The sequence below is a fragment of the Rhodococcus tibetensis genome (genome assembly GCF_024438035.1).
GTDB lineage: Bacteria > Actinomycetota > Actinomycetes > Mycobacteriales > Mycobacteriaceae > Rhodococcus_F > Rhodococcus_F tibetensis.
Window position 1 is genome coordinate 230,685 of sequence record NZ_JANFQF010000003.1, and the last position, 57,671, is coordinate 288,355.

The 57,671-nt window shown below is 66.0% G+C and carries 48 protein-coding genes and 2 pseudogenes (1 of these 50 only partly in view); 22 read left to right on the forward strand and 28 right to left on the reverse strand.

Annotated features, from left to right (window positions below; genetic code table 11):
* Positions 1-70: 70 nt before the first annotated feature.
* From NOF53_RS05250 to aspS, 11 genes are all read right to left on the reverse strand, one after another.
* Complete coding sequence (locus NOF53_RS05250; RefSeq protein WP_255966135.1) at positions 71-718, reverse strand: prepilin peptidase; 648 nt, start codon at positions 716-718, stop codon at positions 71-73.
* 90 nt (positions 719-808) lie between these two features.
* Entirely contained in the window at positions 809-1,621 is an 813-nt protein-coding gene (locus NOF53_RS05255) for a shikimate dehydrogenase (RefSeq protein WP_255966136.1), read from the reverse strand.
* 4 nt (positions 1,622-1,625) lie between these two features.
* A complete protein-coding gene (locus NOF53_RS05260; RefSeq protein WP_255966137.1) occupies positions 1,626-3,326 on the reverse strand; it encodes an endolytic transglycosylase MltG in 1,701 nt (566 codons plus the stop codon).
* Positions 3,323-3,862, reverse strand: coding sequence for a Holliday junction resolvase RuvX (gene ruvX, locus NOF53_RS05265; RefSeq protein WP_255966139.1), 540 nt, complete (start codon positions 3,860-3,862; stop codon positions 3,323-3,325). Before ruvX ends, NOF53_RS05260 begins: the two co-directional genes overlap by 4 nt.
* A 2-nt stretch (positions 3,863-3,864) precedes the next feature.
* On the reverse strand, positions 3,865-6,537 hold the full coding sequence (gene alaS, locus NOF53_RS05270) for an alanine--tRNA ligase (protein ID WP_255966141.1): 2,673 nt from the start codon (positions 6,535-6,537) through the stop codon (positions 3,865-3,867).
* Between the two features lie 85 nt (positions 6,538-6,622).
* Positions 6,623-8,056: a replication-associated recombination protein A gene (locus NOF53_RS05275; protein ID WP_255966143.1), complete on the reverse strand. Its 1,434-nt coding sequence runs from the start codon at positions 8,054-8,056 to the stop codon at positions 6,623-6,625.
* A gap of 57 nt (positions 8,057-8,113) precedes the next feature.
* Entirely contained in the window at positions 8,114-9,289 is a 1,176-nt protein-coding gene (locus NOF53_RS05280; protein ID WP_255966145.1) for a phosphotransferase family protein, read from the reverse strand.
* 65 nt (positions 9,290-9,354) lie between these two features.
* On the reverse strand, positions 9,355-10,305 hold the full coding sequence (locus NOF53_RS05285; RefSeq protein WP_255966147.1) for a transglutaminase family protein: 951 nt from the start codon (positions 10,303-10,305) through the stop codon (positions 9,355-9,357).
* Positions 10,302-12,830 (reverse strand): circularly permuted type 2 ATP-grasp protein, encoded by a 2,529-nt coding sequence (locus tag NOF53_RS05290; RefSeq protein ID WP_374212570.1) that lies wholly within the window; start codon positions 12,828-12,830, stop codon positions 10,302-10,304. The genes NOF53_RS05285 and NOF53_RS05290 overlap by 4 nt, the downstream gene beginning before the upstream one ends.
* Positions 12,831-12,892: 62 nt before the next feature.
* Positions 12,893-13,864, reverse strand: a complete 972-nt coding sequence (locus tag NOF53_RS05295; RefSeq protein WP_255966151.1) for a DUF389 domain-containing protein — start codon at positions 13,862-13,864, stop codon at positions 12,893-12,895.
* 39 nt (positions 13,865-13,903) lie between these two features.
* Positions 13,904-15,730 carry an aspartate--tRNA ligase gene (gene aspS, locus NOF53_RS05300; RefSeq protein ID WP_255966152.1) on the reverse strand — a complete coding sequence of 609 codons (1,827 nt, stop codon included), beginning with the start codon at positions 15,728-15,730 and terminating at the stop codon, positions 13,904-13,906.
* A gap of 145 nt (positions 15,731-15,875) precedes the next feature.
* Here aspS and ypfJ point away from each other — a divergent pair, with 145 nt between their 5' ends.
* Positions 15,876-16,805, forward strand: a complete 930-nt coding sequence (gene ypfJ / locus NOF53_RS05305; RefSeq protein ID WP_255966154.1) for a KPN_02809 family neutral zinc metallopeptidase — start codon at positions 15,876-15,878, stop codon at positions 16,803-16,805.
* A 35-nt stretch (positions 16,806-16,840) separates the two neighbouring features.
* Positions 16,841-17,272 (forward strand): PPOX class F420-dependent oxidoreductase, encoded by a 432-nt coding sequence (locus NOF53_RS05310; RefSeq protein WP_255966156.1) that lies wholly within the window; start codon positions 16,841-16,843, stop codon positions 17,270-17,272.
* 10 nt (positions 17,273-17,282) lie between these two features.
* On the opposite strand, the gene NOF53_RS05315 is transcribed toward NOF53_RS05310, so the two are convergent.
* A complete protein-coding gene (locus NOF53_RS05315; protein ID WP_255966157.1) occupies positions 17,283-18,326 on the reverse strand; it encodes an Rv2578c family radical SAM protein in 1,044 nt (347 codons plus the stop codon).
* A 127-nt stretch (positions 18,327-18,453) separates the two neighbouring features.
* On the opposite strand from NOF53_RS05315, the gene NOF53_RS05320 reads away from it, so the two are divergent.
* Both NOF53_RS05320 and NOF53_RS05325 read left to right on the forward strand, forming a co-directional pair.
* Complete coding sequence (locus NOF53_RS05320) at positions 18,454-18,954, forward strand: hemerythrin domain-containing protein (protein ID WP_255966159.1); 501 nt, start codon at positions 18,454-18,456, stop codon at positions 18,952-18,954.
* Positions 18,955-19,218: 264 nt separating this feature from the next.
* Positions 19,219-20,616: a WS/DGAT/MGAT family O-acyltransferase gene (locus NOF53_RS05325; RefSeq protein WP_255966161.1), complete on the forward strand. Its 1,398-nt coding sequence runs from the start codon at positions 19,219-19,221 to the stop codon at positions 20,614-20,616.
* Positions 20,617-20,638: 22 nt separating this feature from the next.
* On the opposite strand, the gene NOF53_RS05330 is transcribed toward NOF53_RS05325, so the two are convergent.
* The 3 genes from NOF53_RS05330 to NOF53_RS05340 form a co-directional block, all read right to left on the reverse strand.
* The gene (locus NOF53_RS05330; RefSeq protein ID WP_255966267.1) at positions 20,639-22,009 is read right to left on the reverse strand and encodes a wax ester/triacylglycerol synthase family O-acyltransferase; all 1,371 of its coding nucleotides are present in this window, start codon (positions 22,007-22,009) and stop codon (positions 20,639-20,641) included.
* Positions 22,010-23,122: 1,113 nt separating this feature from the next.
* Positions 23,123-25,324: an RNA polymerase recycling motor ATPase HelR gene (gene helR / locus NOF53_RS05335; RefSeq protein WP_255966162.1), complete on the reverse strand. Its 2,202-nt coding sequence runs from the start codon at positions 25,322-25,324 to the stop codon at positions 23,123-23,125.
* A 38-nt stretch (positions 25,325-25,362) separates the two neighbouring features.
* Positions 25,363-26,607, reverse strand: coding sequence for a glycosyltransferase (locus tag NOF53_RS05340; RefSeq protein ID WP_255966163.1), 1,245 nt, complete (start codon positions 26,605-26,607; stop codon positions 25,363-25,365).
* Positions 26,608-26,999: 392 nt separating this feature from the next.
* Between NOF53_RS05340 and NOF53_RS05345 the strand changes: the two genes are divergently transcribed.
* The gene (locus NOF53_RS05345; RefSeq protein ID WP_255966164.1) at positions 27,000-27,278 is read left to right on the forward strand and encodes a hypothetical protein; all 279 of its coding nucleotides are present in this window, start codon (positions 27,000-27,002) and stop codon (positions 27,276-27,278) included.
* A 223-nt stretch (positions 27,279-27,501) separates the two neighbouring features.
* The gene (locus tag NOF53_RS05350; RefSeq protein WP_255966165.1) at positions 27,502-28,491 is read left to right on the forward strand and encodes a rod shape-determining protein; all 990 of its coding nucleotides are present in this window, start codon (positions 27,502-27,504) and stop codon (positions 28,489-28,491) included.
* On the opposite strand, the gene NOF53_RS05355 is transcribed toward NOF53_RS05350, so the two are convergent.
* Positions 28,492-31,326 carry an FtsW/RodA/SpoVE family cell cycle protein gene (locus tag NOF53_RS05355; protein WP_255966166.1) on the reverse strand — a complete coding sequence of 945 codons (2,835 nt, stop codon included), beginning with the start codon at positions 31,324-31,326 and terminating at the stop codon, positions 28,492-28,494.
* A 22-nt stretch (positions 31,327-31,348) separates the two neighbouring features.
* Positions 31,349-32,590: a hypothetical protein gene (locus tag NOF53_RS05360; protein WP_305086469.1), complete on the reverse strand. Its 1,242-nt coding sequence runs from the start codon at positions 32,588-32,590 to the stop codon at positions 31,349-31,351.
* A gap of 690 nt (positions 32,591-33,280) precedes the next feature.
* Between NOF53_RS05360 and NOF53_RS05365 the strand changes: the two genes are divergently transcribed.
* Together NOF53_RS05365 and NOF53_RS05370 are read left to right on the forward strand one after the other, a co-directional pair.
* Positions 33,281-34,222 (forward strand): hypothetical protein, encoded by a 942-nt coding sequence (locus tag NOF53_RS05365; RefSeq protein WP_255966169.1) that lies wholly within the window; start codon positions 33,281-33,283, stop codon positions 34,220-34,222.
* Positions 34,223-34,409: 187 nt separating this feature from the next.
* Positions 34,410-34,739 carry a hypothetical protein gene (locus NOF53_RS05370; RefSeq protein ID WP_255966171.1) on the forward strand — a complete coding sequence of 110 codons (330 nt, stop codon included), beginning with the start codon at positions 34,410-34,412 and terminating at the stop codon, positions 34,737-34,739.
* A 253-nt stretch (positions 34,740-34,992) separates the two neighbouring features.
* On the opposite strand, the gene NOF53_RS05375 is transcribed toward NOF53_RS05370, so the two are convergent.
* From NOF53_RS05375 to NOF53_RS05385, 3 genes are all read right to left on the reverse strand, one after another.
* On the reverse strand, positions 34,993-35,388 hold the full coding sequence (locus tag NOF53_RS05375) for a hypothetical protein (RefSeq protein ID WP_255966173.1): 396 nt from the start codon (positions 35,386-35,388) through the stop codon (positions 34,993-34,995).
* On the reverse strand, positions 35,385-35,963 hold the full coding sequence (locus tag NOF53_RS05380; RefSeq protein ID WP_255966174.1) for a hypothetical protein: 579 nt from the start codon (positions 35,961-35,963) through the stop codon (positions 35,385-35,387). Before NOF53_RS05380 ends, NOF53_RS05375 begins: the two co-directional genes overlap by 4 nt.
* Positions 35,964-36,072: 109 nt before the next feature.
* Positions 36,073-36,510: a VOC family protein gene (locus NOF53_RS05385; protein ID WP_255966176.1), complete on the reverse strand. Its 438-nt coding sequence runs from the start codon at positions 36,508-36,510 to the stop codon at positions 36,073-36,075.
* 253 nt (positions 36,511-36,763) lie between these two features.
* Between NOF53_RS05385 and NOF53_RS05390 the strand changes: the two genes are divergently transcribed.
* Together NOF53_RS05390 and NOF53_RS05395 are read left to right on the forward strand one after the other, a co-directional pair.
* The gene (locus NOF53_RS05390; RefSeq protein ID WP_255966178.1) at positions 36,764-37,183 is read left to right on the forward strand and encodes a VOC family protein; all 420 of its coding nucleotides are present in this window, start codon (positions 36,764-36,766) and stop codon (positions 37,181-37,183) included.
* Between the two features lies 1 nt (position 37,184).
* Positions 37,185-37,787 carry a VOC family protein gene (locus tag NOF53_RS05395; RefSeq protein ID WP_255966180.1) on the forward strand — a complete coding sequence of 201 codons (603 nt, stop codon included), beginning with the start codon at positions 37,185-37,187 and terminating at the stop codon, positions 37,785-37,787.
* A 32-nt stretch (positions 37,788-37,819) separates the two neighbouring features.
* On the opposite strand, the gene NOF53_RS05400 is transcribed toward NOF53_RS05395, so the two are convergent.
* Positions 37,820-37,960, reverse strand: a complete 141-nt coding sequence (locus tag NOF53_RS05400) for an ANTAR domain-containing protein (protein WP_255966181.1) — start codon at positions 37,958-37,960, stop codon at positions 37,820-37,822.
* A 302-nt stretch (positions 37,961-38,262) separates the two neighbouring features.
* Here NOF53_RS05400 and NOF53_RS05405 point away from each other — a divergent pair, with 302 nt between their 5' ends.
* Positions 38,263-38,451 (forward strand): hypothetical protein, encoded by a 189-nt coding sequence (locus NOF53_RS05405; protein ID WP_255966183.1) that lies wholly within the window; start codon positions 38,263-38,265, stop codon positions 38,449-38,451.
* A gap of 18 nt (positions 38,452-38,469) precedes the next feature.
* Here NOF53_RS05405 and NOF53_RS05410 read toward each other — a convergent pair.
* A pseudogene (locus tag NOF53_RS05410) lies at positions 38,470-40,683 on the reverse strand (thiamine pyrophosphate-dependent enzyme); the annotation flags it as partial.
* A gap of 344 nt (positions 40,684-41,027) precedes the next feature.
* On the opposite strand from NOF53_RS05410, the gene NOF53_RS05415 reads away from it, so the two are divergent.
* From NOF53_RS05415 to NOF53_RS05425, 3 genes are all read left to right on the forward strand, one after another.
* On the forward strand, positions 41,028-42,506 hold the full coding sequence (locus tag NOF53_RS05415) for a class I adenylate-forming enzyme family protein (RefSeq protein WP_255966186.1): 1,479 nt from the start codon (positions 41,028-41,030) through the stop codon (positions 42,504-42,506).
* Between the two features lie 99 nt (positions 42,507-42,605).
* The gene (locus tag NOF53_RS05420) at positions 42,606-44,471 is read left to right on the forward strand and encodes a DUF3556 domain-containing protein (RefSeq protein ID WP_255966188.1); all 1,866 of its coding nucleotides are present in this window, start codon (positions 42,606-42,608) and stop codon (positions 44,469-44,471) included.
* Positions 44,468-45,901, forward strand: coding sequence for a phytoene desaturase family protein (locus NOF53_RS05425; RefSeq protein WP_255966190.1), 1,434 nt, complete (start codon positions 44,468-44,470; stop codon positions 45,899-45,901). The genes NOF53_RS05420 and NOF53_RS05425 overlap by 4 nt, the downstream gene beginning before the upstream one ends.
* 275 nt (positions 45,902-46,176) lie before the next feature.
* Here the strand turns inward: NOF53_RS05425 and NOF53_RS05430 are convergent, their stop codons facing one another.
* Positions 46,177-47,460, reverse strand: coding sequence for a PucR family transcriptional regulator (locus NOF53_RS05430; protein ID WP_255966191.1), 1,284 nt, complete (start codon positions 47,458-47,460; stop codon positions 46,177-46,179).
* A gap of 204 nt (positions 47,461-47,664) precedes the next feature.
* Here NOF53_RS05430 and NOF53_RS05435 point away from each other — a divergent pair.
* Positions 47,665-47,820 (forward strand): annotated as a pseudogene (locus NOF53_RS05435) (SDR family oxidoreductase); the annotation flags it as partial.
* A 109-nt stretch (positions 47,821-47,929) separates the two neighbouring features.
* On the opposite strand, the gene NOF53_RS05440 reads toward NOF53_RS05435, so the two are convergent.
* Complete coding sequence (locus NOF53_RS05440; RefSeq protein WP_255966193.1) at positions 47,930-49,126, reverse strand: acetyl-CoA C-acetyltransferase; 1,197 nt, start codon at positions 49,124-49,126, stop codon at positions 47,930-47,932.
* Between the two features lie 55 nt (positions 49,127-49,181).
* A complete protein-coding gene (locus NOF53_RS05445; protein ID WP_255966195.1) occupies positions 49,182-50,351 on the reverse strand; it encodes an acyl-CoA dehydrogenase family protein in 1,170 nt (389 codons plus the stop codon).
* 348 nt (positions 50,352-50,699) lie between these two features.
* On the opposite strand from NOF53_RS05445, the gene NOF53_RS05450 reads away from it, so the two are divergent.
* Together NOF53_RS05450 and NOF53_RS05455 are read left to right on the forward strand one after the other, a co-directional pair.
* The gene (locus NOF53_RS05450; protein WP_255966197.1) at positions 50,700-51,224 is read left to right on the forward strand and encodes an SDR family oxidoreductase; all 525 of its coding nucleotides are present in this window, start codon (positions 50,700-50,702) and stop codon (positions 51,222-51,224) included.
* 42 nt (positions 51,225-51,266) lie between these two features.
* A complete protein-coding gene (locus NOF53_RS05455; protein ID WP_255966199.1) occupies positions 51,267-52,136 on the forward strand; it encodes a LysR family transcriptional regulator in 870 nt (289 codons plus the stop codon).
* Here NOF53_RS05455 and NOF53_RS05460 read toward each other — a convergent pair.
* Together NOF53_RS05460 and NOF53_RS05465 are read right to left on the reverse strand one after the other, a co-directional pair.
* On the reverse strand, positions 52,076-52,969 hold the full coding sequence (locus tag NOF53_RS05460; RefSeq protein ID WP_255966201.1) for a LysR family transcriptional regulator: 894 nt from the start codon (positions 52,967-52,969) through the stop codon (positions 52,076-52,078). The two genes, NOF53_RS05455 and NOF53_RS05460, sit on opposite strands and share 61 nt — an antisense overlap.
* Before the next feature lie 140 nt (positions 52,970-53,109).
* Entirely contained in the window at positions 53,110-53,313 is a 204-nt protein-coding gene (locus NOF53_RS05465) for a cold-shock protein (RefSeq protein ID WP_255966203.1), read from the reverse strand.
* Between the two features lie 228 nt (positions 53,314-53,541).
* On the opposite strand from NOF53_RS05465, the gene NOF53_RS05470 reads away from it, so the two are divergent.
* The 5 genes from NOF53_RS05470 (at position 53,542) to NOF53_RS05490 (ending at position 56,555) form a co-directional block, all read left to right on the forward strand.
* Complete coding sequence (locus NOF53_RS05470; RefSeq protein WP_255966205.1) at positions 53,542-54,072, forward strand: hypothetical protein; 531 nt, start codon at positions 53,542-53,544, stop codon at positions 54,070-54,072.
* An 86-nt stretch (positions 54,073-54,158) separates the two neighbouring features.
* Positions 54,159-54,488 carry an ArsR/SmtB family transcription factor gene (locus tag NOF53_RS05475; RefSeq protein ID WP_255966206.1) on the forward strand — a complete coding sequence of 110 codons (330 nt, stop codon included), beginning with the start codon at positions 54,159-54,161 and terminating at the stop codon, positions 54,486-54,488.
* Positions 54,488-55,183, forward strand: a complete 696-nt coding sequence (locus NOF53_RS05480) for a cation efflux transmembrane domain-containing protein (RefSeq protein ID WP_255966208.1) — start codon at positions 54,488-54,490, stop codon at positions 55,181-55,183. Before NOF53_RS05475 ends, NOF53_RS05480 begins: the two co-directional genes overlap by 1 nt.
* A gap of 122 nt (positions 55,184-55,305) precedes the next feature.
* The gene (locus NOF53_RS05485) at positions 55,306-55,593 is read left to right on the forward strand and encodes a YiaA/YiaB family inner membrane protein (RefSeq protein ID WP_255966210.1); all 288 of its coding nucleotides are present in this window, start codon (positions 55,306-55,308) and stop codon (positions 55,591-55,593) included.
* A gap of 50 nt (positions 55,594-55,643) precedes the next feature.
* On the forward strand, positions 55,644-56,555 hold the full coding sequence (locus NOF53_RS05490) for a DUF5995 family protein (protein WP_305086470.1): 912 nt from the start codon (positions 55,644-55,646) through the stop codon (positions 56,553-56,555).
* A 14-nt stretch (positions 56,556-56,569) separates the two neighbouring features.
* Here the strand turns inward: NOF53_RS05490 and NOF53_RS05495 are convergent, their stop codons facing one another.
* A protein-coding gene (locus NOF53_RS05495) for a 5-oxoprolinase/urea amidolyase family protein (protein ID WP_255966212.1) crosses the window boundary here: on the reverse strand, positions 56,570-57,671 show its 3' portion. 884 nt of this gene lie beyond the right edge of the window; the window shows 1,102 of its 1,986 coding nt (coding positions 885-1,986); its start codon lies beyond the right edge, outside the window; it ends in the stop codon at positions 56,570-56,572.

Here is a 57,671-nt window from a genome sequence, read left to right on the forward strand (position 1 = left end):
ATATCCTTCCACGTCGCCACGACCCGCAGTGACGGTGGTCCTCCCAACCCGGCCCGGACCGTATGTGCGCTCATGGAAGGTGCGTGGCCAGCAGCGCGAGCACGGTCGCGGCGCACATAGCCGGCCCGTGGGGAAGGTTCGGCGAGGAAGGCGCGTCCGGCGTGGACCGCGAACGGCGCCAGCGCGCCCGGACCAGTGCGACACACCCCGCAGCGGCGGTGAACGTCGGCGCGAGGAGGGCCGCCCACACCCAGGCTCCTCCCCCGCCCATCGCGGCTGCGGCACCCACACCCAGAGCGAGCTTCACATCACCTGCCCCCAGCGATCGGGGCGCGCACAGGTGCAGGCCGAGATACACCGTTGCGAGCAGCGCACCCCCGACCAACGCGGCCGGGGCCCGGCCGGCCGCGCACGCAAGGACGACGATCACCGCGAATCCGGGCAGCGTGAGAGCGTTCGGCAACCTGCGCGCACACCAGTCCGTGGCGACGAGACTGACACACCACCACCAGAACAGGGCGGCGACGGGAAGCAATGCCGGCTCCGGATCCCTGCCGAGTACACCGCACCACACCGTGACTGCGACTCCCGCGGCGCACAGACTTTCACACCAGCCGCATCGCACAGTTCGGTTGCCGACGAATGTCGACGCCGTCCGCCGCGCGCACCATCCAGCGCCTGCGCCGGCGATCGCGCCGACCGAAATGAGCCACCACATGGAAGCAGCCTGCCCGGCGCACCAGGAGCCCTGTTCTCGGCGACGTGCAGAAACGCCCCGCCCTGTGCAGAAACCCAGGCCTGTGGACAACTAGCCCAACGCGGCTGCCATGGCCTCTCGCGGCGCAGGCCGGCCGGTAAACTGCTCCACTTGACCGAAGGCCTGGTGGAGGAGCATCGACAGGCCACCGATCACCGTTCCACCGGCAGCCTCGACTGCGGCGGCCAACGGTGTCGGCCACGGGTCGTAAATCGCGTCCAGCACGAACGGGGCCTGGCCGAGGACATCCGCACAGTCGATGATCGATGTCGACGGCACGGTGCTGACGAGGGCGGCCGCGCCCGCGCACCGGGCGGCGAGTTCTCGGCTGTCGAAGCCGAGTAGTCGCACCTCGAGACCCATCGCTTCGGCGCAGGCCAGCGCGCCCGCGGCCCGGCCCTCGTTCCGGGCCACCACGGTGACACTCTTCACGCCCATATCGGCGAGCGCCACCAGAGCCGGCCTCGCCGTCCCACCTGCGCCCACGACCACAGCGTCGGCTCCCGCGATCGTGCCGAGTCCGCCCTCGGTCAAGGCGCCGCGGACGCCATCGACATCGGTGCAATCCGCGCGCCATCCACCCTCGATGCGGACCAGGGTGTTGGCGGAGCCGATCGCCACCGCGCGGTCGGTCCGCTCCGTGGCGTACTCGAGTGCCGCGATCTTACCCGGCATCGTGACCGACAGGCCCACCCATTCCGGGCCGAGATCGGACACGAGACCCGGAAGACGTTGCCCGTCGCATTCGATGCGCTCGTAGGTCCAGCCGGTCAGGCCCAGCGCCCGGTAGGCCGCGAGATGCAACTGCGGTGACCGGGAGTGCGCGATCGGGCTGCCCAGCACAGCAGCCTTACGTGCCGACATCAGCTCATCGTCCACTGTCGAGAATCCCGTTGTTCAGTGCCTGGTCGATGTTGGACAAGTGCTCCTCATAACTTTTGGTGAACAGCGTGGTGCCCTTCGCGTCCACCGTCACGAAATAGATCCAGTCCCCCGGCTCCGGGGATTCGACGGCCTGCAGTGCAGCGATACTCGGCGACGAGATCGGGGTTGCCGGAAGGCCCGGGCTTGCGTAGGTGTTCCACGGGGTCACCTTCGCCCGATCGGCATCGGTGGTGGCCAATTCCGTCGTGTCGAGCGCATAGTTGACTGTCGAGTCGAACTGCAGCGCCTGGTTGACCGCGAGCCGGTTCAAGATGACGCGGGCCACCTTCGCGAAATCGTCGGGCATCGCCTCCCGTTCCACGAGCGACGCAGCGATGAGCATCTGATAGGGTGGGAGACCCACCTCGTTGCCCGCGGTGAGGATGCCCGTGTCCTCGTAGCTCGCAGCGCTCTCGGTCACGAGCTTCCGCAGGATCGCGGCTGCGTCGGCTGTGGGATCGAAATCCCAGCTTCCGGCGGCGATGAGACCCTCGAGCTGGCGATCGCGGTCGGGTACGCCCGCGACGGCGTCTTTCGCCCAGTCCGGCACCCCGAGTGCGCCGATGTCGCCCGCACCGGCATTGTTGAGGTCGTCGAAGCTGATACACGTTTCCTGCCCGGCCTCGCCCAGGCAGCTGGCCTCGGAAATGAGGGTGTAGATCCCCTTCTTCACGGCGCCCGTCTGCACGTCGGTGGTGTCGTGGAGCTGACGGCCCTCCGAAATGATCATCTGGCCGACGCGCGACGCCGGATCGACGAGTTCCCGGACGGCGTCCACCGCAGGAATCTGTGTCGAGAGACTGTAGAATCCCGGCTGCACCGAGTTCATCGCGTCGTTCTGAACCGCGGCGTTGAAGAAGGCCGATCCGCTGGCCACCACGTCTCGCTCGGCGAGAGTGGTCGCGATCTCCTCCGCGGTGTCACCCGCGTGGACCTGGACCACGACTTCGGGCCCGCCAGGACCCGTGTAGTCGGCGGGGGCCTCCATGCCACCGAAGAAGAGCTTGCCGCCGACGAACACCATCCCCGCCACAACCACCAGGACGACCGCGGCCGCGAGCGCTCCGAAGATCTTGCCCCGGCGCGCACGGCCGCGGGACTTCTGCTGGCGCCGCGCGTGCATGCGCGACGACGGAGCGGGATGTTCGGCCGGAATGGCGGCGATGACCTGGGTTTCGGCCTCGTCGAACGCTGCGTCGGCTCTCTCGTACGGTGCGTCGTGTCGCCCCTCGACGGAGACACGATCGTCGACCGGCCGGCCGTCATACGCGCGCTCGTCATACGCGCGCTCGTCGTACGCGTGCTCGTCGTACGCGTGCTCGTCGTGGCGGTCCTCGCGGTAGCGGTGAGCGGGCTCGTCGTGAACGAGGTCCGACCGGGCCGCATCGTGACGAGCGGGGTGGTCGGCCTGATGATCGGAGCTCGGCTGGTGGTAGCCGTACACACGATCGTCGACGGAGTCGTCGTAGCTGCTACGGCGGTAACCGACCTCCGCCGGTTCGACATGGTCGGGAAGATCAGCGCGCTCGGGGACGGACCGGTACTCGACCGGTTCGTCCTCGTCGAGATAGCGGTGTCGCCGAGGCTCACGGGGTAGGTAGTCGAAACCGGGCTGTTCACCCGCGGGCCGCCGATGGTTGCTCACTGGCCCGCCTCCGGTTGCTGCCTGTCCTCGACTGAATCCCCTGCATTCACCGACCTGCTCCGCTCGTCCAACCACCCCTGCAAGATCGCCACCGCCGCGGCTTGGTCGATCACCGAACGCTGACTTCTCGCACTGACACCGCTCTCGCGAAGCGCCCGAGTGGCGGCGACGGTGGTCAGGCGTTCGTCTGCCATCCGCACCGGGATCGGATCCACCGCTCTTCGCAATCGCTTCGCGAACACCGTAGCGACCGAGGCGGCTTTCCCCCGTTCACCCCGCAAGGTCTGCGGCAGACCGACGATAACCTCCACCGCCTCGTATTCCTCGGCAATGTCGGCAATGCGCCGGATATCCGGCGCGTCGGGACCGCGATCCTTCGACCGGGGGACCGTCTCGACGGGGGTGGCGAGAACCCCGTCTGGGTCGCTCGAGGCGACTCCGATCCGGACACTGCCCACGTCGATACCGATGCGTCGACCGCGCCCAGGGTCGTCGACGCCCGGTCGATCCGGACCTCCCTGTTCCGCGCGATGCACCGCTACTGGCTCCCCACCTTGTCCGCTACGCTGCCTCGGACCGCATCGAGGGCCGCCGCGATGCCGCTGGTGTCCGAGCCTGAGCCCTGGGCCATGTCGGCCTTGCCGCCGCCTCGGCCACCGATCTTGGGGCCGAACTCCTTTACGAGGTCACCGGCCGAAACTCCGAGTTCCTGCGCTGCCTTGTTGACTGCCACCACGAATGGAACCTTGCCGTCGACATCACCGAGCAGAATGACGACGGCCGGCTGCGTGCCGAACCGTCCCCGAATATCGGTGACGAGGCTCCGGAGATCGTTGCCACCGACACCGGCGGGAGCCGAGTCCGCAACCAGGAGTACCGGTCCCAGCCGCTGGGCCTTGTCGACATAGGTGCCTGCGGAGGCCAGTACCGCCTGTGCCCGGCTCTGCTCGAGTTCCTTCTCCGCAACACGAAGCCGCTCGACCAAAGCCTCGACACGGGCGGGCACCTCTTCAGAGGGCACCTTCAGCGACGACGACAGCCCCGCGAGCAGCGCCCTTTCCTTGGCCAGGTAGCGGTAAGAGTCCAGCCCGACGTAGGCCTCCACCCGTCGCACACCGGAACCTACGGACTGCTCACCGAGCAGTGTCACATTGCCGATCTGCGCGGAGGTCCCCACGTGCGTTCCACCGCACAGCTCCATGGAGAACGGTCCACCGATCTCCACGACGCGCACCTCGTCGCCGTAGTTCTCGCCGAACAGGGCCATGGCACCCATCGCCTTCGCCTTGTCGAGATCGGTGACGAACGTGTTGACCGCGTAGTCAGCGGCCACCGCCTCGTTCGCCACGACCTCGATGTCCTGCTTCTGCGATTCGGTGAGCGCACCCTGCCAGGAGAAGTCGAAGCGCAGATATCCGGGCTTGTTCAACGAACCGGCCTGAACGGCGTTGGGCCCGAGAACCTGCCGGAGCGCGGCGTGAACCATGTGCGTACCCGAGTGGCCCTGGGTGGCGCCCTTACGCCAACCTGCATCGACCTGGGCGAGGACCACGTCCCCTTCGGTGATCTCACCTTCCTGGACGGTCACTTTGTGGACCCACAGCTTCTTCGCAATCTTCTGCACATCGTTGACCTTCACGCGCAGCCCCGGCCCGGTGAGCGCACCCAGGTCCGCGATCTGGCCGCCCGCTTCCGCGTACAACGGACTGCGGTCGAGGATGACCTCGACGTCCTGCCCGGCAGTGGCGACGGGTACGCGCTGCCCGTTCGAGATCAAGGCGAGGACACGCGCCTCGGACACCAGTTCGTGGAAACCGGTGAACTCGGTGGGACCGCGGTCGAGAAGTTCCTTGTAAACGGTCAGATCGGCATGCGCGTGCTTGCGCGCCTGGGCGTCGTCCTTGGCACGCTGACGCTGCTCCGCCATCAGCGTCCGGAATCCCTCTTCGTCGACCGACAGTCCGGCCTCGGCCGCCATCTCGAGGGTCAGGTCGATGGGGAAGCCGTAGGTGTCGTGCAGCGCGAAGGCCTGCTCGCCGCCGATGATCGACTTACCGGAGGCTTTCACGGATTCGGCGGCACCCTCGAACAACTTCGACCCCGATGTGAGGGTCTTGAGGAACGCCGTCTCCTCGCCGACCGCGACCGTCTCGATGCGACCGAAGTCACTGTCGAGCACCGGGTAGGACGGCGCCATCGTGGCGCGCACGACGGTGATGAACTCACGCATGCTCGGCTTGTCGGCCCCGAGCAGTTTCGCCGAACGCACGATGCGCCGCAGCAGTCGCCGCAGCACGTATCCGCGGCCGTCGTTGCCCGGGTTCACACCGTCGGCGATGAGCATCGCGGCTGTCCGCGCGTGATCGGCGATGACGCGGAACCGGACGTCGTCATCGTGGTTGATGCCGTATCTGCGGCCCGACAACTCCTCGGCCTTCGCGATCACCGGGCGGACCAGGTCGGTTTCGTAAACGTTGTCGACGCCCTGCAGGAGAAACGCCACGCGCTCGACTCCCATGCCGGTGTCGATGTTCTTCTTCGGCAGCGGCCCGAGGATCTCGAAGCTGTCCTTCCCGGTGCCGAGACCGCGCTCGTTCTGCATGAACACGAGATTCCAGATCTCGATGTAGCGGTCCTCGTCGGCTTCCGGACCACCCTCCGTGCCGAACTCGGGACCCCGGTCGTAATAGATCTCCGAGCAAGGGCCGCATGGTCCGGGAATGCCCATCGACCAGTAGTTGTCCGCCATGCCGCGGCGCTGGATACGGGCTTCGGGCATACCGACCTCGTCGCGCCAGATGTCACGCGCCTCGTCGTCGTCGAGGTACACGGTGACCCAGATCCGCTCGGGATCGAATCCGTAGCCGCCGTCGTCGACACTTCCGGTCAGCAACGCCCAGGCGTGCTTGATCGCTTCCCGCTTGAAGTAGTCACCGAAGGAGAAGTTCCCGGCCATCTGGAAGAACGTGTTGTGCCGTGTCGTGATGCCGACGTTTTCGATGTCGAGGGTGCGCACACATTTCTGCACACTGGTCGCCGTCGAGTACGGCGGGGTTTGCTGGCCGAGGAAGAACGGCACGAACTGGACCATTCCCGCGTTGACGAACAGCAGGTTCGGATCGTCGAGAATCAGCGAGGCGCTGGCTACCTCGGTGTGGCCTGCCTTGACGAAATGGTCGAGGAAGCGCCGGCGAATCTCGTGGGTCTGCACGTCAGTGATCCTTATTGTCTGTCTCGAGGGCAACTGCGGGATGCCGGCCTGCCAGGCACACGGGAGCCCGGCAGTTCGGCAACAATCAGCTTAACCGGCCCCCCGGACGGGTCTTGCCACGGACGATGGCACGCAACTTGTCGACCCGCGCTGCGATGTCGCGCTCACCCCCGTGCGTGGTGGGCTGGTAGTAGTCGACGCCGACCAGCTCGTCCGGCGGATACTGCTGCGGCAACACGCCGTCCGGGTGATCGTGGGGATAGCGATATCCGACGGCGTTACCGAGTTTTGCCGCGCCGGCGTAGTGCCCGTCTCGCAGGTGCGCCGGCACCAGGCCCGCGTTGCCCGCGGCGACATCCGCCATCGCGGCCCCGAGGGCAGCGATCACTGCCCCCGACTTGGGCGCAGTGGCGAGATGGATAGTGGCCTGTGCGAGCGCGAGGCGGGCCTCCGGCATACCGATCAGCTGCACGGCCTGCGCTGCCGCCGTAGCGGTCTGCAGGGCGGTCGGGTCGGCCATCCCGATGTCCTCACTGGCGTGGACCACCAGCCGCCGGGCAATGAAACGAGGGTCCTCCCCCGCGGTCAGCATCCGCGCGAGGTAGTGCAGCGCGGCATCGACGTCGGAACCACGGATCGATTTGATGAAGGCGCTGATGACATCGTAGTGCTGGTCACCGTCACGGTCGTAGCGGACCGCCGCCTTGTCGACGCTCGCTTCCACCGTGGCAAGGTCGAGCAGTATCGGCCGCTCCGCGTCGCCCGCCTGATCGAGAGCGGCCCCCGCTGCCGCCTCCAGCGCCGTCAGGGCCCGCCGCGCATCGCCCGCCGCCAACCGGACCAGATGGTCCATGGCATCGCCGGCGATCTCGATCTCACCGCCGAGGCCACGCTCGTCGGTGCGCGCCCGCTCGAGCAGGTCCTCGATGTCGTCCGGCGTCAGCGACTGCAGTTGCAACACCAACGATCGGGACAAAAGCGGTGATACGACCGAGAAGGACGGGTTCTCGGTGGTCGCGGCCACGAGAAGAACGATCCGGTTCTCCACGGCAGCGAGTAGGGCATCCTGTTGCGTCTTCGAGAATCGGTGCACCTCGTCGATGAACAACACAGTCTGCTCCCCCGCGAGGAGTCGCCGCCGCGCAAGTTCGATGACGCCGCGCACTTCCTTGACCCCCGCGGACAGCGCCGACAACGCCTCGAAGCGGCGGCCAGTCGCTCCCGAGATGAGCGACGCCAAGGTCGTCTTCCCGGTACCGGGAGGTCCGTACAGCAGCACCGACGCTGCTCCCGAGCCCTCGACCAGACGCCGCAGCGGGGCTCCGGGACCGAGGAGGTGCTGCTGCCCGACCACCTCGCCGAGCGTGCGTGGCCGCATCCGCACCGCCAGTGGAGCGTGGGAATTGACCGCCAGAGGTCCGGGACCGGATGTGGGCGCAGGCTCCACCTCCGGCCGAACGGTCTCGAACAGTCCGTCCGACTCGTCCTCGCCCACTTCCGAACCGAAAAGATCGCTCACAAGTTCGACGCTACTCGGAAGGTGTGCCGGAAACCCACTCCGGTCGGCGGGTCGAGGTCACCCGACGGACAACCCGCGAAGCTTGTCGGCGACGAGGCGGGCCTGGTGCGCGACCACAGTGTTGCCGGCGTGGTCGGCGCTACGCGCCAGCCTGTCCCAGCGCTGGGTCAAGGCCTCCGAACGGGGAACCGACAGGTGATGCTCGCGCACTGCTGCGATGCGGCCGTGATTCTCCGGAAGGAACAGGTAGGTGCTCACCCACACCCAGATCAGCTGGGCTTCGACCATGCGAGTGGCCAGCACGTTGTCGTCGGCGAGCGCAGGCCACATTCCCACCACCTCGGCGCGCCAGGCCTCGATCATGGCCTGCGTTCGCTCGTCGGACAACTCCACGGTGCACAGGCATCCGGGGAAGGAGACCAGGGCGTACGCGATATCGAGCATCGCGTCGCGGAAGCCGCCCCACTCGTAATCGAGGAAACGGACGCCCTCGTCGTTGACCATGATGTTGTCGGGGCACAGATCGGAGGGGCTGAACGCCCGGAATCGGCCACTGTCGAACAATTTCGCGGCGCGCGCCACCTGCGCCGTCATGTCCGCGGACACGTCGACACCCAGGATCTGGGAAAGAAGGCGCGGCACCTCGGGAACCGCGCGATGAACCTGCTCGCCGATGGTGTCGTCGCAGTGCGCTACCTCGGCGCGGCGCAGGAGCGCGGTGAAGTCCTCTTCACGTCCCACCGTGGCCGCATGCATCCGGCCCAGCGCCTGTGCCATGGCCATCAGGGTGTTGGTGACCGTATCGGCGTCGGAATGCTCGAGAAGCGCGCTGATCGGCGAGGCGTCACCGAGGTCGCTGAGAATGAGGAGCCGCGCCTCGAGGTCGGAGGCGAGCAGTTCGGCGCCCGGCCGGCTGTCGGTCGCCAGTGCAGTGGCGAACTGATACGACACGGCCTCACGAAGGAACGCACTGCTGCTGTCGCCCGACAGGCCGTCGGCGTCGACTGACCGTGAGCCGGACACACCGACGTCCTCGCGGAGTTGCTTGATCACCAACGTCCGCGGGAGGGAGAACGGATTCTCGGCCACACGTACGCGGAGCACGATGGTACGACCACTACCGCCGAGGTCGACGGGGTCCACCAGTGTCACGGGTGCCCCGGTACGACGCGTGAGCAGCTTTTCGGCTGCGGCAACTACCTCGGAAACGGGGTCTGCCAGTATTGCAGTCATCGCGGTCCAACTTACCTGCTAGTGACACGGATCATCGAGTCCTCCGCCGGAAGCCTCGGTGAATTTCAGCATTTCGGCTGATCCGGCGCGAGCGGATCGACGGGCGCCACGTCAACCGACACCGCAATGGTGCTGTTTCGTGCCTCTGTGTATATGACTCCGCGCAGTGGCGGCACGTCCGCATAGTCCCGGCCCCACGCCACCACGGTGTAGCGCTCGTCGACGAGTTGGTCGTTGGTCGGATCGAAGGCGAGCCACCGGTCGCCGGGCATCCACACCGCTGCCCAGGCGTGGGTGGCGTCGACACCGACCAGTCTTTCCTTGCCGGGCGGCGGCTGGGTTTCGAGATATCCCGACACGTACCGAGCGGCAAGTCCGTGTGAGCGCAGACAGGCGATAGCGAGCCGGGCGAAATCCTGGCACACCCCAGACCTCTTCGCGAGCACCTCGGCGACCCTGGTGGAGACGGACGTCGACCCCGATCTGTACTGGAAGTCGCGGTGGATGCGGCTCGTGAGGTCGACGACGGCGTCGACGAGTGGACGCTGCGGCGGGAAGCTCACGGCCGCGTAGTCGCGCACGGCATCACTGATCTCGGCGGGCTGCAGATCCAGCACGAAGTCCTGGGCCAGCGCCCCTTCCGTTCCCACCGGCCGTGACAGCTCCCACCGCGAGTTCGCGGGTGGACTGTCGAGCCGGTTCCGCTCCGGCCCGTACACCTCCACTTCGGACTCGGAGGTAACGACCAAGGTTTCGTGCGCGGTGCTCACCTGGAAGTAGAGGTCCCGGTTTCCGTACACGTCCTCGCCGACGGAGCGATCGGCAGGCGCCGGCGAAATCTCCACGGCGGATCGAACACATCGCTGTTCCTCGGTGTCGCGCGGAAGCAGGTAGCAACGGCCGTAGGACGACGACACCGCGTCGGAGTAGGTATAGGTGGTGCGGTGCGTGATCCTGTAACGCCGGAGTACAGGGCGCTCGGTAATCGAGTCCCCGGCTGCAGACGGGTCGGTCATGCGGAGACTCCGCCTGCGGCGGTCCACACCGTCGCACTGCCCCACAGCGGCTGCGTGCCGCCGGGCATCGACAACGGCCCCTTTGACATGACGCCGAACAGTTCGCCCAGCAGTCCGGAGATCTCGGTGGTCAGTTCGATCACGTCGGTGCGTACTCCGGTGTCGTCGATGCGTTCGAAGCGGGCAGGGTCGACCCGGCGCACGGTGTTGAGCATGTCCTCGACGAGCCGCTGCGCCGGCGAAGAGCCGGAGGCGTCGGGCAGTGCCGCCAGGTCGGTCCGCAGCGCCTCGAGCTGGAAGGCGAGCGAGCGGGGGTTGCCTTGGTTGAACAGCAGCAGCTCAGCCACCGCGGCCGGCCGGATGCTCCGATTCCGACGGCGGTACACGACCGAGCTCTCGGTGGCGAGCAGAAGTGTCTCGATCAGGGCTCGTTCGGTCGCGGAGTCTCGCTTGCGCCCCAGCGCGGACGCCACCAGGGTGGTGAGGGTGGACGCCCGCTCGATCCTCTTGCCGATATCCATGACGTGCCAGCCGGTGTCACGGACCAGCGATTCCGCCGACACACCGGACAGGGCGAGCATGCCGCCGAGCACCGCGGATTGCGCCTCGAAAAGCCGGGAGCCGTCGTCGATCGCATCGTCCGAAACCTCGCTCAGCGCGCGTTCCACCGTGCTCAGCACGGCCCAGATGTCGTTCGACAACTGGCCACGTACCGCACGAGCGGCCTCCTCCACGCCTCGGACGGCTCGAGCGAGTGACCCCTCGCGGTCGGGGTCGACAGTGAGGGAACGCAGCTCCGCGTGCACTTGCTGGATATCTGCGGTCGGGTCCGCGCCCGCGGTGTGGGCGGCGGTGGACACGGACCCGCCCCGCTCGGGATCATCCGCGGGCGCATCTCGCAGCTCGGCGACGGTGAGGACGGTGCCGAGAAGAATGGGAAGGCACCCCGCGCCGGCCAGCCACGGCCGGAGCCGATAGTCGCGGTACTTCTCCCCCACCGCGATCATCAGGCGCGCCGATCCCTCGGCCCGCTCGGCGAATCGTCCCATCGAGAACAATTCCGACAGGGCGCGTGGCGAGGCCAGCAGGTCGGACGTCGTCGCCGTGTAGGTGGGCAGCGACTCGATTATGGTGCCCTCACCGGCTTCGGTCGGACCGAGCCGTGGTGCGAATCGAATCCAGACGTCCTTGGCCCCCGCATGCCGGCGATCCCCACGCTCGGCACCCGGAACCAGCGTCGTGCCGAGGCCACCGGCCATGGGGACGTAGCCCACCTGTTGGGCCACCGAGAACAGCCGGACTCCGACGGGTGCGAGGGCGACCTCACCCCCGGCGCCGGCCGAGGGGGCATACGACGGGTCGGGAATCATCTGGCCCACCCAGTGGTCGGGCTGCGCGCGTACCTGATCGCGGAGCTCCGCGCGCGGCGCCTCGTCGAGTTCGGAGGGGACGACGGGCCGCCCATCGCGGACGGCTCGAAGTACCATCGACGAAAAATTGGCCAGAATGTGCGAGAGCTCGGAGCGGTCACCTCCCCAGAACGTCGGCACGGACGGGAGCAACAAATCCTCGTCGAGCAGGTGCCGCGCGAGATCGGGCAGCAGACGGGTGAGTGCCGGATTCTCGAGGATTCCGCTGCCGAGGGTGTTCACGACGGTCACTGCGCCCCGCCGCAGCACCTCGACCAGACCGACCACGCCCGTTCGGGAGCCGGGACGCAGATCGAGGGGGTCGGCGAGTTCGGCGTCGACCCGCCGGATGATGACGTCGATCTGTTCCAGCCGGCCCAGCGACCGCATCCAGACGCGGCCGTCACGAACTACCAGGTCGGCGCTCTCCACGAGCGGGAATCCCAGGACGGTCGCCAGGTAGGCCTGGTCGAACGCGGCCTCGGACCTGGTGCGCGGACTCAGCACCACCACCAGCGGGTCTTCCGTGCCCGCCGGCGCGGCGTCGATCGCCGCGAGTCGCATCGACTGGGCGAACGAGGACAACGGCCTCGGGCCGACTGTCTCGTAGATGCCCGGAACCGCCCGGGCGATCACTCGGCGGTTCGCCATAGCGTAACCGGCCCCGGCCGGGGACTGGGTGTGGTCGCGGACCGCGTGAAAGCTCCCGTCCGTGCCGCGGCCGACGTCGAGTCCGTGGAGAAACAGTTGGTGGCGGCCGGGGATCGTGATGCCGTGGGCCGGCCGGAGGTATCCGGGATGGGCGAATACGAGGCGGGCGGGTACGACCCCTCCACGAAGGAGCGTCATCGGCCCGTACAGGTCGGCAAGGACCGCATCGAGGAGCTGGGATCGTTGGACGAATCCCGCTTCGAGTTGTTCCCATTCGTCGGCCGCAAGGAGAAGCGGCACCGCGTCGATCTCCCACCGAGACGGTCCGGTGGCAGCTTCCGATCCGTCGAGCGGGTTGTAGGTGATGCCGTGGTTGTCGACGAGGAGCCGGATACGGGACTGCAACCGGCGCACGGAGTCGGTATCGGCACCGAGGAGGCCGGCACCCACCTCGGTCCACGGCATGCGAACACTCCCGTCGGCGCCGAACAGTTCGTCGTATCCCGGGCCGCGGTGCGGCGTCGTGGTCACCGGGGCCTCCGGATCTGCTGCACACGTCCATTTCGTGCCTCGGTGAGGAGTCGACCGGCGCCACTACCCGGGCGCAGCCGCAGCGCCAGCACCAGCACACCGGCGACAACGATCCCGACCATGTTGATGCCCAGCTGAAGGGCGGACTGTGCAGCGATGCGCCACTCGCCGATCGTCACGGCGACGACGGCGAATCCCGCCGCCGGCACGGTGGTGACCGAGATGAACACGCCCACGAGGGCCGCGGACTTGGCGGATACGAGGGCGAGCATTCCGGCAGCACCCGCGAGGACGGCAACCACCAGGGAGAGTGGCCCCACCTTGTAGATGTAGTCGACCTGATCCTGGGCATCAAGGCTGTCGAGAGCCATCCACCCGATCCGTTCCATCAGTAGCGTGGCGATCAAGGTTGCAGCCATGGCGAACGGAAATCCGAGAAGCAACGCAAACAGCGAGCGTCGCGCCAGACCGAGTTTGCGCCGCGCCAAGGCCACTGCGAGCGCGGCCAGCGGACCGAATTCCGGTCCCACGACCATGGCGCCGACGATCGTGATCGGCGAGTCCGTCACAACTCCTACCGACGCGAGCAGGCACGCGATCGTCAGGAAGGCGAGAAACGTACCGTTGAGGGTCGACTCCTCGCGGGTGCGGCTGACGAGTTCCTCCCATACGACGCTGTCGGCCGGATCACCGGGAGCCGCCTTCTCCGCCTCGTGTGCAGCCTTGGACAGGACCGTCTCGACCGGGACCATGGTGATCGCACCCATGTGCTGGATGTCCAGGGCTTCGAACGCGTCGATCACCGCGTTGGCGGCCTCGCGGGCAACATCGGCTTGGATGACGTCCCCGGCCGGGTCGATCGCCGCATCGCGCAGCACCACCACGTGGGTGGCACCGGGCTCCGCGGCGAGCACACCGAGTACGTCGTCGGTCTGCTCGGCCGGGCAGATCACTCGTAGATGCAACATGACGTCCCCCGGCTGTCCGCGTAGTCCCGGTCGATCGATCTACTTCTCGGCGGCCGCGTCCTTCGCCACCGGTGCTGGGCCACCCTTCGCGCCGCCATCGCCCTTCGGCTCCGGCTTGGCGTCCACACCCGACTCCTTGCGCTGCTGCGCAGTGATCGGGGCGGGAGCCTCCGTCAGCGGATCGACGCCGCCGCCGGACTTCGGGAACGCGATCACCTCACGGATGGAGTCGACACCGGCGAGCAGGGCCGTGATGCGGTCCCAGCCGAACGCGATTCCGCCGTGCGGCGGTGCACCGAACGCGAAGGCGTCGAGGAGGAAACCGAACTTGTCCTCCGCCTCCTCGTGGGAGATTCCCATCACCGCGAACACGCGTTCCTGAATGTCCTTGCGGTGGATACGGATACTGCCGCCGCCGATCTCGTTGCCGTTGCAGACGATGTCGTAGGCGTACGCGAGTGCCGACCCCGGGTCGGTGTCGAACGTGTCGATCGACTCCGGCTTCGGCGAGGTGAAGGCGTGGTGCACGGCCGTCCAGGCGCTGTAACCGAGGGCGACGTCGCCGCTGGCAGTGGCGTCAGCGGTCGGCTCGAACAGCGGCGCGTCCACGACCCACACGAAGGCCCACGCTTCGGGGTCGATCAGGTTCTGCTTGCGGGCGATCTCTCCCCGGGCCGCGCCGAGCAGCGCACGCATCGGCTTAGTGGCCCCTGCAGCGAAGAAGATGCAGTCACCGGGCTTCGCGCCGACGTGGTCGCAGAGTCCAGCGCGCTCGGTGTCGGTGAGATTCTTCGCCACCGGACCGGTGAGGGCGCCGTCCTCGCCGACCAGCACGTACGCAAGGCCCTTGGCGCCGCGCTGCTTCGCCCACTCCTGCCATCCGTCGAGCTGACGCCGGGGCTGTGCGGCACCACCGGGCATGACCACAGCGCCCACGTACTCCGCCTGGAACACCCGGAAGGTGGTGTCCTTGAAGAACTCCATGCATTCGACGAGTTCGATGCCGAAACGAAGGTCCGGCTTGTCGGAACCGAACCGCCGCATCGCCTCGGCGTACGTCATCCGCGCGATCGGGGTCTTGATCTCGTGGCCGACGAGCTTCCACAGTGCACTCAGGACTTCTTCGGCAAGCAGAATCACGTCGTCCTGGTTGACGAAGCTCATCTCGATGTCGAGTTGGGTGAACTCCGGCTGACGGTCCGCACGGAAGTCCTCGTCGCGGTAACAACGCGCAATCTGGTAGTACCGCTCGATGCCGCCGACCATGAGGAGCTGCTTGAACAGCTGGGGGCTCTGCGGCAGCGCGTAGAAGCTACCCGGCTGCAGTCGGGCGGGGACGAGGAAGTCGCGCGCACCTTCGGGCGTCGACCGCGTCAGCGTGGGTGTCTCGACCTCGACGAATTCGTGGTGGGCGAGAACGGCGCGGGCAGCGGCATTGACCTTGGACCGCAACCGAATGGCGTGGCCCGGGCCCTCCCGGCGCAGGTCGAGGTAGCGGTACTTCAGGCGTGCTTCCTCACCGGCCTGGTCGTCGAGCTGGAACGGCAGCGGCGCGCTCTCGTTGAGGACCTCGAGGTCGGTGACGTTGACCTCGATGGCCCCGGTGGGGATCTCGAAGTTCTGGTTGCCCTCCGGCCGGACCTCGACGATACCGGTGACCTTCACGCAGTACTCCGCGCGCAGTCGATGCGCCTGTTCGGCAGCAGCACCCTCACGGAACACCACCTGCGACACGCCCGAGGCATCACGCAGGTCGATGAAGATCACCCCGCCGTGATCACGACGCCTGGCAACCCAACCGGTGAGGGTAACGGTCTGCTGGGCGTGCTCGGCTCGCAATGAACCGGCGAGATGTGTGCGCAGCACGGGATTCCTTTCGAAACATGGGGCAAGCTTCTACGTTGGCTGAGATCCTACGGAGACAGTGTGCGTGAGCGGAAACTCATACCCGCTTCACGTGCGATGCTCGAGCGACCGATACCGCAATATTCGACAGAGAAAGCGACGACACATGACCTTCAACGAGGGCGCCCGCATGGACTCCGGCCGGGTGTCGGTCGGGGGTGGGGGCGGAGGTGGTGGCCTCGGTGGCAAATTTGCGATGGGCGGCGGCGCCGGCGGCCTGATCGTGCTGGTTCTCGCTCTGTTGCTCGGCGGCGACCCCGGATCCCTTCTCGGTGGGCTGAGTGGGGCCACCGACCCGTCGGCCCAGAGTCCCGGCACCAGCCTCGAAGACTGCGAGACAGGCGCGGATGCCAATCGCGACGTGAACTGCCGGGTCGTGTTCACGGTCGGCAGTCTCGACTCGGTGTGGGGGCAGGAACTCGGTACACAGACCGGGACCGACTACATCGCGCCCGAGGTTGTGCTGTTCTCCGGCGCGGTGAACACCGGGTGTGGAAACGCCACCAGCGAAGTCGGCCCGTTCTACTGCCCGGCGGATTCGACGGCCTACTTCGACACCAGCTTCTTCCAGCTCCTCGTCGACCGCTTCGGATCGAGCGCCGGGCCCCTCGCCCAGGAGTACGTCGTGGCGCACGAGGTCGGCCACCACATCCAGAATCAGCTCGGAGACATCGGCCGGGCGCAAACCGATCCGCGCGGAGCCGACTCGGCGGCAGTCCGGACCGAATTGCAGGCCGACTGCTACGCCGGCGTGTGGGCCCACTTCGCCGACACCCTCCCCGCACCCGACGGCGGGCCCCCGTTCCTGAACACGCTCACCGACACCGACATCCAGGATGCGCTGTCCGCAGCCTCATCGGTGGGCGACGACCGGATCCAGCAGTCCGCGGGCGGAAGGGTCAATCCCGAAGGGTGGACGCACGGCTCCTCCGAACAACGCCAGAAGTGGTTCGTCACCGGATACCGGACGGGCCGGGTCGAAGCTTGCGACACCTATTCGGCCCGCGATCTCAACAGCCCGCCCGCACTGCGCTGACCAGCCCCAGTCCCGGCAGCCGACGAGGAGACGCCATGTCGTTCACCGATCAAGAAATCGCCTATCTCCGGTCACAACCTGTCGCAAGGGTTTCCACGGTCTCCCCTGACGGGCAGCCCGACGTGGTTCCGCTCGCGTTCGAATTCGACGGGACATATTTCTGGATCGGTGGTTCCGGGCCTTCCGTGACCGGGACGCGGAAGTTTCGCAACATCTGTGCTGGCAACGTCAAGGTGGCCTTGGTGGTCGACGACCTGGTGTCGTTCGATCCGTTCGTTGCCCGCTCCATCCGGATTTACGGTGTGGCCGATCAGCCGATCGAGCGCGACGGCATGGTCGGCCCGGGTATGTATGTGCGCATCACACCGACGATCTCCTGGAGCTGGAACATGGCGGGCGAGCCTGCCGGCACCGAATGGTATGAACCGACGCGGACGGTCCACCTGGCGCCCGACGAGGACTCCTGAATGGTTCCGATCAGAACAGGGTGAGCGTGGATCCGGTACGGCCGGCTTCGACGAGGTCGCGGCGCTCGGTCGCGGCCCGACTGGCCGATCCGGCGTCACGATGTTTCGCCCGCCCGCCCAATCCGTGGCGCTCGACGAGAGGGTCGACGCGCTCCTTCAGCCAGGAGTTGTATTCGGGTGGCACGTAGGCGGAGCGCCCGTACAACTGCCGGTACTGCCGTATCAGTGCAGGATGCTCGGTGGCGAGCCAATTCATGAACCAGCCTTTGGTGCTCCCCCGCAGATGCATCGGCAGCACCGTCGCCCGGGATGCTCCCGCCGCGGCGATCGCCTCGAGCAAACCATCGAGGTGCCGCGCCGAATCCGTCAGGAATGGGATAACCGGGGCGACCATCACATTGCACGTCATCCCCGCATCCGTGATGGTCCGGATCAGATCGAGGCGGGCCCTGGGCGACGGAGTGCCGGGTTCGATCGACTTCTGCAGATCGGCGTCGTGAATGGCCAACGACACGCCGATACTGACCGGGACCTGTTGTGCAGCCAGGGTCAAGAGCGGAAGGTCGCGTCGCAGCAGCGTTCCTTTCGTCAGAATCGAGAAGGGTGTCGCCGACTCGGTCAGTGCCCGGATGATCCCCGGCATGAGCCGGTACCGGCCCTCCGCCCGCTGATACGGGTCGGTGTTGGTGCCCAACGCTACGTGCTCGTGTTTCCACGACTTGCGGTTCAATTCTTTCCGAAGCACTGCCGCAACGTTCGTCTTCACCACGATCTGACTGTCGAAATCCCGCCCGGCGTCGAGATCGAGATACTCGTGGGTGGGCCGGGCGAAGCAGTAGCGACACGCATGTGAGCACCCCCGAAAGGCGTTGACCGTGTAGCGGAACGGAAGCTGCGACTCGTCGGGTGTCTTGTTGAGCGCACTCTTGCACAACACTTCGTGAAAGGTGATGCCCTCGAAGTCCGGCGTCTGCACGCTGCGCACCAGCCCCGCCCGCTCGAGCCCGGGCAACGCTCCGTCGTCCGCGTCGAGCGCTTGCCCATCCCACCTCATAGGTACATGCGAACATGTGTTCTAACCGGTGTCAAGGGGGGCCGAAGTTCGACCGCGCGTAGCGACGTCGACAGCGGGGTACTCGCGGGAACGTCGACCGCCCGACTACATCCCCTGCGAGGTATCCATGTCCACTGACGCCATAGTGCTTCTGCGAAACGACCACAAGGCAATCCGGAAACTCTTCCGCGAGTTCCGCAGCGCCGGCCCTGACGCCGAAACCGAGAAGGGGCGCATCGTCGACCAGATCATCGAGGCGCTGACCGTGCACACCTACATCGAGAACGAGTGCATGTACCCCGAGGTGCGCAAGCTCGCCCCCGATCTCGAAGACGACATCCTGGAGTCGTACGAGGAGCATCACGTCGCCGATGTCCTGGTGATGGAACTTGCGGCCATGAAGCCCGACAACGAGCGATTCGACGCGAAGACCACTGTTCTCATCGAGAGCGTCGAGCACCACATCGAAGAAGAGGAACAGGAGTGGTTCCCGAAAGTTCGGGAAGAGTTGGGGCGCAAGCAGCTTCAGGAGATGGGCGCACGACTGCTGGAATGGAAGGAAAAGGCACCCCGCTCGCCCGCACAGCCGTCGGCGTTGAAGAAGACGGTCGACGCCGTCATCAAGTGACGTCCCGATCGTCGTAACTGCGGGCGCTGGACCTCGCTCGCCCGACAAAGCGTGTGCACCAGGGACTGAACGGGACCGGGGATTGGACGTGTGCCTAGTAGCGCGGCCAGAGCACCATCGTGTACAACAGTGATGCGGGTCTGTGATGCAAACCACACCTCCGTGTTACCGAACGAGACCGGCTACCTGGAATCGAAACACTCTCCTCCCGGAGATCGCAGTGGCAGTGCGGATCCTCCGCCGGGGAAGGAAAGGACACCCTGCATGCCCCTGCCGATGTCGCCGACCGATTCACTGTTCCTACTCGGCGAGTCGCGGGAGCACCCGATGCACGTCGGGGGCCTGGCCGTGTTCACGCCTCCGGACGGCGCCGACGCCGCCGGGGTGCGGGCGATGTTCGAGACGGCGATGGTCGCCGACGAGGTCGCCCCGACGTTCCGCAAACGCGCACGGCGCTCGGTGACCACCCTGGGCCAGTGGGGCTGGGACACCGCCACGGATGTCGACCTGAACCATCACGTGCATCGCCACGCCCTCCCCCGCCCCGGCGGCATGCCCGAACTGTTGGCGTTGGCGTCACGGTTGCACGCCGGTCTGCTCGACCGCAGTCGGCCGCTGTGGGAGATGCACCTGATCGAGGGTCTCGCCGACGGCCGTTACGCGGTGTACACCAAGATCCACCACGCCCTCGCCGATGGCGCCTCCGCGATGAACCTGTTGCGCCGCAGTATGAGTGAAGACCCCGATCGACAGATGATGCCCGCCCCCTGGCAACCCGTGCCCGCCCCGACCGGCGACGCATCGCGCTCCACGTCGCCGTTCCTGCCCGGGGTTATGGATGTGCGGGCCTTGCCGGGCCTGGCGCTGCGGGGCGCCCGCGAGGTCGCAGGTCTCGCTCCGGCCTTGGCCGACACCGTGGACCGTGCCTTGCGCGCCCACGGCGGGCCGATGTCGATGCGTGCACCGCACACCGTCTTGAACGTCCCTATCGGCGGGGCTCGGCAGTTCGCCGCACAATCCTGGCCGCTCGAGCGAATTCGATTGGTCGCCAAGCACGCCGACGCCACCGTCAATGACATCGTCCTGGCAATGTCCGCCGGAGCCTTGCGCACCTACCTCGATGATCTGGGCGCCCTGCCGGACGAACCGCTGATCGCGATGGTTCCGGTCTCCCTGCGCGCCGCCGACGCCGAATCCCAGGGTGGCAATCGGGTGGGGGTCTTGATGTGCAACCTCGGCACCCATCTGCCCGACCCCGGGGCGCGACTCGAAACGATTCGGACCTGCATGCATGAAGGCAAGCAGGCCCTGCGCGCCATGAGCCCGTCCCAGGCACTGGCTATGAGCGCCCTCGGAGCCGCTCCGCTCGGCTTCGAGATGCTCGCCGGCCGGCGGGGGCCGCTGCGCCCACCGTTCAACCTGGTGATCTCCAATGTCGCCGGCCCCGACGGTCCCCTGTACTGGAACGGCGCCCGCCTCGACGCCCTGTACCCGCTGTCGATCCCGGTGACCGGACAGGCACTGAACATCACCGTCACCAGCAGCGACGACCATCTCGTGTTCGGGTTGACCGGATGCCGATCCGCGGTCCCAAATCTGCAGCCGATGCTCGACCACCTCGACACCGCACTCGTCGCCCTGGAGGACGCCGTCGGCCTGTAGCACCCTCCGCCCGAGGATCCGGTCACCGGCCGGCTGCGTGGGCCGCGGCATCGAGCTCGGTCAGGGCGGTGTCGAGGTGGCCGACGATACGATGCAGGTGCGGCACCGCGATGCGATCGCCCACGACACCGACGTGCAGCTCCCCGGATCGGCTGGTGAGAGTAATACTCAACGCCTGTCCGCGCGCGAGGGCGGGGACGGGGTAGACCGCGTCGAGGCGGGCCCCGTTCCAAAACCGCGGGCGGGTCGGGCCTGGGGTGTATGAAATGGTCACGTTGAAAGGTGGCGGGATGTCATCGAGCACCCGCCGGACCGGTTCGAGCATGATCGGACTCAAGGTGAGGGCGCTGACCAGCTGGAACTGGGAACGGCCGAGGGCGGCGACGACACGACTGGTATGAGCGACGGAGTCCGCGATCCGCGCCAATCGCGCGAGTGGGTTGTCTTCGTCGGTGCCCAGCGACACCACCATCGCCCCGATCCCCCGGCCCGCGGCACCGATGGTGGGACCCTCACCGAAGTCGAGCGGGACCGGCAGCATCGCTGTCAACGGCGCATCGGGGAGGGCGTACTGCTCGAGCAGATACTCGCGGAGGGCTCCCGCGCACATCGTCAACACCACCACCTCCAACGGGGCGCCGGTGCAGGCGGCGAGCCGGCGCAGGGGCTTCAGCGGCCAGGACCGGACGGCCACCTTCCGCGCGCGCCCGGTCGGAGCGTTGAAGATCGTCGGCGGTGACTGCAACGGCAACGTCAGGTGCTCTTCGGTCAGTCCGCGGTAGCCCGTCCGCATCAGGGTGGGGACAGTGGCGGCCAACTCCCACGTGAGGCTGAGGCCGGACCGCAGCATCATGCGCGGGCCGAGGGAGGGATGCCGCGCTGGGGCCGCGACCGACGGACTCCACGGCGCCGGGCAGTCGCGGATACCTGGGTCGACCGAGAGCGTGCGGTGCAGCAACCGCAACCCGGAGGCGCCGTCCGTCAACGACAGATGGAACTTCGTGTACACCGCGGTGCGCCCGTCGGTCAGGCCTTCGATGACATGCATTTCCCACATCGGATGCTGCGGATCGAGCGGCATCGAATGCATCTGTGAGACCAGCGACAGCAAGTCGGCCATGGTGCCGGCGCCAGGCACTGCGGTGTGGCGCACGTGATATTCGAGATCGACCTCGTCCTGGGAGCGCCACCACGGATACCCGTGCAGCAGACGGATCGGGCGTTTGCGGAACAGTTCCGAGACCTCGGTGTGTGCGCGCAGACGCTCGACCATGTCGGCGGCGTGGGCGCCTGGCGCGGTGCCGGTCTGCGGTTCGAACAGCGTCAGGGTGGCCACGTGCATCGGGTGCGACGGGGATTCGAACAGCACGAACATCGCCTCGGTCGGACTCATCGGCGCCAGTCCGCCGAACCCAGCTCGCACACCGCACCTCCCGACTCTGTGGTCCCAGCACAGCACACCGCGCCCACGGGGGCCCCGCTTTTCCGCCGAGACCCCACGCTGGACGCCGCGGCTCCCACGCAGCCACACTATTCACCCAGCTCGAAGAGCCCGCCTCGGGAGTGACTGATCCACCGTCCAAAATATTTGGGCGAGTGTTCGAATCGGTGCACGAGCAGTGATCGACGGGAATCTCACGCGATGTGAACGCATCTATGCGCGGTAGGGCGCGAAAAGTATCCGCACCCGTTGATCCCTGCCATTCGAAAGACGATGCCGGCCCGTTAAAAACAAGATGCTGGGCATTGCGGTGGACCGGTACTCGCGCGTATATTAGACCTTGCGGATCGAGAGAGTAGTCGGCAACGGTGAAAGACTCGTGAAGCAGAGATCCGGCCGAGAATGTGAGAGCATTCCCGGCCGAACCCCTGTTTGGGGTAGCTGCTCTTCCAACCGGGTCGATTCCCGCTCTCCGTCGAGGTGTAGTGCCTTCCGGGTCGAGGTGTAGTGCCCTCCGGCCGAAAGGGTCAGGCGGCCGGAGGGACTGGCTGTCGCGGAGTTGCCGTCCGAGGTCACGCGGCAGCACATACGCCGGATACCCGCATCTGCCGGGATTACTCCTCAGTCGAGGGCGGTCTGTTCAGTGCGCCCACCTGGTGATGTCACCTTGTAGGTCGTGCCATGGTCCTTCAACCGGTCGAGGAGCTCCCGGCAACTCGCGACGGCCGGTTCGTCACGTGTCAAGGATCGGGGTATTTCGTGAGATTAACCTGTTCGCGGTGCGCCACTACCCCGGCAGTGGCATATTTCAGACCATGCCGAAGTACAAGGTGACTCGTCGCGACGGAACATCGAGCGACCGAACCTTCGACTCTGACTTCCAGGCGATCAATGAGACTCACAGGCCTACCGCGGCTCCAGCGGGCATCGTTCAGATCGACCGTTATGAGGACGGCGGAGGCTCGAGCGACGTGTGGTCGGCTTCCCCGCGAGGCCGAGCCGACCGCGCTTAGGTGGTCATCCGGCGGCGAGCTGGACACACCCAGGGCCGATACACGCGTATCGCTATGCCGACCGCTGATCTCCGGCCTGGGCGGGTGTCCCGATTTCGGCGAGTCCGATCAGCGCCTGCGGCAAGGGCCCCTGATGCAGCACGCCGAGACGCTGGGTGGCGCGGGTGAGAGCGACGTAGAGTTCGGCGGCGCCGCGTGGACCGTCGGCGAGGATCCGTTCCGGTTCCACGACCAGGACGGCGTCGAACTCCAAGCCCTTCGTCTCCGACGCCACCACCGTGCCCGGGACACCCGGTGGCCCGATCACGATGCTGGTTCCTTCACGTCCGGCTTCGTCCCGTACGAATTCGCCTATGGCAGAATCTACTTCATCCTCATCGACCCGCCTGGACCACGGCCGCACACCGCACGCGCGGACCGATTCCGGTGGCGTGATCCCGGGTGCGAACTCGGCGAGCAGCGCGGCAGCGACGGTCATGATCTCCGCCGGGGTTCGGTAGTTCACCGACAGCGACCTGTAGACCCAACGTCCGGGCACATACGGCTCCATCATGGCCTCCCACGAGGTTGCTCCGGCCACCGACCGGCGTTGGGCGAGATCGCCCACCACCGTGAAAGATCGGCCCGGGCAGCGCCGCATCAGCACCCGCCAGTCCATCTCGGACAGTTCCTGGGCTTCGTCGACCACGACGTGTCGATAGGTCCAGTCCCGGTCCGCCGCGGCGCGTTCTGCGAGTTCCCGGGTGTCGCGGCCCCGGAAGCGGTCCGCCAGATCTTCGGCGTAGAGCATGTCCTGGGCGAGCAGATGGTCCTCATCGTCCATCAGGTCCTCGCGGCTGATCATGAGGTCCAGCACGCCGGCAGCGTACTCGGCCTCGTCCTTGCTTTCCCTCTCTGCAGTCTGGTCGACGGGCTTGTCGCGGCCCAAGAGGTCGACCAGTTCGTCGAGGAGCGGCACGTCCGACACCGTCCAGGCGTCGCCGTCGGCGCGCCACAGCGCCGGCGCGGCACCCGCCGCGACCAGCCGTTCGGGCGATGTGTACAGCTGTGCCAGCAGTCCTTCCGGCGTCAGGATGGGCCAGAATTCGTCGAGCGCGGCGGTGAACATGTCATGGTCCGCCAGCTCCTCGAGGAGGTCCTCCCTCAGCTGCTCCCACGCTTCGAGATCGTCCCGGGTCAGCCAGCCCCGGCCGATCCGGGCTATCGCCCGTTCGGTGAGCGCCCACGTGACGATGTCGCGGAACACCGCGCGGGCCTCGTTGTGTGGCAGTCCGCTCCCGCGCGCCTCGTCCCTGGCCCACTCGGCGGTTCCGGCGTCGATCCGCACCGTGACGTCCGACAGTTCGATCGGCAGCGGGTCTTCCGGCAATCGCTGGCAATCCGCGACCGCCGCCGCGAGCACGTCCAGGATTTTCAGCGAACCCTTGAGCCGCGCGGCCTCTGGGGTGTCCTCTGCGGTGACGCGCAGACCGGGCACGAGGTCACCCGTCGTCATGAACACCACGTTGGTCTCGCCCAGCGACGGGAGAACGCGGCCGATATGATCCAGGAACGCCGGGTTCGGCCCGACCACGAGCACACCATGGCGTTCCATCCGCTCCCGCTGCGTGTAGAGCAGGAAGGCGACGCGGTGCAGCGCCACCACGGTCTTCCCTGTCCCCGGACCCCCCTCTATCACCAGCACCCCGGAGTGGTCGAGCCGGATGATCTGGTCCTGTTCGGCTTGGATCGTCGCCACGATGTCGCGCATCCCGTCACCGCGGGGCGCGTTGACTGCCGCAATGAGGGCCGCGTCCCCTCGCTCGCCACCATCGGGGCGGCCGAGCACCTCGTCGGTGAAATCGAGCACTCGACGCCCGCGTGTGTGGAATTGGCGGCGCCGCCACGTGTCTTCCGGGCTCGCGGCGGTGGCGACGTAGAACGCACGCGCCGCCGGTGCCCGCCAATCGAGCAACAGCGGTTCGAACTCGTTCTTCTCGTCGAAGAGGCCGATCCGGCCGATGTACGAATGTTCCCCTGACAGACTGTCCAACCGACCGAAGCACAGGCCGTTGTCGGCCACGTCCAGCCGCTTCATTTCTGCGGCCAGCGCGCGCACCTCGACATCACGTTCCATGGGTGTCCCGCCGTTTCCCCGCAATGCCGCGCCGTATTTACCTTTCACTCGCGCCCGCTCGGCGTCGATCCGTGTGTAGAGCCCGGCCACGTAGCTCCGCTCGGACCGCAATTCCTCTTCGTACCCCTGATGTGACATGTTCCCCCTCTTCATCCGGCTCGACGATTACACGTGGTTCATGCGGGTACCGGCGGCTTGTCTCGGTGGATAGCGTCGAGCAACCGTGTCGCAGCTACCGACGCCCCGTCGGTGCGGATCGCGCGTGCCACGGCAACTGCCCGTGCACGGGTCTCGGCGGTCAACGCCGTCTCGAGTGCAGCCGACAGAGATTCGATGGTCGGAGTCGGACCGTCATGTGCCGCGCCGATGCCCAGGTCAGCAACCCGGCCGGCCCAGTAAGTCTGGTCCACTGCCTGTTGAGGCACCACAATCTGCGGCGCTCCCGCAAGGGAGGCCGTTGTCGTGGTGCCCGCGCCGCCGTGGTGCACGACGGCGGCCACCCGGCCGAACAGTGCCTGGTGGTTGATCTCACCGACCGCGACGCAGTCGTCCCGGTCATCGATCAGGGCCAGGTCGGCCCAGCCCCGGGAGACGAGTGCGCGGTGGCCCTGTGCGCGTATCGCCTCGATGGCCACCTGGCCGACGTCGTTCGAGGCGTGCATGGGCATGCTGCCGAAGCCGACGTATATGGGTGGTGGGCCGGCGTCCAGGAACGCCTCCAGTTCTTCCGGGAGTGGGCGTTCGTCCGGCAGGATCCACGCGCCGGTCTGTACCACCTCGAGATCAGCCGGCTCCTGCCACGGACCCAGGGTCGGGTCCGTGGCCAGCCAGGGGTGATCGGTGAAGACATGATCGCGGAGGTTGTCCAACCGTGGCAGGCCGATCGAAGCCCGGTGGGTATTGAGTGCTTCGCCGAACAGTGCGTTCGCGCTCTCGGCGTCCAGGTCCCACAGCACCCGGTTGTCGGTAACCTGAGGTGGAAGCGGCCTGCCCGGCCGCGGGTGCGGTGGGTGGTGCGGCGACGGTAGGGTGACCGGCTGGTAGCTCGCGTACACGAAGTGAATGCCCAGTTTCTCGGCCACCGACTGCGCGCCGGCCGCGGCCGGCAGCAGGCCGGTCGCCACCAACGCATCACATCCCTCGGCCGCTGCGCCGACCGTGTCGAACTGTGCGGCGATCAACTCGGCGGCCCTCTGGGGCACGCCGGCCGCCGATGGCGGCGTCGCCCCGGTCACCAACTCGCGCAACGGGCGACCGACCGGAACCAGCGGCACGCCGACATCGGCAAGCCGCTCCGCGAATTCCTCGTCCGGCGGCGCGCACACCCGCACCTCTGCGCCGAGTGCCCGCAACTGCACCGCGAATGCCAGCAGCGGTTCGACGCCCCCACGCGAGTCATACGTCGACAACAACACGCGCATTTCGCTGCTCCATTTCCTCGGGTCCTGGCCTAGGCCGACGATTCTGCGGCACACCCGGGGTCTTGCCGCAAGCCCCCCGGTGCGCTATAAGTTGAGAGTGGAAGGAGGAGGAATTCTCCTTCCCGTTCTTCGCCTGCGGTGGATGGATGCCGTCGCGCCAACTCGCACGAGAGCGGCGGGCGACACCACACCAACTCGGATCAGACGCCCACGAACGGTTCTGCGGACCAGAGCGTGGATCCTCGGATCCGAGAAAGGCCCGCCAACGGGCAGCCGCATCCAGCACAATGGCTACCGGACGAAGCACGACAGGTTGCCCGAGGGTCGTAGCAGCAATCTCGAACAGCCTTTTCCCACTACGGAATAGCGTCTGAGTCAAAGGAGCAGACCCCATGCCCGTTCCACAGCGCAAATTGTTGCAATCCGTCCAGGATCGCACCACCGAGCTGCGGAGATGGTTGGATACCGGCGACAACAGCGCGGCACTGACGGCGTATCTACGCGACGAGCCGGTCGATGACCGGTGGCTTGCCGCCTATGAGCAGCTCCAGCGCGATCTCCTCACGGCTGTCGGACACGCCCACGCGCCCGAGGCGTCGAACAGGGAAGCCGACCAGCACCATTGCAGACGCACCGTGACAAGAACATCCCCGCCGTTCACCAACCGATAGCGACCGGGATAACGAGTGTTCCCGAAACAGTAACCGAATAAACGTTTTCGAGCCCCAACGTCCTTACGCCGCGGCACAGCCCGCAGATGATCGCGCGCGTCCCGTGCGACGCGTCGAGCGAAGCCCCGGGCATCTTGGACAAGTCACCGCGATATCCACCCGAACACCACTACCCCTGCGTAGCATCTAGATCATCTCGCTCGAATCCCTTTCGGAGGCCGACGTGCGTGGACTGGGTATCGATCTCGGAACTTCCAATACTGTCGTCGGCACACCGGAAGATGGCATCGTCCTGAACGAGCCGTCGTTCATGCTCGTTCGGACCAAGGACCCCAACCGTGCTCTCGCGATCGGCCACGATGCCCGTAACCTCGTCGGCCGCACTCCCATCGGCATCACGCCGGTGCGTCCGATGCGTGACGGGGTGATCGTCGACCTGGAATCTGCCAGGACGTTCGTCAGCGCCGTCATCAAACGGGCCGCCCCGCACAGGCCCTACGGCCTGCGACCGAAGGGCGTCATCGCGGTTCCCGCGGGCGCCACGCCGCTCGAGCGTCGCGCTCTCCTGGAGGTCGGGCACGAGGCCGGCCTACGGAAAGTCGGGTTGATTCCAGAGCCGGTCGCAGGAGCCTTGGGCTGCGGAATCAACCCGCTCGAGCCGCGCGCCCACCTCGTCGTCGATATCGGCGGCGGCACTTCGGAAGTCACCGCGATCTGTTTCGGTGGCATTCTCTCCCATCGCACTTGTCGACTCGCCGGGGATGAGCTCACCAACGCGCTGTACCAGTACTTACGAACCGAGCACAATATTTTCGTCGGCGAACTCACCGCAGAACGAGCGAAGGTGGGCGCGCCCGAGACCGAGGACGGACAGTCTCTCGTCGTGGAAGGCCGGGACGCCATGACCGGCCGCGCACGACTCGTCACGCTCGAGACCGAGGAAATAGTCGATGCCTTGCGCCCGACCACGACGGGGATCGTCAAGACACTCACCGAGTGTCTGGAGGACCTTCCCGCCCAGGCAATCGGTGACGTGATGTCGGAAGGTGTGCTCGCTATCGGCGGCGGATCGATGCTCCGCGGTCTCTCGCAGCTGCTCGAAGAGGCCTTCGGGTTCCCGGTGAAGACGGCCGAGCGCCCGCTCACCTGCGTCGCCGAAGGTGCCACGGCGTGCCTGGAACATCCCGAGGTCGTGGCCGCGTACAGCAATTGATCACCGAATCGGCAGCACGCCGGGCGGCCTCGGGAAATAGTGCTCGAGGATTTTCTTCACCACCGGCCCCGAAGTTGCGGACCCGAAACCACCGCCACGAACCAGCACCGACACCACGATCTGGGGAGAGTCGAAAGGTGCGACCGCAGAGAACCAGGCATTGAGACCTTCCCCGGGTGCCGACGGATCCTCTGCCGTGCCCGTCTTCGCGCCGGCAGGCACCGGCAGGCCCGCGAGCTGTCCGGCCGTCCCAGCCGACGCGGATGCCCGCATTCCCGCCCGCACCGGGTCGAGTCTGTCCGCGAAGGGCAGCCGCCACGGTTCCGCAGTGGGGATGGGGACGACGTCCGGCGACCCGTACCCCGCCGCGAGCTGGGGGGTGACCATCGCGCCGGTGGCGATTCCCGACGTCCAGCGCGCCACCTGTATCGGGGTGGCACTGACAGTGCCCTGACCGATACCCATCAGAAGCGTCGATCCGGGATACCAGGTGGCCCCGATACTTCCGACGTTCGCCGGCGTTCCGAGGAAGCCCTCGGCCTCGCCCGGCAGGTCGATCCCCGAACGTCGGCCGACTCCGAGTTGGTCGGCCACTTCAGCGATCTTCTCGGGGCCGAGGAGTTCGCCCAGTCGGTAGAAGTAGACGTTGTCCGACCATTGAATTGCCTGGAGCAGATTGTGGGGGCCCATCGGCTGCCAGTTCCGGAAGGTGTGCCCACCGTATGTATAGGCCGCACCGGTTTCGATCACCGTCTCCGGCGCCAGCACCGGGTACTGCGTGTTCGCCGCCGCAACCACGATCTTGAAGGTCGAACCGGGTGGCACAGCGGTCTGGGTCACGTTGTTGAGCAACGGACTCGGCCCCGGCGTCTGGGCCTGGGCCGCCAACGCAGCGAGATCGGCAGGGGGGCCGTAGACGTTGTTGTCGAATCCGGGAACGCTGGCCATTGTCAGCACAGCCCCGGTGCGTGCATCCATCACGATCGCGGCGCCCACGTCGCCCCTGCTGGTACGCATCGCCTCGGTGAGCGCATCCGTGGCCAGGTACTGCACGGCAAGGTCGAGATGCAACCGCAGATCGTGCCCACGTACCGGGTCCACGCGCTCGCCGGTGGCGACCGGGCGCCCCGTGGGGTCGACGTACACGCACTGCTTTCCGTCACTGCCGCGGAGCAGCGCATCGTACTGCTTCTCGAGTCCACCCTTGCCGACCCGCGATCCGAGGGCAAGGTGCGGCCAGCGTTCCATGTCCTGCTCGTCGGCGACCCCCACGTGACCGAGGATGGAGGCAAGCACTGCTCCGTGCGGGTAGTGCCGACGACCGGACGGCACCACGAGAACCCCGGGCAGACGGGCGTTCACGATGCGCCGGGCCACATCGGGAGCGACTGTGCCTACGACGACGTCCTGCTCGCCCTCGCCGCGTTCACGTACGACACCCGTCACCTCCTCCGGTGAGATACCCACCAGTGACGCGAGACGACTGCGGGAGCCGGCATCGTTCTCGTCGAACATCCGGGCGACTACCGCAACGGCGTACTCGGCGACGTTCACAGCAAGGGGAACCCCGTTGCGATCGAGGATGAGGCCGCGCTCGGCGGGCAGGCGGATACAGCGCATCATCTGCTCGTCGCTCATCGCGCGTAAGTCCGCGCCCCGATCGTGCTGCAACTGCCAGGTGAACACGGACATTGCGACGAGCAACGCAGTGACGGTCACAGCGCCTGCCGACAGTCCCCTCGGCCGGCGCCGGCGCCGGGGCTCGGGCGCCCAGAGTGGTCGTGCGACACCATCTCTGCGCACCGCGAGCACCAATCCGACGGCAACGAAGCCGACGATCGCCGCGGTCCCTCCGTAGCTGAACAACGGAATCGGCATGCCGTTATGTGGCAGTAGGGACAGGCTCGCACCGATCGACACGAGCGCGTGGATCCCGAAGAGCCCACCGACGCCTGCCGCGACGAGGGCAGCTTCCCGGGTCCGTGCCGTTCGGGCGGCGAGTGCAGCCCGCCACACGATGACCGAACTCGCCACGACTACAGCAATTCCGGCGACCAGACCCCATCCGTACACCAGGCTCGCGAACGCGAGGTCGTGTTCCGATTCGGGAAGGTACTCGGCTCGCACCTCGTAGAGAGGGTCACGTGACAGGCCCCACAACCCGCCACTCCCGATCGCGATGTTCGCCTGCATCTCGGCCCACCCCGCCCCACTCGGGTCGGCATTGCTCGACAGGAACACATGGACGCGTTCGAGCTGGTACGGGCGGAGAAAGAGCACGGCGAGGGGCAACGAGGCGATTCCGAGAGCAAACAGCGGCAGCAGCGGCAACAACGGGACCCGGGCCAGGACGAGCATGAACCCTGCTGTCACAACGAGGACGACGGCAGTCGACAGATCGGGTTGTAGTGCGACGAGCGCCACGGGCACTCCCACAATCGCCAGTGTCGCAACGAACCGGCCGAGTGTGAACCCACTTGCGAGCAGCCCGGCCGACACCAGAACCACGGCCAGCTTTGCCAGTTCGGACGGCTGAACGGTGAATACGCCGAAGTCCAGCCAGCGCTGGGCGCCTTTGGTGGCGACCCCGGCAAGTGGGACGGCAGCCAGCATCACGGTGGTGACCGTGAATGTCGCCCAGCCGAATGCTCGGAGGTCACCCATCCGCAGTCGAGAGACGACGCGCATCAAGCCGAGTCCGGCGGCGGCGAAGAGGGCGTGGCGTACGGCATGCGCCGTCATCCCCGTCGACGTCAGATTCAGCAGCCCGAGCACCACGAGGACGACTGCCGCGGTGACGACCCAGGGATCGGATTCGCGCTTGTCTTCCTGCATGTCTCCCCCAGCTCCCCGGCGCTCAGCAGGATGCGTTCTCGGCAGGCATCAGCACCGGCTCGGAAGCGGCTGTCGCGGGGGAACTGGTGACCGCAGCGACAGCAAGGGCGGTGCCGGGTGGCAGATCCGCACGGCCGATGCCGTACACATGTTGAGCGCCCGGGGGGACAGGCAGCGACACGTCTGTGCCCGTCCGCACCTCGCCCGAGCAGCGGTCGTACACGTTCAGCTTCCAGACCACCGAGCCGACGCTGGCAGCGGAATCGAGATGGACATCGACCCTGAGTTCGCATGCACGTCCGGACGTGCATGCCCCGTTGGCGAGTGTGGCGGTGACCAAGGTGATCGGCCCCGCACTGGCCGGGGCACCGACCTCGACCGGGGCAGGCGCTGCGCCCTGTCCCTGCGGCGGCGGCGCGCCCGGCTCGCCGACCGGTTCCGGTGGCGGCGGCGAGACCGGCCGAATCTGATTCTGCTCCGACGAATTCACCGGATTCAGAACGGCATCCCAGCCCCGACGCAACTCCGACCATACCCGCGGCGCCGTCCACAGCGTTCCGGCGAGCACCACGATCGCGATCAGACCCAGTGCACCCCGGCGCCGCGAGATCCGTCGCCTTCTGCGGTGCCACGGACTCCGGACCGGTGGAAACCAGTCACCGGCTGCGAGAGACGGTCCGGCCGCCCCGGGCGGCGGGCTCTGTGCGGTCGCCTGTTCCCGACCTTCGCGAGAGTCCGGTGGTCGCCACCCCATCGTGGCGGCGACCAGCGCGCCGAGTTGTCGCCGCGCCTTTCGTTCTTCGGCCGGGTCGATGTCGGGTGCGACCGCCTGACGAACTCGTTGCACCAGAGCGTCCAGATCTGTTGCTTCGGCGCTCGATTCGTGTAGCCGGTCAGCTAGTGCCGAACCGCGACAGTTCGTCGCGATACTTTTCAACAGGCCGGACATCGTATCGTTCATCTCACGCCAGGACGCCGCACTCCGGGTGCCGTCGATCGTCAGCTTTCCATTTTCGGACACCGTAACGGCGTCGCCCCGGACGTGGAATGGGTATCGGCCCTTTCTCTGTGCACATTCAACCTGGTAGAGCACATCCGAGACGAGCAGCGCCGCCTGCGTTGGCTTCAATTTCGCAATTTCGAGAAGTCTGCCGAGCGAGACACCGCGGCCGCGTGCTTCCTCACTGTTTGGTTCGGGATGTTCCGATCGGGCCACGACTGGCTCGCTTCTCCTTGCCAGGAGCCCTGTCACCACTTCGATCATCGCGCACCCCGAAACGCTATGCCTCCCGCACGGTTGGAACTCGAGCGGGCGGCGGCGGACCTTGAGCTGGGCTTACTCGCTGTCGAACTCCCGTACACCTGTAAGAGTCAATTTAACTCCCATCCGTGCTCCCGGAACACCGATCCGCGTTCCCGGAACATCCCGTTATTCATCCGAGATGCCACGCGACCGGCACACGGGCCGCCCAGTCGTACAGCCGCCTCGACGTAAGCGCCGAACTACCGCGCGACCCGCGAGAACGGCGCGATACGCCCCCGCTCAGCGACGCATGTGCGCTCGCCCGGAAGCGGTGGATGCTGCACCGAAACCCCGCCACACCCGCATCGAACGAGATAGCTGTCCTTCTGTTGCAAGAGATTTCGGTCCGCGGCGAGACATCTCACGAGCGGACCGACGGAAGCACTAAACAGAACGTGATCCGAAATCTCCTCCCGCGCCGACAGTCTGGACGTGTGACCAGGTGGCGAGCAGTACTTCAGCCGCTACAACCTGACAGCCTCGCGCCGGGCGCACATCACGAGAGCACCCGATTCGGCACCCAGGCCTGGTCGGCGCCGTAACATCAGGCACGTTCGAGCGATATCACGCGGCACAGGTGCATCCGTGGGAACATCTCATCTGGTCGAAACGAGTGGGCGATCAGAAGATGGGGTGTGTCGTATGAGGCTGATGCCACCCGGGCCCGCGGTAGCACTGGCATTGATTGCTGTCGCCTCGTCGCTGCTGCTCGCGGGATCGTCGGTCAGCGGCACGACATCAGCGCTACCGAGCGCGGCGACTGCATCGGAGGACCTGCAGACCCCAGAGGTGAGCGCCTCGAGCGAAGCCTCTTCTACGCAGGAGCATGTAACGGGAAGTGTCGACGCGGAAAAGTACACCAGCGGTGACACGGAGGACGCCCACGGTTTCCTCACACCGTCGGGAAAATGGCTGTGCGCGATAGATCCCGTGAAGGAGATGGCCGGCTGCGCGTCGCACATCGAGGGGGCGCCTCCAAGTATCCCCGGCACCCTACAGATCCCCGCACAGGACAGCGGCCCGTCCGCCGAAACGAACATCATTACCGTCGAAGTGGGGAAAGAACCGAGTTTCCAGACCGCGAACCAGCCCCTCTTCACCGGCAATGCCAACGTGCTCCCCTACGGCTCGACCCTGGCGGTCGACGGCTTCAGTTGCAATGTGCAGTTCTCCGGCGTCTCGTGCAAAGAGGACGCAACAGGTCAGGGCTTTACCATTTCGACCAACGGCTACAAGTTCGAGTTCACCCCGATACCCGGCAGCGCCCTCGGCAACAGCCCCCAGCAGATCACGCCTGCCGAGCCGACCGCTCCTCCGCTGCCTCAACTAGGAAGCGGATCCAATCAGTGCGGACCCGTTATCCACCCGCCGACAGGCAAACCCGCAACGGTGGTCATCGTGAAGGGGACGATCCGCTGCGACGCAGCGCACGCGATGCTCAACAAGTACTTCACCGCAGGCGCTCAGACGGACTCGGTGTACCGCTTCGACGGATGGGAATGCACAACCAAGGGTGACCCACATTCGGCCGAGACCGGTTACAGCATCAGCTGCACGGACGCTGACAGCAACATCGTGGTGGCGCAGCCTTGAGGTCCTGATCGGGCCGGACACGCGAAAAACAGGTATGTCCCCCGGCCATCCGGCCGATGTGACGCGGCCGAGACCGGTGACAGTATGTGACTTGCCACACACGTACCCGGTTCTCGGTCTCGGACGCCACTTGCCATTGCCGAACCAGCCGGTACCCGAGTCGATTGCACGGAAGGTGCCCGCACCCATGAAGGCAGAACCACTGACCTGCGGCGACTACGTCACCGCGACATTCTCTCGAGATTTCGGCGCGGAGGGATTCGACTACGACACCGTCGAGCGCATCCACTCCGGCGAGTTCGACGAATGGATGTCCGCACTGGCCCAATCGGGGCTGTTCACCAACCGCACGATCGCGCACGCCCGACAGCGTTGGCAGGACGATCCACGCTCCCTCCTCGACACCCTCCTCACGAATGCGGACGAGATGACGGTCAAGCGATACGAGATCGTCTGGCAAGCCCTGGATCGGACCGTCCAGTTCGGTACCTCGGGGGTCGCCGCCGAATATGCGTGATCAACTCGATGCGCCCAGCACCGACCACAGCGAAGAGCAGGGACCATGACCGTCAACACCTATCCCACCGCCGAGACCATCCGATCGGGCGCACGAGGTCACGAATGCCGTTACTGCGGCCAAACCGTCAGTGAGGACGGCAACCGCTTCCGGCACATCGCGACAGGTCAATATCGGTGCGAACCGACGAAGCGGGCATCGTACGAGAGTTCCCTTTCCGACAGTTTCATTCGGAGCTGAGCGCGAAGAACCGTCACAGTTCCTCTGACACCGACCGCCCCTTTCGCCAGATGAGCACGAACAGGGTCACGATCGTGACCACCGTCAGGTATGCGGCCCACATGAGGAGAAAGGGTTGCAGCCACCCGTTGTCGGTCGTCTGCCCGCGGTCCCCGACGCAGTACAGCGTGAAATTGGTGGACCTTCCGTCCCCGGTGGCATAGGTGTCCGAGACGACGATTCCTTCATACTCGGGCTGTTCGCAGAGCAGAGGCGCAAGATAGACGACCTGTCCAGGCCAGATCACCGAAGAGATCAACGTGAGGAATACGACGCTGATCGTGATGCAGATTCCCCAGATCAAGGCTCGCGTTACAGCAGAGTGTGTGCGGGGTTGTGAATCCACACCCAATTCGACCGGCTCGGTCACAGTGGATGCACCCCCACCACTGCTCCGTCGGCATCGAACACGACCAGCGACCGCGACCGCGACGACTCCACCATCGCTGTCGGCCAGAATCCCCCAGCTCGATACACCGAAACACCGACGACCTGACCGTCGTCGAGACCGCTGTGGAACAAGGCGTCATCTACCAGATGCTCGACACGGCCCAATGCGGGAACATCGTCGACACTGAACGCGCGCGCGTCGAGATCTTCCAGCGCAGAGACCACGACTGGACTCGATTCACTCAGATGTTCGCCGTCGAAGGTGTACTGGTCGAGTTCAGCAGGGTTCGCCGGGTTCCGGACCGTGACAGCCAGATTCTCGACCGGCGCGATATCCACACTCGTCACCTGCACTTCGTCGACGCCGTAACGAGCCGCCAGCGCCGTCAGTCCGTCATCGACGAGGGATGTGGTCATACCCCCGCCCCGAGTTCGCATTGCCGCGTCGAAGTCGGCCCGGTCGACAGCTCCGATACACGCCGTGGCACCGAAGGCGACAGCGAGCGCCATCGACGACCTCACTGACGTACGCAGCAGCGACGGCGCCGACATCATTGCGTGAGACTATCCAGGTCACCGACTCGCCGCTACCGCGGGTTGCGAGTCCGGACCCGCGAACCGTCACCGCCAACCAATTCCATCTCGGAGTCCCCTACCGAGCGGGCTAGTCGAGGCAAAATTCGTTCCCCTCGGGGTCGGTCAGCACAATGTGACCACCCTGCAGCGGCGGCGCAGGCTCGTACCGCTCAATCCGCCTCGCGCCGAGGGCGACCAGTCGCGTACACGACTCTTCGAGCGCCGCCATCCGCTCGTCACCCGTCAATCCCGGAGCGGCGCGAACGTCCAGATGGACCCGGTTTTTCGCGGTCTTGCCCTCCGGAACGCGCTGGAAGAAGATCCGCGGGCCGGATCCGTCGGGGTCGATCAGTGCCGACGCGTCATTGCGGCGCTCGGGCGGGATTCCCATCGCTGCAAGTGCAGCGTCCCAGGTGTCGAACCCCGGCGGCGGTTCCTGGATCCGATAGCCGAGGGCGTCTGCCCAGAAGCTTGCCAGTGCCGCTGGGTCGTCACAATCGAAGGTCACCTGGATTTCGCGAGCCATCAGTGTCGTCCTTCCGGTGTGCAGGTACCGCCACGGGCCGATCGTCAGCGACGGCAGGTCTCTCGGAACTCACCCTGCCATGCCCACAGGACAGATTCAGTCCGCTATTCGTGGCGAGCGTCCATCTGCGGTTGCCGACCCTCGACGATCCGGCCGCGCCGACCGTGTGGATGGATCGCGTGGTGAAAACCGGTGAGCAGACCGGTCAGGAATCGAGAAGCGTCTACCCACGGGCCGCATTAACGTCACTCCCATGAACATCACCATTCACTCGGCCTTCCTTCCACACACCGACCACGAGGCATCGTTGGCCTTCTACCGCGACATCCTCGGCTTCGAAGTCCGCAAAGACGTCGGCTACAACGGAATGCACTGGATCACCGTCGGCCACCCGGACCAGCCCGGCACCTCCCTCGTCCTGCACCCGCCGGCCGCCGACCCCGGCATCACCGACGACGAACGCCGGACCATCACCGAAATGATGGCCAAGGGAACCTACGCCATCCTGACGCTGGCCACCCCCGACCTCGACGCGACCTTCGCCCAGCTCGCGGCCAGCGACGCCGAAATCGTCCAGGAACCGATCGACCAGCCCTACGGCATCCGAGATTGCGCCGTCCGCGACCCCGCAGGAAATCTCATCCGTATCAACGAGATCAACGAGGAGCGCTGACTTGACCACCATTGAATCCCTCACCCTCGAAACTCCCGACCCCACGACCGCAAAGGCCTTCCACACCGCACTCGGCGTCGATGAACACATCAGTGCGCGCGACACACAGCAACAGGCCAGCGGCTTCCGCGGCTACACCCTCTCGCTCGTCGTGTCCCAGCCCAATATCGTCGACGCCTACATCGAGGCCGCACTCGACAACGGCGGCACCACAATCACACCGGCCAAGAAAAGCCTGTGGGGGTACGGCGGCGTCGTGCAGGGCCCCGACGGAGCCATCTGGAAAGTCGCGACCTCGTCGAAGAAGAACACCGGACCGGCCACCCTGCACGCCGAGGATCTCGTGCTGCTGCTCGGCGTCGACGACGTCAAAGCCAGCAAGCAGTTCTACCTCGACCACGGGCTCGAAGTGACGAGAAGCTTCGGACGCAAGTACGCCGAGTTCGCCACCGGCCCGAACGTCAAGCTCGCGCTCTACGGGCGTCGCGCCCTCGCGAAGGATGCCGGCCTCTCCCCCGAGGGCACCGCTGCCCACCAGATCATCATCGGCAGCGACGCCGGATTCTTCACCGACCCCGACGGCTTCAGATGGGAAACCGTCTGAGTCTGAGAAGCAGAGGATGGGCCGATTCCGCGCTAGGGCGATCGGCTGTCTTTGAAAGGGTGGCCGTTATCGACGCGCTTCGCCGCGACCTCGTACAGCGGCTCATGGGAAGTTTCCGACTGCTTGATCAGCAGCTCGAACGCCCGGTCTGCATCGATCGACAGCCGTTCCATCAGAACGCCTTTGGCCTGGCCGATGATGTCCCGAGACGAGGGCGGTGTGCAACTGTTCCTGTACCGCTTCCTGCTGCCAAATCGACTGCACACACGGCCCGTCCCTTACCCGGTGCTGGAGCTCATCGACTTCCCTGGGCAGCTCCGACCCCATCGTGGCACAACGTCACCGCGCTGCGTTCGGTGTCTGCGCGCCGAGGCCGATGCGGTGCCCCTCGACCATGGGCAGCGCTGGACCGACGAGTTTCCGCCGCACCGAGGGTCTCACCTTGCAGATGACGTTGCCGACCGGAGGAGGATCCGTGGGAGATGTCTGGTCGATGGTGCCCGCGGAGCGTCTCGCGCTGATCGACGACCTCGGGGACGTCGACAGCTGGCTCGTCGAGGAGGTGCGAGACACCACCCTTTCACTACTCCTTGCCGTCTCCGGTCGTCGTGTGGTGCTGGACCTCGACGGACCGGGAATCGAGATCCTGGCGTCGGCGATCTGACGACCCGACATTGACCTGCACCAACTTGATCGCTGCGACCTCGATGGTGTCCTCGGACAGCAGGACCTCGCATGCGGCGTCGCCGAGGGGGATGAAGCTGTCTTCGCTCGCAACCCGGGCGAGAGCGCCGGTGAAACCTTCGTCGACCAGTGCTGCAATGACGCCCTCCCCCACACCGCCCGAGGACCGGGTTTCGTCGACGACGAGGACTCGGCCGGTGGCGTTCGCCTCGCGGACGATGTCCTGCACCGGCAGCGGCGCGAGCCACCGCATGTCCACCACCCGGGTCGAGATGTGGGCTCGTTCGAGGCGGCGCGCGACTCGGAGGCTCATGTACAGACCGTTGGCGTAGGTGACGATGGTCAGGTCTGCCCCATCACCGTAGGTGCGCGCCCGCCCGATATGTACGTGGTTCTCAGCCGGCTTCGCGGGATCCGGGTAGGTGGCGAGCCACTGCTCGTCGCCGTCGTCGTGCAGATCCCGGGTGTGGTACAGCGCAATGGGTTCCAGATACACGCACACTGCACCTGCAGTGCGGGCGGCCGCGGCACAGGAGCGCATCATGGCTGCCGCGTCGTCGGGGCGGGCAGGGGACGCGATGACAATGCCGGGGATGTCGCGCAGCGCTGCCACGGCATTGTCATTGTGGAAGTGCCCCCCGAATCCCTTCTGGTAACCGTATCCGGCGATCCGCACCACCATGGGGTTGCGGTACTGACGGTCGGAGAAGAATTGCAGGGTCGCGCCTTCACCGCGGATCTGATCGGCCGCGTTGTGCAGGTAAGCGAGATACTGAATCTCCGGAATCGGCAGCAACCCGGACACTCCTGCGCCGAGCGCGAGCCCCAGGATCGCCTGTTCGTCGAGGAGGGTGTCGAAGACGCGGGCCGTGCCGACCTTCTTCATCAGGCCGCGGGTCACCCCGTAGACGCCGCCCTTACGGGCGACGTCCTCGCCGAAGACCAGCGACTCCGGGTACTCGATGAGCACGTCGAGCAGGGCGCGGTTGAGAGAGAGTGCAAGGGTAAGGGGGCCCTCTTCTTCGGGCAGCGGGCTGCCGACGATGTGGGCACGACGAGCGGGGTCGGTCCGTCGCGGTTCGGCGGCGATCGCGTCGCCCAGGACCTCGGTCAGTGGTCGCATTACCGCGGCGGGACTGTCGAGTTGAGGCAGTTCGCTGACGTGCTGTGCGAGTTCGACAACCTCGGCGCGCTTGTTCTCATAGAGCGCGAGGACCTCAGTGGGGCTCAGGTGTCCGCATTCGACCAGCAATTTCGCCGTGCACAGCACCGGATCCCGGTCGAAGTCGGCGGTGATCTCGCCGACGGTGCGGTAGGCCGCTTCGTAGTCGGATCCGGCGTGACCCATCAGCCTTACCATGCGCAGATGCAAGAACGCGGGGCGTCGGTTCTTGCGGACCCAGTCGGCGGCACGCTGTGCGATGGCGTAGGCCATCGGGAGGTCGGATCCATCGACGGTGAAATACTCGAGACCGTCACGGTTTCCGAAGTTGGCACCGATCCAGCCTTTCGGGGTCTTGGTGCTGATCCCGATGCCGTTGTCCTCGCAGACGAAAAGCAGCGGAAGCGGAAGGCCTTGGAAGACCGAGTGGATGGCGGTATTGATGGCGCCGATCGCGGTCGAGTGGTTCGCCGAGGCGTCTCCGAAACTGCACACCGCGATCGCATCTTCGGGCCATGCCGAGCGGACATGAATCTTGGCGGCGCGGGCGATGGAGAATGCAACTCCGACTGCACGCGGAAGATGAGATGCGATCGTCGAGGTCTGTGGGATGACGTTGAGGTCGTGGCGGCCGAACACTTTGTGGCGGCCGCCTGAGATCGGTTCGTCGGTGGCGGCCACGATACCGAGGAGCACATCGCGCAGCGGGTCGCGGCCCCGGACCTGGCGGGCGCGTTCGAGGAAGAACGCGCCGGATCGGTAGTGCAGCAGTGCCGGATCGGTGGGACGCAGGGCGCGGGCGACGACGGCGTTTCCTTCGTGCCCCGATGATCCGATCGTGTAGAAACCCTTGCCTTCCGCGCGCAGCCAGCGGGCCGCCAGGTCGAGGTGTCGACTGCCCAATTGCGAGTCGAACAAGTCCAGCATTTCCTGCACGGACAGGCTCGATCCTGCCTCGACGCGTTCGTCGTGATCACTTACCCCCGGTCGTGTCGTGCCGACCATGTCGGCGACGGTGGTGGTGAAGTAGTCATCGATCTGTTCGGCCATGAATCCGGCTCCTGATAGGCAGGTGAGCGTCGTCTGCAGGACGGTGTAACCGGCGAAGGTCGGCGCAACGCGGAGATCTCGCAGTACTAGTCCATCACCAGGGTATGCATCCCGCCGGTGCCTTCATGCCTGATTATCGATGACAGTGCTCATGGCTTCGGACCTGGCGAACTGCTCCCGGCAACGTGCACGGGGCTGCTCGCTCCAACTGCTCGACCAACTCGGACGGGCATTGTCCTCCGCGGACAAAAGCTGGGACGAACTCGAGCCCCGCGGAATATTTCGATGCACACCCCTCGCGCATAGTGTCATGAATCACACGGCAATCGAAGGGGATCGAAACAGTGTCCGACATCGGCTATTTCACCTGGGACCTCGCGACCACACACGGTGACGCACCGTGCCTGCGAGACGACCACATCGACCTCACGTACCGGCAGTTCGCCGATCGTGTGGACGCGTTCGCGGCGCAACTGAGCGAACACGGGGTCGGCGAGGGTGACGTCGTCGCGGTGATGCTGCCGAACCGGGCGGAGTTGCTCGTCGTCCTGATGGCGGCGTGGCGGCTGGGTGCGGCCGCGACACCGGTCAATCCCACCTTCACCGACGTCGAAGCGGAGTATCAGATCGCCGACGCCGACGCCGCCCTCGTCGTGAACGAGGGACCGGATGCGCCAACCGCCGGGCGTCCGTCGATCGCGGTCGACGAGATGCTCGCCTCCCGGCCTTCCGGGAAGATCCCGGGCTTCCGCCCGACGGGGAGCGACGTCGCACTACTGATCTACACGTCGGGATCGACGGGGCGACCCAAAGGCGTCATGCTCACCCACCACAACTTGCAGTTCATGAGTTCATCACTGGCCGAGCATCTTTCGCTGACCACTGATGACCACTGCCTGCTCATCCTGCCGCTGTTCCACGTCAACGCGATCTGCGTCAGCTTCCTCGCGCCGATGCTGGCCGGAGGGCAACTGAGTGTCACCGGACGGTTTTCCCCGGCCCGGTTCTTCGAGGACGTCGCCCGGTTGCGGCCGACTTATTTCTCCGCGGTCCCGACGATCTACGCACTGCTCGCCTCGCAACCCGATGAGATTGTCACCGACACGTCGTCGTTGCGGTTCGCGGTCTGCGGAGCCGCGCCGATCTCCAAGGAATTGCTCGACCGCGCGGAGCAGCGCTTCGGCCTGGTGATTGTCGAAGGGTATGGGCTCACCGAGGGCACGTGTGCTTCGGCGTGCAACCCGCCCGGCGGCGTCCGCAAACTGGGCACCGTCGGACCCGCGCTGCCCGGACAGACCCTCGAGATCATGGACGAGTCCGGTGCCCTGCTCCCACCGGGAGTCGTCGGCGAGGTCGTCATCCGCGGCGCGAACGTGATGCACGGCTATCTGGGGCGTCCCGAGGAGACAGACCGCACCATTGTCGACGGCTGGCTCCACACGGGCGACGTCGGCCGACTCGACGAGGACGGCTACCTCACCCTCGTCGACCGGATCAAGGACATGATCATCCGGGGCGGCGAGAACATCTACCCCAAGGAGATCGAGAACGCACTCGCCACCCACGACGGTGTCCTCGAGGCCGCCGTGGTCGGCGCACCACACGAGGTGTATGGCGAGGTGCCCGTCGCGTACGTCGTCGCCTATCCCGACAGCCCCGTTACCGACGATCAGCTCACCGACCACCTCCGTGAACGGCTCACGAAAGTCAAACTGCCCGTGGCCATACACGTCGTCGACGCCTTGCCCCGCAACCCCGTCGGCAAGATCGACAAGCCCGGACTACGCAGCCGCCACCGGTTGCCCACCACCAGTCGCGGGTGAGCAACCCGCTCTCACCGCCACCACAACAACCTGTCGCAACTCGGGACACCCCCGAGGCGATGACCCGTATCCTCCACCCGCCCTATCCAGGAGCCTCCAATGGGATTCAAAACCGGGAACTTTCCCGAAGTAGACCCCGCAACATTCCTCGACCGTCCCTTCTTCGACCGCATGCGCGCCATGTCGACCCACTGGGTCGACTACGGCTTCGGCACCCCGAAGATGGTGCACACCATCTACATTCTGAAACTGCTCGTCCTCTACATCGGCGCGGGACTGTCGATTGCGACGTTCACGTCCGGATACAACGTGCTCGACGTCGGCGCGTGGTGGAACGCACCGATCGTGTACCAGAAGCTCATCCTGTGGACGCTGCTGGTCGAGACGCTCGGCCTGGGCGGTTCCTGGGGTCCGCTCGCGGGGCACTTCAAGCCGATGATGGGTGGCGCCCTGTTCTGGCTCCGGCCGGGCACCATCCGGCTGCCACCGTGGCCGGGGAAGGTTCCGCTGACCTCGGGTGACACTCGCACCGTCTTCGACGTCCTCGTCTACGCCGCGATCCTCGTCAACACCTCCGTGGCGCTGGTGCTCGCCGGTGTGCACACCCCGTCCATCGACGCCGCACTGCCCGGCAACCACGGCCTCGTGAACCCCACGCTTCTGTTGCCGCTGATCGCGCTGCTCGTCGTGATCGGGCTGCGGGACAAGGTCATCTTCATCGCCGCCCGCGGCGAGCAGTACTTCCCGGCCGTCGTCTTCTTCGGTGTCCTTCCGTTCGTGGACATGATCGTTGCGCTCAAGCTGCTCATCGTGTCGGTGTGGGTCGGCGCCGGCGTCTCCAAGCTCGGCCACCACTTCTCGATGGTCGTGCCGCCGATGCTGTCCAACACCCCGTGGATGCCGTCGAAGACGATCAAGCGCGCCCACTACCGCAGCTTCCCGAACGACCTGCGGCCCTCGATCGTCGCCGGTGGCGTCGCCCACGTCCTGGGCACCGTCGTCGAGGTGGTCACTCCACTGGTGTTGCTGTTCACCACAAATGGAACCGTCACCCTGCTCGCTGTTGCGCTGATGGTCGCGTTCCACCTGTTCATCCTGTCCACGTTCCCCCTCGCCGTACCGCTCGAGTGGAACCTGCTGTTCGCCTACGCGGCAGTCTTCCTGTTCCTCGGATTCCCCAACGCCGGAGGTTACGGGCTGGGGGACTTCTCCTCACCGCTGCTGCTCGCCGCGATCATCGCCGCCCTGGTGTTCTTCCCCATCCTCGGCAACCTGCGCCCCGACCTCGTCTCGTTCCTACCCTCGATGCGTCAGTACGCCGGCAACTGGGCCTCGGCCACCTGGGCGTTTGCCCCGGGTGCGGAGGACAAACTCGACCAGTTCGTCAAGCGCCCCAGCCAGAACACCCGCACCCAGTTGCTGGCGACCTACCCGCCCGAGGTGGCCGACGTCGTCATGCACCAGCTGCTCGGCTGGCGGTCGATGCACAGCCAGGGCCGCGCCCTGTTGTCGCTGATGAGTCGGCATCTCGGCGACGACATCAACACCTACTCGCTGCGCGAGGCCGAGTTCAGCTGCAACTCGTTGGTGGCCTTCAACTTCGGTGACGGCCACCTACACAACGAACACCTGATCGCCGCGCTGCAGCGGCGCTGCAACTTCGCCCCCGGCGAGTTCATCGTGGCCTGGATCGAGTCGCAGCCCATTCACAAAGGCACTCAGGAGTACAAGGTGATCGACGCCGCCCTCGGCGTCATCGAACGCGGCACCTACAAGGTGTCCGACGCCATCGCCGAGCAGCCGTGGCTGCCGAACGGCCCCATCCCGTTCGACGTGCAGTGGACGTTGGACATCGACACCGACCGGGCAATCACCGACCCCGGAACAGTGTCGGAACCGAGAATGCGCAGCAAGCACGCTCATTCGTCTCTTCAGGGTGACGAAGGCACAGGAGTGAGGACGTGAGCACAGCGGTCGTGGTCGGTAGCGGGCCCAACGGGCTCGCTGCCGCGGTCCACCTCGCCCGGCACGGCGTCGAGGTTCAGGTCCTCGAGGCGGCCGACACCATCGGCGGCGGCACCCGCTCCAGCGAACTCACTCTTCCGGGACTCCTGCACGACGAGTGTTCCGCGTTCCACCCCATGGGAGCCGGGTCGCCGTACCTCCAGACCCTCGACCTCGAGCGGTACGGCTTGACGTGGAAGTGGCCGGAGATCGACTGCGCCCATCCCCTCGACACCGGGGAAGCCGGGCTCCTGCATCGCTCCGTGCGCGCGACCGCCGCCGGCCTCGGCGCGGACGGGCCTCGCTGGCAGCGCATGTTCGGCGGACTCGCCGACGGCTTCGACGACCTCGCCGCCGACCTCATGCGTCCGATCGCGAACGTGCCCCGTCATCCGCTGAAACTCGCCAGCTTCGGACCCCGGGCGTTGCTGCCGGCGACCACGACCGCCCGGTGGTGGCGCACCGAGAAGGGCCGAGCACTGTTCGGTGGTGTGGCCGCGCACGCGTACTACCGGCTCGACCGTCCGGCCACCTCCGCGGTCGGATTGATGATCGTCGCCGCAGGCCACCGGTACGGGTGGCCGGTGGCAGAGGGCGGATCGCAATCGATCACGGGCGCGCTGGCGGCCATGCTCACCGACTGGGGCGGGAAGATCTCGACCGGTGTCCGGGTGGACAATATCGCCGACATTCCCCCGGCAGACGTCGTCCTGCTCGATCTTTCACCGTCGGCCGCACTGCACATCCTCGACGAGCGTGTGCCCCAGAGAGTCGCACGGGCGTATCGCCGGTTCCGACACGGACCGGCGGCGTTCAAGGTGGACTTCGCCGTCGAGGGTGGGGTGCCCTGGCGCAACCCGGACTGCGGTCGCGCCGGAACCGTCCACCTGGGTGGCAATTTCGCCGAGATTGCCGCCGCCGAACGCGACGTCGCGACGGGGACGATGCCGCCGCGGCCGTTCGTCCTCGTCGGACAGCAGTATCTCGCCGACCCCGGGCGATCGAAAGGAACCCTGCATCCGCTGTACGCGTACGCCCACGTCCCGCACGGGTACACGGGCGACGCGACCGAGGCGATCACCGCGCAGATCGAGCGGTTCGCGCCCGGGTTCCGCGACCGGGTCGTCGCCACGGTCAGCAGCGGGCCCGTGAAGCTCGCCGAGTCCAACGCCAACTACGTCGGCGGCGACATCATCGGCGGCGCCAACAGCGAAACCCAGGTGGTACTCCGGCCGCGCATCGCCCTCGACCCGTACAGCACCGGCGTACCGGGAACCTATCTGTGCTCGGCCTCCACGCCGCCGGGCGCCGGCGCTCACGGGATGAGCGGATACAACGCCGCCCGATCCGCACTGCGCTACCTGCGCAGACACGGTGACGATGTGCTGTAGCAATTTCGATGTATGCACGCAGTTGCAGCCATTACCTAGTGTGATCAGTCCTCACCGATCGGAATGGACTTGCAGTACCGGCGCGGAGGCCGACGCGCCCTCCGGACGAGTGCGAGTGACACAGACGACTCCGTACTCAACAGCGTGCATCGACACCGCAGCGATCCTGCGGTGTCGAGCGCGCGGCCCACGACACTCACGACAAGGAACCGGCGAACCATACTGAATCGACTGGACGCAGCGGCCCTAGCGGCAGCCGGGCTGTCCTGCGGTGGCTACATCCCCCTCGCCTGATCCGGTGTCAGGACCACTGGTCCCAACCATTGGCACGCGAGCAGGGCCAGTTCTACGGCCAGGCGGTCCCGGGTGAAGTCCTCACCTCGTTCCTCCGCCGCCCGCTTCACCCGGTATTTCACTGAGTTGTAGTGCAAATCGAGCATTTTTGCGGCAGCAACATTGCTGAGGTTGTTTGCGAGGTAGACCTGCACGGTCTCGCGCAGGCGGGCCGCATTCTCGGTGTCGGCGGCTAGGCCGCGCAAGACGCTGCGTACCCACATACGGGTAGCCGCGAGGTCCTCTGTCAGCAGTGCGACGGTCGACACTCCTGGTTCGTCGTACGCGGTCACGACAGGCGCGTTCTTTCCCGCAGCGATGGCGAGCGCTCGTGCGCGTTGAGCACGCGTGTACGACTGCCGGAATCCTTCCGGGCCGTGGGTAATTCCGCCGACGGCCATAACCAGCCCCGAGTGACGGGCATGGAGGAAATCGCGCAGTTCACCGTAACCTCGCCCGGGAGCCGAGCGTGTACCGAGGGGAACCCAGACCCATCCGGTGACACGGTCGGCCGCGACGAACAATGGATCGGTCACTGCCCCCATGAACATCGAGAAGTCGTGTGCAGTCGATTCGATTCTGGCCAGCATGTCGCCTGATCCGGTATCGGGATCCCAGATGATGGCCGCCAGGTGATTTTGATGCAGAACATAGTTGAGGGCAGCGCTGGTCCCTGCGTCCGGTTGTTCGTTGCCCGCCAGGATTTCCTGGACTCGGACGGCACGAACGCTGCTTTGGTGTGCCAACCACCGTTCCCGTTCGCGCTCGTAGACTGCTACAACCTGCTGCGACACCCTGTCGATGTACACCGACATCACGGTAATGATGCGCTCGAGCACCGGAACGCCGAACTCCGGCTCAACCGCTTCCTCGCCCAACTCGTCGAAGACCAACTTGAGAAGACTGGTCTGTCCGAGTCGATATGCGCGCACGAGTGCGTTGACGGGAACCCCTTGCTGAGCAAGACGTCTCGCGTACTCCACGGCCGCCGCTGGAGGCTCCAGATTCTCCGGTGCAATGTTGTGCTGCAGCGTGTGAAAGATGGTGTCAAGGTTACTCTCGACACTCGCCCCGAGCAGCTCGACCAGCTGCCGATCGGCACGCAAATCGGGAATCTCGGTGTACAACACGTCGGCGATGTTTGCAGTCAGCGACACCAACCGCTGGTTCAGAGAGCTTGCGATTCGTGCGACCAACAGCGCGGTGCGCTCGTCGTGTGAAGCCATGCGAAGACAATAGAGCAGTTATCGCCTGCGCATGAGGATTCACCTAGAGCGCCATCCTCCGACGCCCTGCCTGCACGTTTCTCTTCAGCCGACAGTCCACGTCCCCACCCACACGACACGGGCTTGTCCGGAGAGAACAGGGGAAGTCGCGGCATCGGACTTGCGATCGCCCGGGCAATCGCGAGCCGCGGTGGAAACATCGTCGTGTTGGCCAAGTATGGAATGACGCTGGCGGCGGTGGGCGACCTCCTCGGCGGCTCCGAAAGCCTCCGGCACTCAAGCTCTCCCGAGATCATGGCCGACGCTGCAATTGAACTACTCAGCCGTCCGGCCGGCACCGACAACGGTCGCACAGTCCTCGCCACTGCGGGATGACACTGCATTTATCTAGTTGAGGTGACCACGCTTTCTGTGAGCACGTCGAGACAACGCCGTTCCGCCCGCCGGCGGACCCGGGTGTCAGTGAGCTCTAGACACCCTCGACGATGGCGGCCATTCCCTGTCCTCCGCCGATGCACATCGTGATGAGCGCCTTGCCGCCGCCACGCCGCCGCAATTCATGAAGAGCAGTGGTCGTCATCCGCGCACCGGTCGCGCCGATGGGGTGGCCGAGTGAGATGCCGGACCCGTTGACGTTGAGGCGGTCCCGGTCGTCGAACCCCCATTCCTTCAGGACGCCGAGTACCTGACACGCGAAGGCCTCGTTCAGCTCGATCAGAGTGAAGTCGTCGAAGGTCGCACCGGTCCGGTGGAACAGCTTGGACGTGGCCGCGACCGGTCCGAGACCCATCAGTGCCGGTTCGCACCCGGCGGCGGCCCACCCTGTCAGAAATCCCATCGGCTCGAGGCCGAGTTCGCCGAGTTCGTCCTCGGCCACGACGAGCATTGACGACGCCGCGTCGTTCTGCTGGGACGCGTTGCCCGCGGTGACGACACCCTCCGGGAGGGCACTGCGCAGCCACGCCAACGTCTCGGAGGTGGTTTCTGCGCGAATCCCCTGGTCACGCGCTACTACGGACACGTTGCCCTTGCGGTCGGCCATCTTCACCTCGATCACCTCGTCGTCGAATTTTCCTGCCTCCCAGGCGGTATGGGCCTTCGCGTGGCTGTCGGCAGCGAAGGCGTCCGACTCCTCACGGCCGACGCCACACCGTGCCGCGACGTTCTCGGCGGTCTCGATGATCCCGCTGATCTTCCCGAACCTCCATTCCGGTTGGGAGCGTTCGCGCCCGCGGTCGAGGCGGTCGTACAGGTTCAGCGAGCCGGCCCGAGTGCCCCAGCGGGCACCGGTGGTGTAGTGCTCGATGTTGCTCATCGACTCGACGCCACCGGCGAGCACGACGTCGGCTGCACCGGTTTGCACCATCATCGACGCCGTCACGAGGGCCTGTAGTCCCGTGCCGCACCGGCGGTCGGTCTGCAGTCCGGCGACGCCGATCGGCAGTCCCGCTTCGAGAGCCGCCCACCGGCCGATGCACGGGGCCTCGGAGTTGGCGTACGACTGCCCCATCACGACGTCCTCGATGAGGATCGGGTCGATCCCCGACTGCGTCACAGTCTCTTTGATCACGCTGGCGGCCAACGTTTCTGCTGGGACGTCGCGCAGTGCGCCGCCGAAGCGGCCGACCGCGCTGCGGACCGGGACGACCAGTGCTGCTCTCCGCATATGATTTTCCTTGTTTCAGGAAGCCAGGGCTCCACAGATCACTTTGTGTACGGGTTCAGAGTGCTTTCTTCGCTTCGCGGACGAGGCCGCCGCCGATGATCAGCCGCTGGATCTCGCTGGTGCCCTCGTAGAGACGAAGCAGGCGGATGTCCCGGTAGATACGTTCGACCGCAACACCTCTCATGTATCCGCTACCACCATGAACCTGCACCGCGAGGTCGGCCACCTTGCCTGCCATCTCGGTGCAGTACAGCTTCGCCACGGACGGGGCGATCCGCCGGTCCTCACCGCTGACGTACTTCTGCGCCGCCTCGCGCACCAGCGCGCGGCCCGCGGACACGCCCACCTGCTGGTCGGCGAGCATGGCCTGCACCAGTTGGAAGTCACCGATCGGGGTGCCGCCCTGCTTCGTGACCGCCGCGAAGGCGACGGACTCGTCGAGCGCGCGCTGGGCACTGCCGACGGCGAGGGCGGCGATGTGCACGCGGCCCCGGGCAAGGGAGGTCATGGCGGCGCGGTAGCCGGCCTCCTCGCTGCCGCCGACCAGGGCGGATTCGGGGACGCTGACGTCGTCGAACGCGACCTCCGCCGTCCAGGCACCCTCCTGGCCCATCTTCTTGTCTTTCGGGCCGACCACTACACCCGCAGTGTCGGCGGGAACGAGGAACACCGCGATCCCGGTGCCCGTCTCGTCAGCGGGACGGGTGCGGGCGAACACGACGAACAGATCGGCCGACGGCGCGTTGGTGATGAAACGCTTGGTCCCGTCGATCGTCCACTTGCCGTCCTTCAGGACAGCGCGGGTGGTCAGGCCCGCCGGGTTCGACCCTGCCTCCGGCTCGGTCAGCGCGAACGACGCGACCACGTCACCGGACGCGATGCGCTCGAGCCATTCCGACTTCTGCTCGTCCGTACCGAAATTCACCAGCACCTGGCCGGCGATCCCGTTGTTGGTGCCGAACATCGACCGCAACGCCAGACTCGTATACCCGAACTCCATCGCCAGTTCCACGTCTTGCGTGAGGTCGAGTCCGAGCCCGCCCCACTGCTGCGGGATGGCGTATCCGAACAGACCCATCGCCGCCGCCTTACGGCGAATGTCGTCCGGAATCACATCTTTGTCCGCGATTTCGCTCTCTCTCGGAATTACTTCCTTCTGAATGAAGGTTCTCGTCTGCGCGAGAATGTCCTTGAAGTCTTCGTCACTTACTTCACGTTCAGCCATGAGGCGAATATCTCGCAACCCGGCCCGGGTGTCAAGTGCGTGACGGAGCGGAAACGCCCTGCACAGAGGCGATTACAAACCATAGGAAGAGGTTAACTCTCGGTTTCCTTCGGTGTCTTTGACGACGGCGGATAAAAGCACTTGACTAGGTGGCAGCCTCCGGACGAATTCCTCGACTCGGACATATTCGCGAACAAAGAAATTTACCTAGTGAGATGAGATATTCCCGAACAGCTTCCGGATCCACGGCGATTACGGCTACTTCGGATCACCTCATGCTCGAGGCACCGTCCCTCTCACCGGTGCAGGCATCCACCCCGGACAACGACAATCCAAGGGAACACACACATGACACTTCTCGAGGGACGGGTCGCCGTCGTCACCGGCGCGGCCCAGGGAATCGGTTTCGAGATGGCCCGCAAGTTCGCGAGCGAGTCGCTCGCCGATTTCCGCTCCGTCATCGACGTGCACCTGCAGGGCGCGTGGCTGGGCACCCAGATCGCGTCGATCGCGATGCGGGAAGCCGGCAAGGGTTCGATCGTGAACATCTCGTCGATCTCGGGCAAGGTCGGCATGGTCGGGCAGACCAACTACAGCGCCGCGAAGGCCGGCATGGTGGGTCTGACCAAGGCGGCCGCGAAGGAGGTCGCTCACCTCGGGGTCCGGGTCAACGCGATCCAGCCTGGCGTGGTGAATACGGACATGATCCGTGCCCTGCGCGCCGAGATCATCGAGGCGAAGCTCGAGGAGGTCCCGATGGGCCGCGGCGCCGAACCCGAGGAGATCGCCAACGTGGCATTGTTCCTCGCGTCCGATCTGTCCAGCTACATGACGGGCACCGTCCTGGAAGTCACCGGCGGACGTCACATCTGACAACCGGCGGATCGGTCGCGACGCAGGCAGTAGTCTGCACTGGTGGAGTCGCGACACGTCGAGTACTTCCTTGCCACCGTCGACAACGACGGCTTCGCACTCGCGGCAGAGGCCCTAAGCGTCACCAAGCCGTCGTTGTCGAAGGGGCTGCGCAATCTCGAGCGTGACCTCGGTGTCGAACTGTTTCACCGTGTTGGCCGCGGCCTGGTGCTCAGTGCGGCGGGCAAGGCATTCGTCGGTCCGGCGCGGAAGATCGTGCGAGACCTGGTGGCCGCCGAAAGCTCACTTGTCGACGTCTCGGGACTGCCGCGCGGCCGACTCGACATCTGCGCGTCGGCGCACGTCGCGGAAGGCCCTGTCACGGAACTGATCGGGTCCTTCCGCAAGCAGTATCCCGGCGTGGTCGTCCGGCTCGCCGACCTGCGACCGGTCGACGTCATCGCGTCGCTGATCCGCGACGGCCACTGTGAAATAGCCTTCAGTCATTTCCCCTTTGCTGCAGCAGGATTGACGACGCGCGCCCTCGGAATTCACGAGTACTGGCTGGTTGTCCCACAGGACGCCGAGATCACCTGGCGTGATCCGTTCCCCCTCGACGACCTTCCGAATATTCCCGTGGTGGGGCTACCGAAGGAATCGTCGTCGCGCACCGTCATCGAGAAGGCGCTGCAGGCCGCAGGGAGCCGGACGATCATGTCGGCCGTCGTCGAGCAGCGGGAAGCCGTCGGCGCGTTCGTCGTCGAGGGCGTAGGAATGTCGTTCATGGAACGCACCCTTGCGGAACGGGCCGCAGTCGGCGGCGCGCGGATCTGCACCCTCGACCCGCCGATCACCGCCCCGTACGGGGTGATCTACGACGAAGCCCGGCTGTCTCCGGCCGGACGGGCCTTCCTCGACTCGCTCGCGCCGTGATCCCCGTCGAGCGCGGCGATGAACGCCGCCGCCGCGGGCGGAACCGGATCCGGTCGATGGACGAGACCGATGGTGCGCACCTCCGGCGGTGTGAGCGAGCGCACCACGACCCCCGGAAGTTCCTGCTCGGCGACGCGCCGCGGGAGCAGGGTCGCCCCCGCGCCCTGGACAACCAATTCCCACATCGATTGACGATGCGCACACTCGACGGCGATGTTGTTCACCGGCAGTCGCGGACGCGACCCGATCTCCACGATCATCGGAATGTCGGCAAGCAGATCGACTGACACCGGGTCGGGTAGCTCGATCGCCAGATCGGCGTGAAGTGCGAGCACGATCTCCTGTTCCCCCACCAACCGGAACTCGAGCCCCTGGTTGTCGACGAGAAGTTCGGTGAGCCCGAGGTCGCACTCACCTGACCGGACCGCGCGGCCCACGCGGTCGGGAACGTCCGCCGACACCGTGGACAGGAGCACCCGAGGGAACTGTTGATGGAACCGGCCGATGAGACGCGGAAGCGGATCGGCGGCAAGGGAATTGAGAACAGCAATGGTCAGCGTGCCGGACCGCAATTCCGCGACGTCGTGCACGACGGCCCGTGCTCGCTCGACATCTGCGAGGACCTGCCGTGCCGCATGCGCGAACGACATACCCGCCGGGGTGATCCGCAGCTTCCGCCCCCCGCGATCGAACAGTTCGACACCCAGATCGCGTTCGAGAGTGCGGATCGCCTGCGACAGCGACGGCTGCGCGATGAACAGGGCACGCGCGGCCTCGGTAACACTGCCGTGATCGGCCACGGCGACGACGTACTCGGCGTCCCGGATATCCACGACTCGAGTTTAGCTACCTGGGGTCGGTCCGCCGCTTCATCTGCGGGCCCGACTCCGCCTGCCGGCTTCGGACAGCCGACTGGAATGCACGCGTCCGGGACGGGGCCGCTTCCACATGGACGCGGCCCCGCGGAGGCTCGTCAGACGGCCCGCACACCCTGGGCTTGCGGACCCTTCTGGCCCTGGCCGACCTCGAACTCCACTCGCTGGTTCTCGTCGAGTGATTTGTAACCGCTGCCCTGAATCTCCGAGAAGTGAACGAAGAGGTCAGCTCCGCCGTCGTCCGGTGTGATGAATCCGAAACCCTTCTCGCCGTTGAACCACTTCACAACGCCCTGTGCCATCTCTTTGTCTCCCTGCCGCAACTACGAGCCAGGACCTCACAACGAAGTCCCGATCTCACCCCTGATCCTGCCAGCCTGCGAGATTTGTTCAACGGCCCGGTTCCGCCGAGCAAGCCAGGATCTCGTTCGGTGCGGTCACTCCTCCGATGGACCGGCAATGAGAACCGGCATCAGTGGAGGTCAGGCTGTCCGAAAGAGTGGCCGGCGGGTTCGGGTAAGTTTCCGCACATGAGATCCGCATCGTGGATGAGCGCGGTGGTTGGGGCGCTGTCCGTCGCCGCCGCTGCCACAGCGTGGCGGAGAGCGAACCTCGCCGACCAGGCGAGGCGCGCTGCCGAATACGAGCGGGACGCGGCGCTGGAGCAAGTCGCAGAGATGATGCGGACTGCTCGAGGCGCGCAGCGGACCTTCCCGGACCCGCAGAACGTCGACTTCCACGTCCGACGTATCCGCGGATCGATCGACCGGTTCCGGCTCCGCAATGCAGGAGCGAAACCGGCCACGAACGTGCGATTCGTCATCGATCCGGAGGACCAGAAGAATCGCCGCGTTCCGACGCCACAATGGCTGGGCGACGCACCCGTAACCTTGCTGCCGAACCAATGCGCTGACTTCGCAGCGAGCGCTCTCTCTCTCGTCGCCGGTTCCTGGCGGATCGTGTTCCCGGCATTCGTCACCGTGCTCTGCGACGAAGGCGACACCCCCGTACAGATAGACCTGCCGACTGCTGTCGTTGCCGAAGACGGTTCGATCGGCTGATCACCCGAAACAGCGACTCGTCGCCGGTGCAGCCCGCCATTCTGTTCACTGTTTTCTGAATACAGAAATCAATGTACCGTGCAGGCATGGAGACGCTGGTTCATCGCGATGCCCTGGCTCGCTTCGGTTATGCGCTGTCCGACTCGACGCGCACGCAGATCCTGCTGAGCCTGAGGTCGGGTCCTGGGTATCCGTCCGAACTCGCCGAGCAAATCGGAGTCTCCCGGCAGATTCTGTCGAATCATTTGGCGTGCCTGCGCGGATGCGGTCTCGTTGTGGCCGTGCCCGAGGGCAGGCGTAGTCGTTACGAACTCGCTGATCCCCGCATCCGCACAGCACTGGACGATTTGATCGGCCTGGTTCTCGCGGTCGACCCGTCATGCTGCCCGGACGCGGATACCGAGGGGTGTTGCTGATGACTCCCGAACTCGGCTTTCCCGGACTCGAGCCGTCGCTGTCGATCGACCGCCGGAAGCTGCTGGCACGGCGTATTCAGTTGTTCGTGGCTGTGACGATCAGCTACAACGTGCTCGAGGCGATCATTGCTCTGACCGAAGGGGTACGGGTGTCCTCGACCGCACTGATCGGGTTCGGTTTCGACTCGGTGATCGAGGTTTCCTCTGCGGCAACGGTCGCCTGGCAGTTCGCAGGAAAGGACCCACAGTCGCGGGAGAAAACAGCACTGCGCATCATCGCGTTCTCGTTCTTCGGCCTCGCCCTCTATGTCACCGTCGACGCAGTCCGATCGCTTCTCGGATTCGGCGAGGCACAACCGTCGATCGTCGGAATCGTACTGGCAGCAGTGAGTTTGGGTATCATGCCGGTGCTGTCGTGGGCGCAGAGGCGCGCGGGCCGAGAGCTCGGCTCACGCTCCGCCGTGGTGGATTCCAAGCAAACATTGCTGTGCACGTATCTCTCCGCCGTTCTGCTGGTCGGCTTGGTTCTCCACAGCCTGTTCGGTGTGTCCTGGGCCGACCCGATCGCCGCCCTCGTCATCGCCGTGATCGCCGTGAAAGAGGGCGTGGGCGCCTGGAGGGGCGACCCCTGCTGTCCGACACCGTTGGCTGCTGCTGATCACGACGGACCTCACTGCAACTGCTGCGACGACTGACTTCGACGACAGATGCAGAGAGACGGCCGGCCCCGAGATCGGAACGAGCACGCGGATCTACCCGTGGAAGTCGGGTAGTGCTACTCATGTCTTTCGCAAACTCGACCACCAGGCTGGGTTCTATGACACCGACACCGACATCCAGAACGACCACCGCCTTTTTCGTCCAGGCGGGTATCGCCTTTGCGATCAGTTTCGCGGGGTCGCTCATCGGGATCGCCTACCTGCCGATCGATCCGTGGCAGCGAGGATTTCTCTGCATGACCTTACTGTTCCTGGTGACGAGTACGTTTACGCTTGCCAAGGTGGTGCGCGATCACCAGGAAGCGTCGACGGTGCGCGTCCGGGTGGACGAGGCGCGGCTCGAGAAGTTGATCACCGAGCACGACCCCTTCAAGACCGTGGCCTGATCGCGACCGCTCACCGCACAATACTGTAGACAACTCGCTATGCTCCGGCGATGAAGTTCGCGAGAACGTCGACTGTCCTACGCTCGGCCGTCACACTCTGCGCGGTGATTGTCAGTACCACAGCGCTTCCCACACTGGTGTCGGCGCAGCCCGCAGGCGCCGTGAGCACGGCATGTGGTGAGGCGCTGACACAGCCGGAGGTCGCGCGGATCGTTGCCCTCTCCGACCTGTCGACTCTCCCGGACACCCTGTCGCTCGGACGCCTCGAAGACGAGGTGGCGCGTCACGCCGAGATCACCGCTGTTCTCGTGCGCCACCACGATCGCCGCGGACTGTTCTCCCTCGGACTCGACGCGGTGGAACACTCTGCGGTGATGCCTCTGCAGCGCGACCCCACGGCGTTCGCGGATCGCCACTGGGCACACGCGATCAGTTCGGATCTCCTGCGCCGGTATCTTCGTAACCTGCATGCCGAGTTCACGGGCGCCGCCGTCGAGCCGCAGTGGGAGCGGTACTTCTCGCTGTCGAAGCAATGCTCCCTCAGCCCCGCCCGCGTCGCCATGGTGGGATACAACGCGCACATCACGATGGATCTGGCACGGGCCGTTGCCTCTTCCGGCACCTCCACCGACGACATCCCCGGCTACTACAAAATCGTCGATTCCATTGCTCGCGACGGCGACACCATCGTCGCCGATACCAAAGATGTCTACGGTGCCGATCTCGGGCCGCTCTGGCGGTTCTACTTCGTCGGCGAGGGCCTCGATCGGCTGGCCGGCTCCGATGTTCCCTCGGACCTTCTCTTGCGCGCCGCGGACAGTGGCTACAACACTCTCACTCTCGCCAATGGCTTCGCTCTGCAATCGCCGGACTCGGCGCCTGCTGCCGAGTCGGAGATGGCGGCTCTGGTACAGGCCAACGACGCCGCCCTCGGAGTCCTGTCCGACCTCGGTGGGCTCTGAGGGCAGCGCCCTCCTCACCCCACCGTCGCGAATTCCCCGGCAGCGGACCATCTCTGCCGTTCGGCGGCGAAGGCGACAGCCTGCCCGGCGCGGAATTCGCTGATCGAATCGGCGTGGGCGCTGAGAAACTGCTCGTGTTCGGCAAGTGAGAACGTGCCGTCGGTGATGTCGACGCCACCACCGCGCCCTGCCGCGACCTCGGATCGCAGATCCATCAGTTCCTCCGGTTCCACGGGATACCAGGAGATCCGGTCGAAGAAGCGAAGCAACCACGGCGTTCCGTCTTCGAACGGCCCCGACTTCTCGGGGTGCCGATGGTTCCACACTTGGGTGGTACGGCCGACGAACTGGTATCCCCCCGGTCCTTCCATTCCGTAGATGCACAGGTATGCCCCACCGATGCCGACCGCGTTCTCGGGGGTCCAGGTGCGTGCGGGGTTGTATTTCGTCGTCACCAGCCGATGACGCGGATCGAGCGGCGTCGCCACGGGCGCACCGAGGTAGACGTCCCCGAGGCCGAGCACCATGTACTCGGCGCCGAACACCGTGTCGAAAACGTCGCCGACACTTCCGAGACCGTTCATGCGGCGGATGAACTCGATATTCCACGGGCACCAAGGAGCGTCGGCGCGAACTCCGTGCATATACCGCTGGATCGCTTCTCTCGTCGACGGATCGTCCCACGAGAGCGGCATCCGAACGGACCGACTCGGTACGACGAGCTCGTTCGCGGCCGGCAACGCGTCCTCGGCGTCACTGAGCAATCCCATGAGCTTGGGGATGGGCAGCACGTCCGGATCGACCCTGACCTGCAACGACCGGATCCCCGGGGTGAGGTCCAGCAGACCGCCAGGCTTCTCGATCTCGAGCCGCTGATGCAAGGCATGCGCTCGGGCCCGCAGCGCGAGATCCAGGCTCATCTCACCGTATTCGACGAGGACATTGTCGTCGCCGGAGCGCCGATAGGTGACGGCTGTGTCGCCATCGCGCCGGGCGATCACGCCGTCGTCGCCGTCACCGGCCGTGGAGAAGACCGACGAGTGGACGGCGCGTCGGGCGGGACCGAGCGCGCGGGTCGACGCCGCCCTTCCTGCCTTGATGGGTACGAATCGCACT

Bases quoted from the DNA above. Each gene is read 5' to 3' on its own strand.
- NOF53_RS05365 (WP_255966169.1), top strand. From the start codon at position 33,281: ATGCCACCCGGGCCCGCGGTAGCACTGGCATTGATTGCTGTCGCCTCG.
- NOF53_RS05465 (WP_255966203.1), bottom strand. From the start codon at position 53,313: ATGGCACAGGGCGTTGTGAAGTGGTTCAACGGCGAGAAGGGTTTCGGA.
- NOF53_RS05280 (WP_255966145.1), bottom strand. From the start codon at position 9,289: ATGACTGCAATACTGGCAGACCCCGTTTCCGAGGTAGTTGCCGCAGCC.
- NOF53_RS05450 (WP_255966197.1), top strand. From the start codon at position 50,700: ATGACACTTCTCGAGGGACGGGTCGCCGTCGTCACCGGCGCGGCCCAG.
- NOF53_RS05285 (WP_255966147.1), bottom strand. From the start codon at position 10,305: ATGACCGACCCGTCTGCAGCCGGGGACTCGATTACCGAGCGCCCTGTA.
- NOF53_RS05480 (WP_255966208.1), top strand. From the start codon at position 54,488: ATGACTCCCGAACTCGGCTTTCCCGGACTCGAGCCGTCGCTGTCGATC.
- NOF53_RS05340 (WP_255966163.1), bottom strand. From the start codon at position 26,607: ATGCGCGTGTTGTTGTCGACGTATGACTCGCGTGGGGGCGTCGAACCG.
- ypfJ (WP_255966154.1), top strand. From the start codon at position 15,876: ATGACCTTCAACGAGGGCGCCCGCATGGACTCCGGCCGGGTGTCGGTC.
- NOF53_RS05320 (WP_255966159.1), top strand. From the start codon at position 18,454: ATGTCCACTGACGCCATAGTGCTTCTGCGAAACGACCACAAGGCAATC.
- NOF53_RS05250 (WP_255966135.1), bottom strand. From the start codon at position 718: ATGTGGTGGCTCATTTCGGTCGGCGCGATCGCCGGCGCAGGCGCTGGA.
- NOF53_RS05380 (WP_255966174.1), bottom strand. From the start codon at position 35,963: ATGATGTCGGCGCCGTCGCTGCTGCGTACGTCAGTGAGGTCGTCGATG.
- NOF53_RS05430 (WP_255966191.1), bottom strand. From the start codon at position 47,460: ATGGCTTCACACGACGAGCGCACCGCGCTGTTGGTCGCACGAATCGCA.
- NOF53_RS05440 (WP_255966193.1), bottom strand. From the start codon at position 49,126: ATGCGGAGAGCAGCACTGGTCGTCCCGGTCCGCAGCGCGGTCGGCCGC.
- NOF53_RS05390 (WP_255966178.1), top strand. From the start codon at position 36,764: ATGAACATCACCATTCACTCGGCCTTCCTTCCACACACCGACCACGAG.
- NOF53_RS05325 (WP_255966161.1), top strand. From the start codon at position 19,219: ATGCCCCTGCCGATGTCGCCGACCGATTCACTGTTCCTACTCGGCGAG.
- helR (WP_255966162.1), bottom strand. From the start codon at position 25,324: ATGTCACATCAGGGGTACGAAGAGGAATTGCGGTCCGAGCGGAGCTAC.
- NOF53_RS05475 (WP_255966206.1), top strand. From the start codon at position 54,159: ATGGAGACGCTGGTTCATCGCGATGCCCTGGCTCGCTTCGGTTATGCG.
- NOF53_RS05315 (WP_255966157.1), bottom strand. From the start codon at position 18,326: ATGAGGTGGGATGGGCAAGCGCTCGACGCGGACGACGGAGCGTTGCCC.
- NOF53_RS05295 (WP_255966151.1), bottom strand. From the start codon at position 13,864: ATGTTGCATCTACGAGTGATCTGCCCGGCCGAGCAGACCGACGACGTA.
- NOF53_RS05360 (WP_305086469.1), bottom strand. From the start codon at position 32,590: ATGATCGAAGTGGTGACAGGGCTCCTGGCAAGGAGAAGCGAGCCAGTC.
- NOF53_RS05490 (WP_305086470.1), top strand. From the start codon at position 55,644: ATGAAGTTCGCGAGAACGTCGACTGTCCTACGCTCGGCCGTCACACTC.
- NOF53_RS05310 (WP_255966156.1), top strand. From the start codon at position 16,841: ATGTCGTTCACCGATCAAGAAATCGCCTATCTCCGGTCACAACCTGTC.
- NOF53_RS05355 (WP_255966166.1), bottom strand. From the start codon at position 31,326: ATGCAGGAAGACAAGCGCGAATCCGATCCCTGGGTCGTCACCGCGGCA.
- NOF53_RS05385 (WP_255966176.1), bottom strand. From the start codon at position 36,510: ATGGCTCGCGAAATCCAGGTGACCTTCGATTGTGACGACCCAGCGGCA.
- NOF53_RS05370 (WP_255966171.1), top strand. From the start codon at position 34,410: ATGAAGGCAGAACCACTGACCTGCGGCGACTACGTCACCGCGACATTC.
- NOF53_RS05290 (WP_374212570.1), bottom strand. From the start codon at position 12,830: ATGCCGTGGACCGAGGTGGGTGCCGGCCTCCTCGGTGCCGATACCGAC.
- NOF53_RS05470 (WP_255966205.1), top strand. From the start codon at position 53,542: ATGAGATCCGCATCGTGGATGAGCGCGGTGGTTGGGGCGCTGTCCGTC.
- NOF53_RS05345 (WP_255966164.1), top strand. From the start codon at position 27,000: ATGCCCGTTCCACAGCGCAAATTGTTGCAATCCGTCCAGGATCGCACC.
- NOF53_RS05445 (WP_255966195.1), bottom strand. From the start codon at position 50,351: ATGGCTGAACGTGAAGTAAGTGACGAAGACTTCAAGGACATTCTCGCG.
- NOF53_RS05420 (WP_255966188.1), top strand. From the start codon at position 42,606: ATGGGATTCAAAACCGGGAACTTTCCCGAAGTAGACCCCGCAACATTC.
- NOF53_RS05255 (WP_255966136.1), bottom strand. From the start codon at position 1,621: ATGTCGGCACGTAAGGCTGCTGTGCTGGGCAGCCCGATCGCGCACTCC.
- NOF53_RS05485 (WP_255966210.1), top strand. From the start codon at position 55,306: ATGACACCGACACCGACATCCAGAACGACCACCGCCTTTTTCGTCCAG.
- NOF53_RS05400 (WP_255966181.1), bottom strand. From the start codon at position 37,960: ATGGAACGGCTGTCGATCGATGCAGACCGGGCGTTCGAGCTGCTGATC.
- NOF53_RS05330 (WP_255966267.1), bottom strand. From the start codon at position 22,009: ATGAGTCCGACCGAGGCGATGTTCGTGCTGTTCGAATCCCCGTCGCAC.